The sequence below is a fragment of the Paenibacillus xylaniclasticus genome, from assembly GCF_004001065.1.
GTDB lineage: Bacteria > Bacillota > Bacilli > Paenibacillales > Paenibacillaceae > Paenibacillus_T > Paenibacillus_T xylaniclasticus.
This window is the reverse complement of the sequence record NZ_BIML01000004.1, coordinates 346,028-403,698: the sequence shown is the minus strand read 5'-3', so window position 1 is coordinate 403,698 and position 57,671 is coordinate 346,028. Positions and strand designations below refer to the sequence as shown.

At 49.7% G+C, this 57,671-nt stretch carries 44 protein-coding genes, 1 riboswitch and 1 other annotated feature (2 of these 46 running past the window's edge); of the genes, 5 read left to right on the top strand and 39 right to left on the bottom strand.

The genetic code is table 11. The features are described 5' to 3' along the window. A protein-coding gene (locus PXY01_RS07270; RefSeq protein ID WP_127568757.1) for an IMP dehydrogenase crosses the window boundary here: on the bottom strand, positions 1 to 616 show its beginning. Its footprint begins 884 nt before the window's first position; only the first 616 of its 1,500 coding nucleotides appear in the window; the start codon lies at positions 614 to 616; the stop codon falls past the left edge of the window. A 129-nt stretch (positions 617 to 745) separates the two neighbouring features. Continuing rightward, the gene (locus PXY01_RS07265; RefSeq protein WP_127568755.1) at positions 746 to 1,330 is read right to left on the bottom strand and encodes an SLOG family protein; all 585 of its coding nucleotides are present in this window, start codon (positions 1,328 to 1,330) and stop codon (positions 746 to 748) included. A 243-nt stretch (positions 1,331 to 1,573) separates the two neighbouring features. Here PXY01_RS07265 and trhO point away from each other — a divergent pair, with 243 nt between their 5' ends. Then, on the top strand, positions 1,574 to 2,470 hold the full coding sequence (gene trhO, locus PXY01_RS07260; RefSeq protein ID WP_127568753.1) for an oxygen-dependent tRNA uridine(34) hydroxylase TrhO: 897 nt from the start codon (positions 1,574 to 1,576) through the stop codon (positions 2,468 to 2,470). A gap of 69 nt (positions 2,471 to 2,539) precedes the next feature. Here the strand turns inward: trhO and PXY01_RS22295 are convergent, their stop codons facing one another. From PXY01_RS22295 to PXY01_RS07205, 13 genes are all read right to left on the bottom strand, one after another. Beyond that, on the bottom strand, positions 2,540 to 2,686 hold the full coding sequence (locus tag PXY01_RS22295) for a hypothetical protein (protein ID WP_164744325.1): 147 nt from the start codon (positions 2,684 to 2,686) through the stop codon (positions 2,540 to 2,542). A gap of 80 nt (positions 2,687 to 2,766) precedes the next feature. Next, entirely contained in the window at positions 2,767 to 3,996 is a 1,230-nt protein-coding gene (gene niaP / locus PXY01_RS07255) for an MFS transporter (protein ID WP_127568751.1), read from the bottom strand. 57 nt (positions 3,997 to 4,053) lie between these two features. Continuing rightward, entirely contained in the window at positions 4,054 to 4,662 is a 609-nt protein-coding gene (locus PXY01_RS07250; protein ID WP_127568749.1) for a beta-class carbonic anhydrase, read from the bottom strand. Positions 4,663 to 4,761: 99 nt separating this feature from the next. After that, a riboswitch (cyclic di-AMP (ydaO/yuaA leader) is annotated at positions 4,762 to 4,907 on the bottom strand. A gap of 19 nt (positions 4,908 to 4,926) precedes the next feature. Further along, positions 4,927 to 5,505 carry a hypothetical protein gene (locus PXY01_RS07245; protein WP_127568747.1) on the bottom strand — a complete coding sequence of 193 codons (579 nt, stop codon included), beginning with the start codon at positions 5,503 to 5,505 and terminating at the stop codon, positions 4,927 to 4,929. Positions 5,506 to 5,606: 101 nt separating this feature from the next. After that, positions 5,607 to 6,797 carry an aminotransferase class I/II-fold pyridoxal phosphate-dependent enzyme gene (locus PXY01_RS07240; protein WP_127568745.1) on the bottom strand — a complete coding sequence of 397 codons (1,191 nt, stop codon included), beginning with the start codon at positions 6,795 to 6,797 and terminating at the stop codon, positions 5,607 to 5,609. Between the two features lie 47 nt (positions 6,798 to 6,844). Next, positions 6,845 to 7,087: a binding site (T-box leader), on the bottom strand. A 262-nt stretch (positions 7,088 to 7,349) separates the two neighbouring features. After that, on the bottom strand, positions 7,350 to 7,499 hold the full coding sequence (locus tag PXY01_RS22290) for a hypothetical protein (RefSeq protein WP_164744324.1): 150 nt from the start codon (positions 7,497 to 7,499) through the stop codon (positions 7,350 to 7,352). 149 nt (positions 7,500 to 7,648) lie between these two features. Continuing rightward, on the bottom strand, positions 7,649 to 9,379 hold the full coding sequence (locus PXY01_RS07235; RefSeq protein WP_127568743.1) for a stalk domain-containing protein: 1,731 nt from the start codon (positions 9,377 to 9,379) through the stop codon (positions 7,649 to 7,651). 80 nt (positions 9,380 to 9,459) lie between these two features. Next, positions 9,460 to 10,650 (bottom strand): cation:proton antiporter, encoded by a 1,191-nt coding sequence (locus PXY01_RS07230; protein WP_127568741.1) that lies wholly within the window; start codon positions 10,648 to 10,650, stop codon positions 9,460 to 9,462. A 493-nt stretch (positions 10,651 to 11,143) separates the two neighbouring features. Further along, positions 11,144 to 12,859, bottom strand: coding sequence for an Ig-like domain-containing protein (locus tag PXY01_RS07225; RefSeq protein ID WP_127568739.1), 1,716 nt, complete (start codon positions 12,857 to 12,859; stop codon positions 11,144 to 11,146). Continuing rightward, positions 12,820 to 15,027: an MACPF domain-containing protein gene (locus PXY01_RS07220; RefSeq protein ID WP_127568737.1), complete on the bottom strand. Its 2,208-nt coding sequence runs from the start codon at positions 15,025 to 15,027 to the stop codon at positions 12,820 to 12,822. Before PXY01_RS07220 ends, PXY01_RS07225 begins: the two co-directional genes overlap by 40 nt. 95 nt (positions 15,028 to 15,122) lie before the next feature. Continuing rightward, on the bottom strand, positions 15,123 to 20,093 hold the full coding sequence (locus tag PXY01_RS07215; RefSeq protein WP_127568735.1) for a hypothetical protein: 4,971 nt from the start codon (positions 20,091 to 20,093) through the stop codon (positions 15,123 to 15,125). A gap of 485 nt (positions 20,094 to 20,578) precedes the next feature. Beyond that, entirely contained in the window at positions 20,579 to 20,884 is a 306-nt protein-coding gene (locus PXY01_RS07210) for a DUF6509 family protein (RefSeq protein WP_127568853.1), read from the bottom strand. Further along, complete coding sequence (locus PXY01_RS07205; protein ID WP_127568733.1) at positions 20,884 to 22,824, bottom strand: ATP-dependent DNA helicase; 1,941 nt, start codon at positions 22,822 to 22,824, stop codon at positions 20,884 to 20,886. Before PXY01_RS07205 ends, PXY01_RS07210 begins: the two co-directional genes overlap by 1 nt. 230 nt (positions 22,825 to 23,054) lie before the next feature. Between PXY01_RS07205 and PXY01_RS07200 the strand changes: the two genes are divergently transcribed. From PXY01_RS07200 to PXY01_RS07190, 3 genes are all read left to right on the top strand, one after another. Then, on the top strand, positions 23,055 to 23,954 hold the full coding sequence (locus PXY01_RS07200; protein WP_127568731.1) for a decaprenyl-phosphate phosphoribosyltransferase: 900 nt from the start codon (positions 23,055 to 23,057) through the stop codon (positions 23,952 to 23,954). Positions 23,955 to 24,173: 219 nt separating this feature from the next. Continuing rightward, positions 24,174 to 24,389, top strand: a complete 216-nt coding sequence (locus PXY01_RS07195) for a hypothetical protein (RefSeq protein WP_246027823.1) — start codon at positions 24,174 to 24,176, stop codon at positions 24,387 to 24,389. A gap of 133 nt (positions 24,390 to 24,522) precedes the next feature. Next, positions 24,523 to 25,809, top strand: a complete 1,287-nt coding sequence (locus PXY01_RS07190; protein WP_127568729.1) for a DUF6080 domain-containing protein — start codon at positions 24,523 to 24,525, stop codon at positions 25,807 to 25,809. Positions 25,810 to 25,862: 53 nt separating this feature from the next. Here the strand turns inward: PXY01_RS07190 and PXY01_RS07185 are convergent, their stop codons facing one another. The 24 genes from PXY01_RS07185 to PXY01_RS07070 form a co-directional block, all read right to left on the bottom strand. Then, a complete protein-coding gene (locus tag PXY01_RS07185; RefSeq protein ID WP_127568727.1) occupies positions 25,863 to 26,342 on the bottom strand; it encodes a LysM peptidoglycan-binding domain-containing protein in 480 nt (159 codons plus the stop codon). Positions 26,343 to 26,407: 65 nt separating this feature from the next. Beyond that, a complete protein-coding gene (locus tag PXY01_RS07180) occupies positions 26,408 to 26,956 on the bottom strand; it encodes a GNAT family N-acetyltransferase (RefSeq protein ID WP_127568725.1) in 549 nt (182 codons plus the stop codon). A gap of 28 nt (positions 26,957 to 26,984) precedes the next feature. Then, a complete protein-coding gene (cysK, locus tag PXY01_RS07175) occupies positions 26,985 to 27,929 on the bottom strand; it encodes a cysteine synthase A (protein ID WP_127568723.1) in 945 nt (314 codons plus the stop codon). A 31-nt stretch (positions 27,930 to 27,960) separates the two neighbouring features. After that, the gene (locus PXY01_RS07170; protein WP_127568721.1) at positions 27,961 to 29,772 is read right to left on the bottom strand and encodes an ABC transporter ATP-binding protein; all 1,812 of its coding nucleotides are present in this window, start codon (positions 29,770 to 29,772) and stop codon (positions 27,961 to 27,963) included. After that, positions 29,747 to 31,510, bottom strand: a complete 1,764-nt coding sequence (locus tag PXY01_RS07165) for an ABC transporter ATP-binding protein (protein ID WP_127568719.1) — start codon at positions 31,508 to 31,510, stop codon at positions 29,747 to 29,749. Before PXY01_RS07165 ends, PXY01_RS07170 begins: the two co-directional genes overlap by 26 nt. A 220-nt stretch (positions 31,511 to 31,730) precedes the next feature. Further along, positions 31,731 to 32,702, bottom strand: coding sequence for an aldo/keto reductase family protein (locus PXY01_RS07160; protein ID WP_127568717.1), 972 nt, complete (start codon positions 32,700 to 32,702; stop codon positions 31,731 to 31,733). A gap of 32 nt (positions 32,703 to 32,734) precedes the next feature. Beyond that, positions 32,735 to 34,108 (bottom strand): LLM class flavin-dependent oxidoreductase, encoded by a 1,374-nt coding sequence (locus tag PXY01_RS07155; RefSeq protein ID WP_127568715.1) that lies wholly within the window; start codon positions 34,106 to 34,108, stop codon positions 32,735 to 32,737. A 36-nt stretch (positions 34,109 to 34,144) separates the two neighbouring features. Then, positions 34,145 to 34,897 carry an oxygen-insensitive NADPH nitroreductase gene (gene nfsA / locus PXY01_RS07150; protein ID WP_127568713.1) on the bottom strand — a complete coding sequence of 251 codons (753 nt, stop codon included), beginning with the start codon at positions 34,895 to 34,897 and terminating at the stop codon, positions 34,145 to 34,147. A 213-nt stretch (positions 34,898 to 35,110) separates the two neighbouring features. Then, on the bottom strand, positions 35,111 to 36,493 hold the full coding sequence (locus PXY01_RS07145; protein WP_127568711.1) for an ABC transporter substrate-binding protein: 1,383 nt from the start codon (positions 36,491 to 36,493) through the stop codon (positions 35,111 to 35,113). Between the two features lie 35 nt (positions 36,494 to 36,528). Continuing rightward, on the bottom strand, positions 36,529 to 37,851 hold the full coding sequence (locus PXY01_RS07140; protein ID WP_127568709.1) for an LLM class flavin-dependent oxidoreductase: 1,323 nt from the start codon (positions 37,849 to 37,851) through the stop codon (positions 36,529 to 36,531). 24 nt (positions 37,852 to 37,875) lie between these two features. Beyond that, the gene (locus tag PXY01_RS07135; protein WP_164744323.1) at positions 37,876 to 39,264 is read right to left on the bottom strand and encodes an ABC transporter substrate-binding protein; all 1,389 of its coding nucleotides are present in this window, start codon (positions 39,262 to 39,264) and stop codon (positions 37,876 to 37,878) included. Between the two features lie 28 nt (positions 39,265 to 39,292). Beyond that, complete coding sequence (locus PXY01_RS07130) at positions 39,293 to 40,609, bottom strand: LLM class flavin-dependent oxidoreductase (RefSeq protein ID WP_127568705.1); 1,317 nt, start codon at positions 40,607 to 40,609, stop codon at positions 39,293 to 39,295. Positions 40,610 to 40,789: 180 nt separating this feature from the next. Then, complete coding sequence (locus tag PXY01_RS07125; protein ID WP_127568703.1) at positions 40,790 to 41,764, bottom strand: carbohydrate ABC transporter permease; 975 nt, start codon at positions 41,762 to 41,764, stop codon at positions 40,790 to 40,792. Between the two features lie 21 nt (positions 41,765 to 41,785). After that, positions 41,786 to 42,640 carry a carbohydrate ABC transporter permease gene (locus PXY01_RS07120; protein WP_127568701.1) on the bottom strand — a complete coding sequence of 285 codons (855 nt, stop codon included), beginning with the start codon at positions 42,638 to 42,640 and terminating at the stop codon, positions 41,786 to 41,788. Next, the gene (locus PXY01_RS07115; protein WP_127568699.1) at positions 42,637 to 44,910 is read right to left on the bottom strand and encodes a DUF5696 domain-containing protein; all 2,274 of its coding nucleotides are present in this window, start codon (positions 44,908 to 44,910) and stop codon (positions 42,637 to 42,639) included. The genes PXY01_RS07120 and PXY01_RS07115 overlap by 4 nt, the downstream gene beginning before the upstream one ends. Next, positions 44,907 to 47,057 carry a YIP1 family protein gene (locus PXY01_RS07110; protein WP_246027822.1) on the bottom strand — a complete coding sequence of 717 codons (2,151 nt, stop codon included), beginning with the start codon at positions 47,055 to 47,057 and terminating at the stop codon, positions 44,907 to 44,909. The genes PXY01_RS07115 and PXY01_RS07110 overlap by 4 nt, the downstream gene beginning before the upstream one ends. A 22-nt stretch (positions 47,058 to 47,079) precedes the next feature. Further along, entirely contained in the window at positions 47,080 to 47,883 is an 804-nt protein-coding gene (locus PXY01_RS07105; RefSeq protein WP_127568697.1) for a carbohydrate ABC transporter permease, read from the bottom strand. A gap of 48 nt (positions 47,884 to 47,931) precedes the next feature. Beyond that, positions 47,932 to 48,828, bottom strand: a complete 897-nt coding sequence (locus tag PXY01_RS07100; protein WP_127568695.1) for a carbohydrate ABC transporter permease — start codon at positions 48,826 to 48,828, stop codon at positions 47,932 to 47,934. Continuing rightward, positions 48,818 to 51,790: an extracellular solute-binding protein gene (locus PXY01_RS07095; protein ID WP_127568693.1), complete on the bottom strand. Its 2,973-nt coding sequence runs from the start codon at positions 51,788 to 51,790 to the stop codon at positions 48,818 to 48,820. Before PXY01_RS07095 ends, PXY01_RS07100 begins: the two co-directional genes overlap by 11 nt. A gap of 35 nt (positions 51,791 to 51,825) precedes the next feature. Beyond that, positions 51,826 to 52,935: an ABC transporter ATP-binding protein gene (locus PXY01_RS07090; RefSeq protein ID WP_127568691.1), complete on the bottom strand. Its 1,110-nt coding sequence runs from the start codon at positions 52,933 to 52,935 to the stop codon at positions 51,826 to 51,828. Positions 52,936 to 53,025: 90 nt separating this feature from the next. After that, a complete protein-coding gene (locus PXY01_RS07085) occupies positions 53,026 to 53,991 on the bottom strand; it encodes an aldo/keto reductase (protein WP_127568689.1) in 966 nt (321 codons plus the stop codon). Positions 53,992 to 54,219: 228 nt separating this feature from the next. Further along, positions 54,220 to 55,155, bottom strand: coding sequence for a DUF3895 domain-containing protein (locus tag PXY01_RS07080; RefSeq protein ID WP_127568687.1), 936 nt, complete (start codon positions 55,153 to 55,155; stop codon positions 54,220 to 54,222). A 128-nt stretch (positions 55,156 to 55,283) separates the two neighbouring features. Next, the gene (locus PXY01_RS07075) at positions 55,284 to 56,762 is read right to left on the bottom strand and encodes a DHA2 family efflux MFS transporter permease subunit (RefSeq protein ID WP_127568685.1); all 1,479 of its coding nucleotides are present in this window, start codon (positions 56,760 to 56,762) and stop codon (positions 55,284 to 55,286) included. Continuing rightward, a complete protein-coding gene (locus PXY01_RS07070; protein WP_127568683.1) occupies positions 56,755 to 57,207 on the bottom strand; it encodes a MarR family winged helix-turn-helix transcriptional regulator in 453 nt (150 codons plus the stop codon). Before PXY01_RS07070 ends, PXY01_RS07075 begins: the two co-directional genes overlap by 8 nt. A 163-nt stretch (positions 57,208 to 57,370) precedes the next feature. Here PXY01_RS07070 and PXY01_RS07065 point away from each other — a divergent pair, with 163 nt between their 5' ends. Continuing rightward, a protein-coding gene (locus tag PXY01_RS07065; RefSeq protein ID WP_246027821.1) for a voltage-gated chloride channel family protein crosses the window boundary here: on the top strand, positions 57,371 to 57,671 show its 5' end (the start). 989 nt of this gene lie beyond the right edge of the window; the window shows 301 of its 1,290 coding nt (coding positions 1-301); it begins with the start codon at positions 57,371 to 57,373; its stop codon lies beyond the right edge, outside the window.

Below are 57,671 nucleotides of genomic sequence, written 5' to 3'. Positions count from 1 at the left end.
GATGCTGCTTCTCATCAACGATTGGCAGACAATTCAGCTTGTTGTCCCAGATTAGATTGTTCGCTTCCGGCAAAGTGATGCCCGCTTGTCCATAAATCAGCTGCGAGAATGGCGTCATAAACTCGCGGATCGGCTTATCGAGCGAATCACGGCTGAGGCGGTAATCTCGACTCGTAACGATGCCGAGCAGCTTGCCGCTCGATGTGCCGTCTTCCGTAATCGCGACGGTCGAGTGTCCATTCTCCTCCCTCAAGCGAAGTACATCGCGCAGCGTCTGCTCCGGCTTCAAATTCGATCGACTGACAACGAAGCCTGCTTTGTATTCCTTAACCTTGCGTACCATCGCCGCTTGCTCCTCAATCGTTTGGGAGCCAAAAATAAAAGAAATACCGCCGCATCGAGCCAGTGCCGTCGCCATGTTATGGTCAGAGACAGACTGCATGACTGCAGATGAGAACGGTATATTAAGCGTAATATCCGGCTGCTCGCCTTTCTTATACTTTGTAATTGGGGTCTTTAAAGATACGTTACCCGGGGTACATTCCTTTGTCGTCAGGTTCGGAATTAGAAGAAATTCGCTGAACGTACGAGACGGTTCTAGATAATAGTGTGCCAATGTTCTCCACTCCTCTTCGAATAATATTTGCTTGGAATCTCGAATAATAATTTCAAATAAGATAACAGATTGTCCATTCACCTGTCAATTTGAAATTACGGCGGCGACAACTTTAGTACAGCCGCATCGTTATCCGTCTAACGAATGTTCCACGTAATGCTCATCATAGTCTCTCAACTCTTCGTCTGCGATCGCCTGGACATCTTCCGCAGTTAATGTCATGAATAGGTAACCGTCCTCCTCATGCCGTCTAAGCGCCCGTTCCTTCATAAACTTCGGGCTGGCTTCGCCTGCATCCTCATCATAGAATAGCAGAATGCCATCGGTCCGGCGCAGCAGCAGCTCGTCCCTTGCCGTTAACTGCCATACGCCCTGATAGGGCTGCTTGCTAACGATGCCATAATAATCGATTTGGGCCACAATACTGCGATAATAGTTTTGTTTCTCTTCCTTCCATTTCTCTTCCGGGTTCATATAAGCCGTTATGATCGATAGCTTTAACTGAGGATAGTGCTGTTTCAGCTCGATGACAGCCTCGCATGCCCATAGGTCAACTCCGTATTGGCCAGGTGTTACGATCCACTCTAATCCTTCTTCAAGTAACGGAATAAGTCTCGAAGCGATCGCCTTTCGGATATACGGGATTCCTTTATGCTTCTGATCGTATATGCCGAGCTCATGAGCCCGGTAGCCGGTTACAAGTAAGCTTTTCATTCGATACTCCTTGCCTTCCATACTCGTCCTTTATCTTCTGTAGTATGAGCGACCATACGAAGATTAGCAATGCTTACAGTGTATATATGTCGTTGGCGCTAACTGCTGTCATATGATTCATATTGACTTTGCGGATGCAATCTTCTATGATTGACTATCAGATTTAATAACGTTGAATTATTGCGGTAGAGGGATAAGCAGGCTCTCTACCGCTTCCATATAGGTAGAAAGGAACGATAGATCATGACAAGCCGACTTCCCTTTCAAGTTCTTCTCTATTATAAATTTGTGCCTATTCCCGATCCGGAGCAATTTACGGCGGAGCATCTCACATTTTGCAAAGAGCTTGGACTTAAAGGCCGCATTCTGATTGCATCCGAAGGCATTAACGGCACGGTATCCGGTACGATCGAGCAGACCGAGGCTTATATGCGTCATATGCACTCGAACCCTCTGTTCGCCGATATGGTGTTCAAGATCGATGAGGCAGAAGACCATACATTCCGCAAAATGTTCGTTCGTCACAAGAAGGAGCTCGTCACCCTTCGTTATGAGAAGGAGCTCGACCCGAACAAGGTAAGCGGCAAACGTCTATCTCCGGTCGAATTCCACGAAATGCTGCAGCGTGACGATGTCATTATTCTCGACGGACGCAGCGACTATGAGTTCGACCTGGGACATTTCCGCGGCGCGATTCGTCCAAACCTCGCTACATTCAAGGAATTTCCGGAATGGATTCGCAACAATATGAACGAAGAATACCGCGACCGGCCGATTCTGACCTATTGTACAGGCGGCATCCGTTGTGAGAAGCTGACGGGCGTGCTCATTAACGAAGGATTTCCGAACGTCTACCAGCTCGATGGAGGTATCGTGACGTACGGCAAAGATCCTGTCGTGAAAGGCCATCTGTGGGACGGCAAATGCTACGTATTCGATGAACGGATCTCCGTGCCGATCAATCGGACAGACGAGCAGGTCGTTGTCGGCAAATGCTACCATTGCGGCGGCCCGGCAGAAACGTACATTAACTGCGCCGATGACACGTGTCATCGCCAGCATCTCGTATGCGAAGCGTGCGACGATATTCATCACGGTTACTGCTCGGCCGAATGTGAAGAGCATATAACGGCTGGTTAAACGATTAAAGGACATGCAGGCTTCAATGAAGCCTACATGTCCTTTTTGACAACCAATTCATATAAGCAGTCAGCCCGTAGAAGGCTTGTTCGGTAACTGCCCCTTCTGATTCCGATGAACTTCTGTCGTCGCGGCCAAATTATCTTCAGCCTGCTGACTGCTGACCTGTAATGCGTGCTGCTTGCCTTCCAGCGTACGGTTTTTGCTGCGGCCCATCGCCACACCTCCCGATCGTTTAGTTCAAATAAGTGAAAGTCCGGCGATTATATCGTGCCCGCTGACGCCTCATTTTATCGCTAATCGAGCTCAAGCCCTTTCGTTTCTTTGCCGAGCATCAGCACTGCCGCAGCGCCGACTAGTATCGTGATGAAGAAAATCGCAAAAATCGCACTTATAGCCGTATTATTCGCCACGAGCCAGCCAGCCAGGTATGGACCGATAATGCCGCCAACACGACCGAACGAGGCTGCCATGCCCACGCCCGTTGAACGGATCGCCGTTGGATACAGCTCCGGCGTGTACGCATACATCGCCCCCCACGCACCGAGATTAAAGAACGATAATCCGATCCCAGAGCCGATTAGCATAGCTGTCGTTTCAGCGCTGCCGAACAGAATCGCACATACGGCCGTGAGCAGCAAATAGAGGATCAGCACGAACTTCCGACCTGCTCGCTCGATCAGATAGGCAGCCGTGAAGTAACCAGGCAGTTGGGCTATCGTCATAATGAGAACATACTGGAAGCTTTTTACCAGATCAAAGCCTTTGAGCACCATCACCGTCGGGAGCCACAAAAACATGCCGTAATAGGACAGCACAACCGTAAACCATAGCACCCACAGCATCAATGTCGATCTTCGGTGCTCTGCTTGCCAGATCGAGAGAAGCCGCTTGCCGTACGACATCGCGACGTCACGCTTCTCCGTGAACCGCTTCGGATCACGAATCGCCCTGCGAAGATATATGGCATACACCGCTGGAATGATGCCGATCGCGAAGCCGATTCGCCAGCCATATTCAGGTATGACGAAATATGCGATAATCGCCGATACGATCCACCCGCCTGCCCAGAAGCTTTCAAGCAGCACAACGGCGCGGCCTCGGTCAGCAGGCGCGACCGACTCGGATACGAGCGTCGAAGCAACGGGCAGCTCGCCGCCGAGTCCGAAGCCAGCTAAGAAGCGCAGCGCGAGCAGAACGACGAAGCTGCCCGCAAGGGCGGACAATCCGGTTGCGAACGAGAAAATAAGGAGCGTCCACAGCAGAATAGCCCGCCGTCCGTAACGATCCGCCAGTACACCAGCAGCGGCGGCGCCGGCTGCCATGCCGATGGAATTCGTCGCCGTCAACAATCCGATCTGCTGCGCACTGAGCTCCCACTCGACTTTAAGTGCCGCAACGATGAACGACAGCATGCCGACATCCATCGCATCGAACAGCCAGCTGATGCCGGCGCTTAACAATAATTTACGTTGTGTGCCGTCCCGGAACGAGCCGGAACTCTTCAAGAGTGAAAGGTTGTTCATACGGGATAGTTTCCCCATTTCCCGCTGAACCATGAATCAATTCGTCAAATCCAATCGTTAATCGTATGGAACAACAGGAAGCCTTCTTACCTGTTCCTGCTTAAGATCGCGGGCCTTATACCCGTCATGAATTAGCTCCAGCTGACCCGTCGTCGGATCCATGATCAACCCATGTACAGGAATATACGCCGGTACAAGCGGATGCTTACGAATCATGTTGACGCTGTGCATTACGCCTTCCTCCGCTGACTCGAAGCCTTTGAGAAAACGGTTCATCTTAATCCCAGAATTTTCAAGCGTCATAAGTACCTCTTCCGAAATTCCGTTCTCGAGAAACTTCTTAATCATCGCATCCGCATCCAAGTTCGTCATGCCGCAGCCGTGATGACCGATAACCAGCACCTCTTGCACATCCATATCATGAATAGCGATCAGCAAGCTTCTCATGGCGCTGCCGAAAGGCTGTGTCAGCACCGCGCCTGCATTTTTAATAATTTTCGCATCCCCGTTTCGAAGATTGAGCGCCTTAGGCAGCAGCTCGACGAGCCGCGTATCCATACAGGTCAGAATGGCAAGCTTCTTATCGGGATATTTATCGGTTACGTAAGATTGATACTTCTTGTTTCGCACGAACTGCTCATTGAAGGCTAACATTTCGCTAATCATTCGGCTTCACTCTCCCTTAGTTGATGAATCGGAGGGGTCCGAAAGAACGCAAAAAAGACCCTATAAGCATAGGGTCTTAGGATGCTAAATCGTTACAATGCAAGACCCATCCATCGCTGACGAGGTTAGCTGACGGGCTCGGGTAAGATGGTCCCCTACACAGACAAGATGTCCGTCGATTCGCCCCAAAATGACTGGTTCCCCCGCTTATCAGCATGCGGCCGACAATTAAGCGTAATAACATTGTACGTTACAACCATTCCATTAGTCAAAATATTGTATTCTTCTTCGGACTTGAGGTGCTTTTCGACCTCCGCTGTCATACACATCCCAACGATGTGCGAAGGCAGCGAGCCTCGGGTGAAGTTCCCTAGCAGACGGTTCAGAGGCTAGCAACAGCCGAATACGGATAATCCAGGATTCGAATGAGTCGAAGCTTGCGATCAGATTCGCCATGCTCGGTGTTAAGTAAAGAAACAACGGTGAGCCATACGTTTCGATAAGATGGCGGAATGCACTGTCGATCGGCGTATATTTTTTTCGTTTCCCTTCAAGTCCATCGATTCGAATATTCGTGCGCACCTGTGAACGGCGCCAGTCATGCAGCTTATCCATTCTTTTATAGTAGGGACTAATCGGCTGCTTCATCATCCGTTTCGCAGTTGCCTCATGAAGCGGGTACAGCACCAATGTACGGAACGATAGGTTTGCTGCCGCCTCAGCGGCTATTTCAAGCTCCGCATCACTCGTCTCTTCGAACCAATCATAATAGACGAGCGTTCCATTGCGCGGCTCTGCAGCCGGCTCGTACCCGAACGGAACACGATCCTGCTTCCGATTCAACGCGATTCCTCCTGTCGTCACCTGCCATACTGCCGTACTAATCAGCGTGACCATAGAATGTTTCGCTTATTGTCACACCGAACGTCCAGCATCATACAGCTTTACAGTGTATGCACAAAACGTTCGATTCGTATGAGAGCTTCCTCAATCTGCTCGACGGAGGTTGCATAAGAGCAGCGAATATATCCTTCACCGCCACGACCGAACACACTCCCAGGCACAGTAACGACTTTACCTTCTTTGAGCAGCCGCTCTGCGAATTGCTCCGATGTTAGTCCGGTATGCTTAATAGAAGGAAACGCATAGAACGAGCCGTAAGGCACATGGCACGGCAGTCCGATGCGCCGGAACCCTTCTACGATAAGTCTACGCCGCATATCGTAGCTGTCGATCATCGCTCGCATGTCCTTCATCCCGATGCGCAGCGATTCTAACGCCGCAATCTGACCAAGTATCGGTGCACACATAATCGTGTACTGATGGATTTTGTACATCGCCTCAATTACTGGCTTCGGTCCGCAAGCATAGCCGACGCGCCACCCAGTCATTGCGAACGCCTTGGAGAAGCCGTTCACGAGCAGCGTACGCTCCTTCATGCCTGGAAGCGAGGCGAAGCTGACATGCTTGCTGTCATATGTAAGCTCTGCATAAATTTCATCCGAAATGACGACAAGATTATGCTCTTCCACTATTCGTGCAATCGGTAGCCAATCCTCATACGTCATCGTCGCTCCCGTAGGATTGTTCGGATACGATACGATCAACACCTTCGATCGGGGCGTAATAGCACGCTGCAGCGCTTCGGCCGTCAGCTTGAACCCGTTGCTTGCTTCAGTCTCTACTTCAATCGGCTTGCCATAACCAATTGCTGCAATGGGCGAATATGATATATAGCAAGGGACAGGAACTAGAATCTCATCTTCTGCCGTAATAAGCGCTCGCAGCGCCAAATCAATTGCCTCGCTGCTGCCGACCGTAACAAGCACTTCGTCATCCGGATCATAGCCCACCCCCCAGCTTTGCTGGACGTAATCCGCGATTGCTTGGCGCAGCTCCGGCATACCAGCATTCGAGGTATAAGACGTACGTCCTTCTTCTAGCGCAGCAATAGCAGCGTCGCGCACTGGCTTAGGCGTAACGAAATCCGGCTCCCCAATGCCGAGTGAAATCATATCCGACTGACCGGCAGCTAGTTCAAAAAATTTGCGAATGCCCGATGGCTTCATATCCCGTACAAGCGGCGCCAGCAGCTCCTCTATAGAATTGGACTTCGTAACTGTTGAACTGATCATGATCCTTTCCCCCTTCGACATTAGAAAAAAATAAAGACTCGTCCCATAGAAGGGACGAGTCTACACCCGTGTTACCACCCTAGTTCCGCTGTCTTCGAGGGCAGCGGCACTCTGTTCACGTATCTATCAATACGCGTTCCTTATAACGCTGGAATAGCGGCAAGGCCTACTCGAATTCAGCCCGCTTCTCAGAGATGGCTTTCGGCTATCATCTGAACGTCGGTTTTCAGCTGCCCCGACTCTCTGATGGATCAGACGGATAACGTACTCTTTCTCGTCATAGAATTTAAAGCTCCGATATAAATGATACTCGTTATTATACACACCAAGCTTCAAATTGCAAATTAAATTTTTTAAACTTTTGCATCATCGGATTTGTTCGGACTCCCCCCGCTATATCCATATAGCTTATTAACAGCTCGACCAATCCACTGTTGTCTGTCTCCAAAAAGTTAACGCCGCCGCTAGATTCAGCAACGAATCAAAGCGGAATAAGGACCACGCCATTCTCTAATAACATAGGCGCTGGCACACCTTTATTAAGGTCATTAATCAATGCTTTCCTGAGCCTACCGCCAACACAATACTTCTTTGCTCATCCGTACCTGTAACTTGCCTGCTGCGTTTATTCCAGCTCGTCTTCCAGCCCATTCGCGTCGAATACGGGACGAAATGAGACATAAACGATGCCATCGCAACCAACGGGCTTTGGTGCTCCTTCAAAATCTTAACGATGTCCGTCCGATTATTAATCCCATTAATCTTCTACTGCTGATCAGTGCACTCGCCCCAGGCCATGTTGTTAACATCGTTAAATAGATGTTTGTCTTAGTAAGCAGGCATTAGTCCTGCTATTTCGTACTGATTTCTACGGTGCGGCTGCTCGCATTCCAGACTGCTTTAATGCCTAGCAGATCAGCAAAATCTTTCACTGGCACGTACAGGCTGCCGTTCAGTATAACAGGAGGGTATGACAGCTCTAGTTGTCCTTCTTCTACCAATGCGTATGTCTTACCTTCGGCAATCGTAAATTTTCGTTCCTTATACGTCACGGTTGCCTGTTTCGACTCCTTGTCATATACAATCGTCGCACCTACTGCCTCTGTCAACGATCGGAAAGGTACAAACATACGATTGGCGCTAGACATCATACTAGGCTCGAAAGCTCGCTCCACACCATCAATCGTTAGCTTCGCCTGTGCCTTCGTGAATGAATTCGCAACAGAGGCTTCATTGCTAATCGGCTTACTCAGTTCAGTTGGCAGGGAGAAGCCGTACAGCTTTCCTTCCGCCTGAACGAGCAGCATGCTGCCTGCCGTCTGGAACGGACCATAATTACGTGCCCCGATCTCGTAACGGAATAACGCTTTACCGTTTGTTACATTCAGCGCATATATCGTCCCATCCGTTTGACCCACATACATGCCGGAATCGATAATATCGAGTCTGCTAATTGGATTGTTAACACCTTCGTAGTTTACCTGCTTCGTATCGAAAATTTTACGTGCATGAAGACCTAATTTGTCCGAATCCGCAAAGAAAAGCTTTCCGTCATATGGACCGGCCAGCCAACTGCCGTTGTCCGACAGCAGCGCCGGCTTCGCAATCGCAGGATCAGCATTTAAACTGTAACGGTACACACCGATTCCATTCAATCCGATGTACAAATTATCTCCGTCAATGGCAATCTTATCGAACAACACGGATGAAGTGTGATTGCTCTGCAGAGCAGGATACGACAAGGTTCGAACAATTTCACCTGTTGCCTGGGAGGCGACATCGATTTTGACCGAGCTTCCTCCGTCGGGATCCGGCCATTGATCCTGAAAATAAAGCTCGCCGCCTTGAGCATCCAGCAACTCCGAGTGACTGCCCTGAAGACGCCATTTTTGTTTACCCGTCGAAGGGTCGATGGCGTATGTTGTGCCTACCATAATCGCTCCGGATTCAACAGAGTAGAACAGCAGCGCGTCTCCGATCCGTTCCGGTGCACTCGGCAATTCCAACTCGTCATTACGCCAATTAATCTTTCCGTCAGTAAGACGAATCGAAACCATTGTCCCAGTACTAACAGCGTATAAAGCATTATCTTGTGTCGACAGCGAAATATCGCTAATCGTTTTCGATTTCTTTCCTGCCGCATCGGTTAATTGGTAGAATAGCTCTCCTTTTCCGGACTTCAATTGAACCCGATAGATTGCCCCTCCTTCGTCATAAACATAAGTATAATTTCCGGAGGATAAAATCGTATTCGGCTGCAACTTCTTGCCATACGTCCAAAGTGTTTTGCCGGAGACTGCATTTCTTGCATGCAACACGCCTTGCTTAACATAAAGTATCGTGCTACCCGCAGCTGTAACGTCCGGATAATCATATACATCCGCATTCGGCTGTCCGATATCCGCTGTCCATATCGGCTTGGCGATCGGAACCTTGTTCCATGTACTAAAGTCCGTCCAGCTTGAATAACTTGCGTTCGACCCTGACTTGCCCTCAGCAGCCGCTAATGGTGCCGCCATCAAGGCGGCTGCAAGTCCTGCACTCATAAGGACGAGCGTCGTTCGACGCCACTTTCTATTCATCCGCAATTCCTCTTTTCGTCTAGTTTAGTTGTCTCGCTTACATGTACCTAATTGGACGATTGAAATGGAAAAAGGTTGCTTTAATTCTGACGCTTTCCGACCATTTCCTTCATCCGATCGTTCGATTCATCTAACCCCCTTCTTGGAAATAGTGCTTTTAGAAGTGGAGGCGTGACAAGTGTCGTTACGATGACCAGCAAGACAACCGATGTAAAATATTGCGTCTTAAGCAGCTGAGATTCTAAGCCAGAAGCCGCGATAATGAGTGCGACTTCACCGCGGGATACCATACCGGCGCCTATTGCAGCAGCGGATCTTGTACCGAATCCAGTCATTCGAGCGCCTAGCGCACCCCCCAGAAGCTTCGTAGCTATGGCAATAATGGTAAGCAGAAGCAGAAAACCAAGCTCTCCGCCTATACCATCAAACTGAATGCTTAACCCAATACTAACGAAAAAAACCGGCACGAACAGCGTATAGGCAATCGGCTCCACCTTTCGTTCCACCTCATGCTTATAGCTCGTCTGGGAAATGGCAATCCCCGCAGCGAAGGCACCGATAATACCTGCTACCCCCATTTTCTCGGCAAAATAAACATAGAAGCATAATAGAATTAGTGCAGTGCTCATGACAGGCTCTGTTACACGAATAGTAGACAGTTTCTTCATGATGAATGGGACGACAACAACGCTAACTACGAGAATTGCAACAAAAAACAGTGCTTTCTTGGCGAAGATGATACCGAGCGCGCTCCCCTCTGACGTTCCGAGCATACTCATCATCACAGCAAGCATCAGGACGACAATAACATCATCGACGACAGCCGCGCCAAGAATCGTCGACCCTTCCCTCGTATCAAGCGCATCCATCTCCTTCAACGTTTGTACAGAGATGCTAACCGATGTTGCACAAAGTAACAGTCCGATGAACAGTGATTGCGAGTGGGACAGTCCTAATGCCAGTGAAGCACTGTAACCACCAATGAAGGGAAGGATGATACCGCCAATAGCAACGGCGCAAGAGGCTTTCCAGTTGCGCTTCAGCTGATCCAAATCAGTCTCTAAACCCGCAATAAACATAAGAAGCAGCACACCTAGCTCCGCGAAATTGTCAATAAACGAGCTTGGAAGAATCCAATTGAGCACTGCCGGACCAATTATAATGCCCGCAATCAGCTTCCCAAGCACAGAAGGCTGGCCCAGTCTAACGGACAAGTCGCCAGCCAGCTTCGTAGCAGCAATGATGATCGCTAATGAAAAAATAAATTCCATTTCCATTCCCCCATTCCCGTAGTAGAACGCCATGAATTTGTGTTGTTAAAGCTCACCTGGGGCTTGACTCTGGCTGTTACGACACATTTATATGCCGTTAGAGTCCGCCCAAGGGCCTCGCTCTGGCTCTTACGACACATTTATGTGCCGTTAAAGCCCGCCTAGGGGCTTCACTCTGGCTCTAACGACACGTTTATGTGCCGTTAGAGACCGCCCAGGGGCTTCACTCTGGCTCTAACAACACATTTATGTGTCGTTAGAGACCGCCCAGGGGCTTCACTCTGGCTGTTACGACACATTTATGTGTCGTTAGAGTCCCATGGCGAGCCCCGAAAACAACACAAAAAGAGCCTGTAAGATACAGGCTCTCCCGATAAAGACAGAGGAGTCCCGTAAATGACAGGCTCCTCCGCTTCTACCGTATGAACTTTTGCTAAATCTAATTATACCTGAATTGGATAGTTAACCGCAATCATTATTCACGTTTGCAGCATTATACAGCGGTTAATTGGAACACCGCTTGCTGCGCTCCTCCAGCGACGGATGCTGTTACATTGAATGTTCCCGTTGCGTAATATGCCCATGCCCCGCTGCTCGACATTGCATTCAAGACAGCGATGCCTTGCGCATCTGACAGGACGGTAACCGGCGAGGCGCCGCTAGGATGGAGCTGTACTGCCATGCTTGACGGATGATTACCGGGCGAGAAATTAACAAGCGCATTCGGTATCGGAACGCCGTGCGCATCGACGACCTGTACTTTCAGCGGTGCGAACTTCGCTACGCCGGAAGGAATTCCTCGCTCAGGCGAACGGCCCACCGTCTGCTTGTTGCCTTCAACAATGTTGACTTTCGCACCAGGCAATATCGGTGGCGCTTTCTGGGGATCGACGGTCAAATGAAATACTGCGGAAGCACCGTCTCCTGTACTGGCCGTTACTGTGAGCACCCCATCGTTGTAATAGGCGACCACGCTGTTTCCTCCCATTTGATTCAATACAGCCGTACCAGTATTATCGGTGACAGCAACCGCATCACTCGCTCCGATTGGCTGCAATTGTACAGCCATCGTCGGACTACCTACACCAACAAATCGAACAGGTATCCCGGCAAGCGGCGAACCGAATGCATCCGTTACAGTGACGGCAAGCGGAGCAAACCTCGCTGTGCCGCCCGGGATATCGAGCCCTTGCCGAGTGACATGCTGCTGATCGCCACTCTTGATCGTAACATGTGGGGCAAGTAGAAAGCGTCCCAGAATAACACGATCATATGGTGTATAGTTGGCTCCCAATTGAATGAGACCGGAAGCCGGAAAAATTAAATTCTCGGCTGTAAACAAATTAACAAGCGATATATCGGCGCCGCCCAGCTCATCCGATATCCGCTTATCGAGCATAATGCTCAAATCCGATCCGTCCGGCACCGGCTCATTCACTTGAATCGTCAAATTATCGCGAAGCGGTCCTGTCGTCGCAATGAACAGCTGTAGCAAACGTCTTCCGCTGTTCGTCGCAAGACTTGCAATCCGGAACGAACGCGGCGTCAAATCCGGCAGCTGGTTCACGACCGACGAACTGATGCCTTGTATCATATAACGGACTTTATTTGTCGCAAAATACAGCCTCAGCTGCACTTGCAGCGTATCGGCATGATCCATGTCGGCAAACAGCGGCGATTCGAAGCTGCCTGCCGGAAAATCAAGCACCGATGCATAAGCTGCCGACGTACCGATTACGCTTCCTTCAACAACTGACAGCGGCACGATCGCCGAGAATGATGTATTACTATTTTCGACCGTATGCCACTTCAAGGCTGGGGAAGCAAAGTCTGCGTCGCGAGAAGGGTCAAAGCTGGCGTCCACTGAAGTGCTTGCCGTATGGACAAGACCGCTCGCCTTGAAATCGATTCGCATCAGCTGTTTTGCATTCGGAACGATAGATAACTGCGGACTACTCAGCACAATCTCGACACGGGTATAACAAGCGAGTATTCCATCTGACGAAGGATCAGGGAAAGTCTCGCAATATCGAAGCTGCAGCTCCTTCCAAGGTCCAGAAGGCAGCTTCCGGTATACCATGCCGAATATTTCGTTGACGGCGGACTCGGTCATATTGAAGACGATATCCCAGCCGTTCAGCACGCTTCCCTGCTGACGCATCTGCTCGATCAGATTGTCGACCGTTGCAGCCGATGCCACATTAGCCATGGCCTCTGTTCCCCCTTTGTTCTTTCAGTCAAGATGGTATCAATCATTCGATTAATGAAATTCAGATAACCATTCAATCTTCCATGCGGAAAATTGGACGACGATCCGGACGCAAGGATTGCCGATACTTCCTCCGCTATCCATTCCATCGTTTCATTTACAAAACGGCGGGGAGCAGGCTCCGTATCCCAATCCGTACCCGTAGCTGCTGATTCATTAAGCTCCAGCTCCTTCAGCTCATCGTACAATTTCAAGAGCTGACCCCCATAAACAGCCTGTTGTTCAGCCGTATCGTATGCACCTTCCTTAACCCGACAACGAAGCTCATTCCACTGTGTACGCAAGCTCATCACTCGGATTACACCGTCTTCAGACAACCGGCTTACGGCCTCTGGTACTTTGTTCTGCTCCGTAAGGCTAAGCTCGATATGCTGCATCAATAAAGCTGCCGTCTCCCTTAATCGAACAATTTGGGGAATAGTCACCTCCTCTGGAAGCAGATGCTCAATCCAACGGGCATAAGCAACCACCTCACGCCAAGCGGAAGCTGACGGTATTAGCATCGCGTCCGCCAGCGACAACCGAAGCTCAGGGAGAAGAGCTTCCCAGTCCGGCGACTCCCCCTCAAGCAGTTGCTGATCAAGCGCTACTCGGGATCGGCCTATATGTGAATCATGCTCTCCTTCAGTGAAGCAGAAGCCGTCTGACACCGCATATCGCTCTGTACCGGACTCGTTCATAAGGATGAAGGCACCGGTCATTGTCTCACAACGTATCTTTGTTCGTTTCATAGCTTCATCCGGCACTTGAACGACTGCCATCCGTTGGCTGTCCGAGTCACCCCTTATACAACGGCTGATCAGCATGACATCGTTGTACGGAAGACGAATTTCTCGAATGCCTTCCTCACTGCCTCGAACATCCAAAAGACGGCTGACCCTCATGAATGAGCGATCCACGGGTTTCTCAGCATTAGCCTCTTCGAGTTTTAATTGATCGCGATATTCGGAAGTGTAACGCGCCCGCCCTATTACTGCTGCTTGCTCGGAAGCAGGTAACCCGCCCACCGGCTCGAAGCACTGATCTATTGCAGCGATACCGTCAAGCTTAAGTCTGATGGCATGAGAATATCGGTACACCAAAGCTCCCTTCAATACCCGCTGCCAATTGAACGCCCGGAATAGCTCAATAAACCGGTTGATCGGCGTCAGCTCAATTCCGATCGGTACTGATTGAGAGAGAGGCTCCAGCCACGAAGAAGGGAGCCTGTCTGCATCCATATAGGCGGTGAACAAGCTGTCCCTGGCTGCATGGATGCGATCGATCCATCTCCCTTCCTGAATCGATGATTCGAGCTGCGCATCACCGCTAAAGCTTACGATAGGACCGCTTGCTAAGACGAATTCTGGACGTGTGTAATAGCTGTAGCTTAAGCTGATCGGTTCGTTAAGAACTCCATTCTCACAATCCTTCTCATAAGCATTACGGACGATTCGATAGTGATCCTCCTCGTAAGCAAACACTTGGAACAACACATCTCCCCATGTCACGGCAGAGACGAAATGGGTACCGAATCGGTAAAAGAAATCGAGGTACTCTTCGGCTTGCTTCGCAGTAATCCGGGCATCATGACGTTCTCCGTCCTGAAGCCGTTCGCCTGGCCGGAGCCGAATCGTCGCTTTTCTTCCTTCCTCCGTCAAATGCAGCGCTTTATCGAATGTAACCTCGCCACTAGGGCGAATGACCGCATGTGAGGCACGTCCGTCGATACGGCGAAGCTTAACCAGCATATAACGGCGTCCTTCTCTTAGCTCAACACCCAGATACCTTCCAAGCTGGTTCAAGACATCTTCGCGGTCCGCGTGTCCAAGAATGAGCGGCCCAGACGGCATCTCAAAGCAATTTTCTTCGCCTTTAAATGGGTGTACGGTATACTCGAACAAGTTGCTCAAGAGACTCTCTTCATTGTCGTGCAGCGTAATTTCAGGAGATCCGAAAGTTGACCGAGCTTCAGCCGCGTTCGAATACTCGATCGGGAATGTCGTGAGCGGTTCCACAGGAGGCGAATAATATGGCGTGCTTGCCGGTTCCGAGCGGTCCCATAACGGCTTGAATCCATAAAGCAGATTGACCGCAGCCCCAATCCGGACTCCTTCCAATTGTGTCAAACGGCTTCCCCCTTCTCTTTCGTTTATAGAGTCGAAGACCGAATAAGCGAATAAGAGTGCCCGCACGTAGCGGACACTCTCCCCCTCATACCTGATTACTGCTCGTCATCCGTAAATTGCTTGAAATGTCCGAGAATGACGAGATCGCCAGGTACATATGCGCTGTCCATTTCGATGAAATTTTCAGCAGGGAACAGCAAATTTTCCAATGCGAAGATCGATACAGCCTGGAACTTGATGCCGGCCATCTGATTTTTGATCGCACCTGGAATATCTTTGCGCATACCGTCCTTCACGCGAATCTGCAGCGTATTGTCGTTACATTCGCACGGACCTGTCGGCTTGAGAGACGAGTTGTCGATGTCGACGCTAGGCGGCTCAGAATCGATCTGGATCGTCTGCAGCTTGCCGCTGCCCCCTACCTTGATTGGGTAATAACCCGTCATCGTGAAAGTGACGTTCACGCTGTGATCGTTCCATGAGCCCCAATAACCGCCGTATTGGGTATAGTGATAGTTACGATGCTGGAAGTCGATTTTCAGTTGTTTGCTATAGTTAAGAGAAATGCCGTTCATTTTGTTCGGACTGAACGTCAAGCCTGTTATGTCCCAATTGATGTTGTTGTTTGAAGGGTTCATCCGATAGGATTTGGAATCGTCGCCGAAATCGACCGTGCCGACGACCGTACCGCCGGTTGCGGTCGCGCTCCATGCTTTGAAATCCTGCTTCGGATCCACTGCTGCGACGGTTATGTTCGTTGATCCCTTATTGAAGCTTTGAACAAATATATCACGGAACATAATTCTCGTATTAACCATGAGCGAGCAATCATACGCTTCCGGAATCGGCTCGTTCACGTTAATGGTTAGATTATCCTGCTGCGTACCGTTCGTCGTAATAAATACTTGCAGTACATTGCGCTTCGAGTTCGTCGTCAGAACGTTAAGCTTGAAGCTAGTCGGTGTTAGCGACGGAAGTGTCGTAATATTATTCAAGTCGAGCGTATTGATCTGGTACAAAATCTCCGTCGTCTGGAAGTAGTTCGACAGCTGCTGATTCAGCATCGCGTTGTTCGTATTAACCTTCAGCTGCTGAGCGGTAAAGCTGCCTTTGCGGAAATCAAGCACGATAGTATAAGTCTTATCGTTATTTTTGGAGCTTTGTACGAGACCGCTGACGAAAGAAAGCGCTACGGACCCTTGAATATACGGCTTGTTCGACACATCAATTGGCTGCTGCGATTTCCAATGAATTTCTGGGTCATCCAAATTGCAGTCCTTCACAGGGTCGAAGCTTTCGTCAACAACCTTGGAGCCCGACTGAGTATAACCGGACAGCACGTTCTGGAACACCGTCACGTAATCATGGTTATTCGTCTCGAATTGCAGCAGCGGCGTATCGAGCGTGACGCTCACCTTCGTATAGGCTGCGATCCAGCCGTCGTCAACCGGATTCGGAAACTTCTGACAGAAGCCTACTACGATCGGCGGCATACCTTCCGTACCGTGTTTGGCATCATACTGCGCTTTTAAGAATTTGTTAACCGGCTCCTCTCGAAGATTGAAGACGACGTCCCATCCTTTGAGAACCGCTTGGTTCTGATACATGTTATCGAGCAAATTCTCAAGCGTAGCACCACCGCCTGAGCCCGGAGCATCGGCAAGCAGCATCGGCTTCTTCTGATCCGTTAACAAAGCGGTAATATGGAAAGTCAGCGTGATATCAACCGTTGGTCCATCGAAGCAAAGACCCGCATTCGTCGGTGAATCCGGAAGGCTGATATTCCAGGTCGAGAACGGGGTGACATGTGTAATGCCCCGGTCGAACGCGCCCGTCTGATCGCCGAACAGTGCCTTGCCGTCTCTAATCCTGTAATCATAAGGTCCCATATAGCGGCGGACCGTCTGGAATGAGATCATTCGTCCGTGCTGGTCCCGATCCTCGAACGGATCGCCTTGGTAGTCGAGCTCGATCAAATATTCGCCCGTATCTGAGCTCGCGATCCCTTCAATATTCGCGACAACCTTATCGATACGAACCATTGAATATTTACGGAACTCCGATGCACTAGGCTGGATGATGAAAGAATAAATGCTTCCATTCGTGAGCAAGCTGACCGGTACGCTTTTGATCCGGTATACGATAGGCTCGCTAACCGGTTTCGGCGTCGGATTCAGCAAATTCAGTGCATTAATAATATTTTGCTGCTGAGCTGCCATGACTTGCTTCACACTTGCCAGATCGAAGCGCGAAATATTGGCAGGCTCGCCGAGATATTCATACTGTACGGCGGCATCCTGCATGATGAGCGTCCGGGCAAGCATCGCCATGACTTGCTTCATCTGGAACTGTACCTGTCCGGTTAAGCCGACCAGATCGATTGAGCTAATCTCAGGCGTCTGAATGTCGTTCAGATGCAGCGAGCGCGAGATCTCACTCAGCCGGTCCGCCTGCTTCTGGTTCATGACCTGCAGCCGTTGATTGTAGAAAATATCGGTATTGAGCTGATTCACCTTGCTACTCGCATCCAGCCATGCTTGACCGCGCAGTACCAGAATTTTGAATGCAGCAACGAGGTCTGCCTTCGCCTTCTGCGGCCCCGGATCTGACGGCACAGTAGCTAAGGATGCTTCGAAATTGATGCTGAGCTCCTGCCATTCGCGCGATGAAGGCATTTGAAGCTCACTGCCTAGCATCGACAGTGCATTCGATACGCCTTTGAATAGATAAATGTTCTTCTCGATATCCTGCTCCAGCTTCATGAGCGCATTAATGACGTTCAGCACTTTCTGTATTTTCTGCGCCGTTTCCCCGAGCTTCAGAACTTCTTTGATTTCACTGGCTGGAATCATGAATGACGTACCTAGCTTGAACAGATCGGTAGCAATATCGACACAAAATTTAATGACCTGCTCAACTTCCCAGGCAACCATCGCTTTCTTGAAGTCCGAGACTTTATCCTTCACCACATCTTGTTGTTCCGCCAGCAGATTGCCCAGCTTCTTCAGATCGGTAATGCCCTTATCCAGCTCTTTCTTCTTCTGTTCAATCACAAGCTGATACTGATTAGCCATATCAGACTGATAACGTGCGACGCTACCGACATAGTCAGTCAAGACACTGCCTGTTTTCTTCAAATTTTCATTCAATTGCTGCGCCGTCTTAATCGTCAAATCGGCCTGCTTCTGGAACATAAGCTTGATCTGATAATCTCGTTGAGTGTCCGACAGCTCGTTCGCTACGTCTATCATGCTGCGAACGTAATTTTGATACGATTCGTATGTCAAATATGGAACCGTTACGCTTGGTCCATCCAGCTGAGTCGACACCTTGCCCAGATACGAAGCTTGCGTGCGCAGGGCGATCAGCTCGACATTGTCGGTCTCAACCGAAATCAAGCTCTCCAGCCAGGTCAAGTAAGAGCGGGTAAACTGCCGCAGCGACTGTGCGTTCGCGCCGCGTCCATACAGATGGGACTCCGCGGCAACGAGCGAGAAGTGGATATTCGCGGACGCTTCTGCCAAAATATCATCAGCCGGAGGCTTCCGGTAATCGGCTGCGATTTTCACAGCAAGCCTGCCGCTATCCAAGCCCGTTTCATCATCGGCGAACGCCAGGCCATCAAGGACAGCTGCTCGACCGCTGCCATCTGCCGCTTCAAAGGTTAAGGCGCCCGTCATATTGCCAATGACAAATTGCAGCGAAGTGAACGCTTTCGGCGTCAGCCGCAAAATTGGCGCAGGCGTCAAGGATGACGTATCCACCGCGTAGCTAATAATTCTCACTTGTTGGCCCGGAATCGACACCGGATTCGTGCCCGCTCTTCCGATGTTCAGCAATTGGCTGAACAACCGGAACGATTCAACCGCTTCCGTATTGACTAGATTCACTTGGCTTAGGTCGACATAATCTTGATACAGATCAATTGTTGGCGTTGCGATCACAGACAGCCAATCGCCGGACGCATCCGGGAACAGGCTGCCCTTAGGCGTCGTTTCAGAAGGGAACGACAGTTGTACAGTAGATCCGTATTTGTGCTGGAGGGCGCCGCTTGTTATCCGATCCCAGAATGCTGCCCAGTCTGTTACTGTCGCTAGCGACGCAAGCGGAAGCAGTGAAATGCTGGTCACGGTCTGCTTTTTGAACGGCTTTAGGAAGCCTACGCCGTTCTTCGCATAATCGTAGGCCATGAATATACTGCTGCCAGCGTTATGCTTCTCATCGTTCCACGCTCCACTCTTTATCGATGCTGCAAGCGCCGCATCCTGACTGAAGCTTACAATAGAACCATATTGAGCGATGAAGCCATACTTTTGACCCGAAACTTCGTTCACAGGCGTCGTATAGTATTGATAATTCAGAGCATTCAAGTCGGTAACCTCGCCATTGCTGTCCGCATCCTGCTTGAATGCAGCTTGCAGCTGTCCGAATTCGGCCTTATCCAGCGCGAATACTTGAAAGATGACATCGCCAATCGATACGGACGATACGAAGTGAGTTCCGTAATCATAACCGAAAGCAAGTGTTGATTGCGCTTGCTCCAGCGTGAAGACAGGGAGCGTCGACAGCTTCTCCGCTTCTTGTCCATAGGCAGCCTTTGCTTCCGGCGTCCAATAGTCGTCACGGTGAACGGCGCCGAAATTCGTAGTAAACTCGTGATCGACTTGACCGTCATGACGTTCGATCCGCACAAGCATGTACGATTGACCTTTGGTTAGATCGAGACCAACATATGCGCCAACTTGCTTCAGGATCGAGGCTTCATCCTTCTCTCCAAGCACAAGCGATCCAGAGGGGACTTTGAACGAAGCATCATCGCTCCGGTAAGGCAGCACTTGATAGTCATATAATTTACTAATTAGGCTGGCGTTGTCCTCGTGTAAGCTTATGATCGGATATCCCCATGTCCCGGTATTATCCGGCAATGGAACATCAACTGTCTGTAACGCTTGCTTCTGCGAAGCATAATAAGGCCTTGCGTGCTCGTCATTCCTGTCCCAAATCGCTGCGAAGCCGCTAATCAGGTTAGCCGTTTCGCCGAGACGAATTGCTGCTTGAATCGTCATTCACCTTCTCCTCTCGTCATTACGAATCATTAGCTGCCGCACGAATACAGCATGAATTAGAACGATACGTGTGCTATCGTTCTCGTGCGTGCTTCGTTCTTCATTTTCAATCTCGTTAGGAACGGTCTTGCTGTAAGTGGATCTTGCAGAAGTGACTTTTACTGATGTCGAATACGGGGGTATTATGCCGAAACTATGGGAGAGAAGATAGAATGACTGTCTACCTATTTCGACCGGTCATATCGCCCTTTATAGGGTCGTATTGCCGCTCTTGTAACAGCCTATTCATAGGAATATCATATCATGCATTTAGTAAATTTTCTATAATAAACATTTTATGGATTGTTTTTTTCGACAAAATTCGTCTTTTATGAGGGGGGTTACTTTGAGTTCGGTAGGAAGGGAGAAAATACGTCAGACGAAGCGATATAAGAAAGCCGCCACGAGCAGCGGCTCTCCACAACTAGCTTAATGAAAAGACCATTCTAATTTTCGTTCGCAGCTCCCGCCTCCAGCTGCTCGAGGCAAAACTGTGCGAAGCCGGCAAGCTCTTCATCCTCAAGGTCAATCTCCAAATAGCGGTCGGTCGAACGCTCGCGAAGCTCATATTTTACAATACGAGAGCTGCTCTCCTCGACTCCGAAGATGACACGAGCATACACGCCGCTCTCGCAGTAAAGCTCATCATCTTCCGGCACGTCGAGATCGAGAATGAACTCATATCGTTGACCTGGAATAATGCCGAACGGATCTTTAATTTGTTCGATGCTGTATTCGGTAATCGTTAACATCATGTGGTCACCCTTTCTACGGTTGAAGGCAGGAAACGCATAATTTGCTCAGCGACCTCCTGTCGGTTCAGCTGCTGGCCATATATCGTCACGATGCCTCGGTCTTCGCGCGTCCGAATTAACCGACCGATCCCTTGCCTCATTCGCAGAAGCATATGGGGCATCTCAACGTCTCGGAACGGATCAACTGCATCCTTCCGCTTTGCGTCGAAGACAGGATCACGCGGCGGGAACGGCAGCGACCAGACGAGGACATGCGACAATGACGGTCCCGGAATGTCAAGTCCTTCCCATAGCGTCACTGCGCACAGCACGCTGCTCTCATCGTTCTGGAACTGCGAGATCAAATAGCTGATCTCTGCTGATCCTTCATAAAGGAACCGGAACTGTCCCGATGAAGGAAGCCGCTCCGCTTCGCTGCGGAACTGATTCAGCTGCTCAAACGAAGGGAACAAAATAAGGGAACCGCCCTCAGACAGCGCCAATCGCTGCAGCACATGCACCGTTTTATCTAGAGCTGTGACCGGTTCCGAATATAAGACAGCTTGCATTTGCGCCTCATAATCGTATGGCGATGCCACGCTAAACGACAAGTATTCACGAATGCCAAGGCTGCGTGCGATGTAGTCGAACGAACCGTCGACCGACAACGTCGCTGATGAGAACACAACTGGCATTTGTCGTCCGAACACTTTATCGGCCAAAATTTCTTTCACCTTCCGCGGCATGATGACAAGCGTTACACCGCCATCCGGATCTTCCGTTACCCACGAGATGAGCAGCTCCGGCTGCTTGAACAGTGACAAAGCGAGCTGAATTGTCTCCAGATGCTCCTCAACGATCTTTAATTGATAGTCGTCAATTGTATGCAAGCCGCTTTCGAAGACGAGCTCCTCCTCGATGACCGACAACAGCCCGCTGAACCGGTTGATTTCTCGCTGAAGCTTGTCGCTTAATACGATTTCCTTGCGGCTCGAATCTGGCACATGTACACTGCTATGGTGCAGCAGCTCGAACAGCGACTCACTCGCATGTATGGCATCCTCTATAGCATAAGCAAGAGATTCCCTAATTTCGCCATCTAGCAGCCGCGTTATAATGCTTTCGAACAGTGAATGCTTCAGCTTGTACGTGAGCGCATTCTGCGCTGCGGTCTCAAGCAGATGCCCCTCGTCAAATACGACGGAGCTGTGCTCAGGCAGCAACGGCAGCTGACCTTCCCGCTTCCTCGCGTCATACGTCCATACGTGCTCCATATAGAAATCATGCGAACATATAATTATATCCGCCGCCTTGCGATAATGCTCTCGCGACAGCGTCTGCCCGCACCGATGGCGCTGGCTGCACACGAGACAGTCCTGGAATACATCCCAGCCGATGAGCTTCCATTGCTCGTCCGACAGGTCCGGATACTCTTTACGGTTGCCGTACGGATAGAACGACTGCATCGTATCCGGACGATGAACGAAGGACGGCAGTCCATTATAGATCGTGTCGTACAATTCAGCGTCGTCACCATTTGCTCTCATTTCATCGAGCTTATTTAAGCAAATATATTGATCTGGTGACTTGCCGAGCCGTGCATCGATCGTCAACTCCAAATGCCTAGCTAGCTTGGCGATATCCCCTTCCGGTTTCACCAGCTGCTCAATCAACGACTCGTCAGCGCATGCTATGACAGCAGGCTTGCGAGTATAGCGTGCATAGCAAATGGCGTACAATAAATAGACAAGTGTCTTGCCTGTACCAACTCCAGCTTCGGCGAATATCGTCTTCTTCTCGGAATATGCTCGCTCCAGTTGAAACGCCATATAAATTTGTTCGTCACGCACCTCGAAACCCGCTTCGGGCAGAAGCTCATAAAATACGTCAGCGATCCAATCGCTTGCCTGCTGTATGAACGGGCTTCCGGGGTCGAATTGAAACGGATAAGTAGCCAATCGATTTAAGCCTCCACCTTGTCAGTTCATTCTATCGTCCTATTATACCTCACCTTGAACACGACTTACATCCAGAAGATGTAGAAAATATAATCCTAAAGTAATATGGGTCTTATTAACTATTTTAATGATATGAAGAAACTAATACTTGCTCTTCTATTCCTACTCATGCACAATATTATAAACTTTAGATTAAGGTGGTAATAATTATTCATGCATCAAATTCTAATATGAATTCGGCGCAGGGCGCTTATTCATCTGATATTTCTGTCATGCGGCTGTTATGGTCTCAGCTGCGTCCACACCAATGGACCAAAAACCTACTAATCTTCGCGGCGCTGCTGTTCACTTTCGAGCAAATAAACGTCCATAACGTATTGATTACGATTGCCGGGTATATATTGTACTGCCTCGTTTCGAGCTGTGTATACATCCTGAACGATTTCATAGATCGAGAGACGGACCGCAATCATCCAATCAAACGTTATCGTCCGATGGCATCCGGCAAACTGAATCCAGGACTAGCACTTACATTTGGCGTCTTGCTGCTTATTGGCTCCTTAGTTACAGCGGCTGCTATGCGTCCATTATTTGGGCTCCTGCTGTTTTTTTATTTTCTAATGAACCTCTTCTACTCGCTATGGCTGAAACATATTGTCATCATCGACATTATGATTATTGCGGCGGGCTTTGTACTGCGTGCAATCGGCGGCGCCATCATGATTGAGGTTTCCTTCACGCCATGGTTCCTGCTGTGCACACTGCTGTTGTCATTGTTCCTAGCAATAGGTAAGCGTCGCCACGAGCTGCTGCTGCTTGAGCAAGATAAAGACACGCACCGCGAAGTGCTAAAGCATTATTCACTCGCTCTGCTCGATCAGATGAACGGAATCGTGACAACCGCTACGATTATGTCGTATTCCTTGTTCACCTTCACATCTGGCCGCACAATACATCTGATGTGGACGATTCCTTTCGTCATTTTCGGCATTTTCCGTTATTTATATTTGATTCATATTGAGAAAAAAGGCGGTGCTCCAGATCGTGTGCTGTTCGAGGACAAACCGATTTTGTTCACCGTCCTTCTATACGGTGCCAGTGTCGTAACTATTGTGTCTGTGTTCGAATAATCATTCGTGCACCCGTTACGTCAACGTTATTTTAAAGAAGGGTTATGCCTATATGAAATATTTTGCCAAGCTGCCTGACGTCGATGCTGTAATCGGAACAAACCTGCGTCGATCGAAAAACCGATATTCAAGCACAATAGAAAGGAATGATTAACAAAGGTGAGGAGAAAGCGAGGCGTCTAGCGCAATATTTGGACAAGCATGGTGGATTAACGATCGATGCAGACCATTCGTGCGTCTACTCGGATTCATTATCCGATTGGCCTTGGCTCAGCTGAAAGCTCGCTTCTGAAACTAATCTCCGCAAGCCGCATACTTATGCGGGCGTTGCTCAGTCTAGCATGCTATGCTGCTGGTGCAATATTAAACATTTACCTGCTGAGACTTCTTCCTTATACATTGGTTGTACCGGCTAACGCACTAACCTTCGTATAGACCATGTTTATGGCTAAATGGGTTTTCGGCGAGCAGATTCGAGCGCTGCGCTGAGCCGATATTGCACTTATAATAAGCGGGATTGTTCTTCTCACTACGAACTAATGTTCAAATCATATGGAGGGCTATACATATGTCTTTCTATCGTTATGTCTTTCAATCGTCGAGGGATAACGCCGCTGCCTTGGGCATATGGCTCTTCCTTGCATTCATATACATGGTACTGAATGTTCCGTTCATCGAATACATGAATGCGAACGAGGCGGTGCTTCAGAGGCATACCCCATTTTATCATGTCCCGTTCACGCTCAATCTGTTTAATTTTGATCCGAGTATGTATTACGGCTATTCTAACGTTACGGTTATCCATCCGCTATTGAGCCTGCTAAGCGGCTTGATCACCTCAATCGCTTCACATGCTGGCAGCAATACATTCTACTTAGCCTTACAGAGCATCATGAACTCGGCAAGCGCTGTCATCGTTTTCTATTATTTGCGCAGAAGCGGCAATAGTGTCTACATCCCCGTCCTATGGGCCTTATGGTTCGGTGTCAGCTCCTACAGTCTGTTCACTGCTATGATTCCAGACTCATATGCATACGCTCAATTCGTCATCCTACTGTCGCTTCTATATTTGCAATACTGCAGGGCCCAAGAGCGTTCAGGCATCATCTGGAATGCGTGTTTCGCCGTCGCGAGCTTCGGCATTACTGCAACGAATGTACTCCCATTCATCGGAGCTTACGTCATCCAAACGTTTCGCAAACCAATTGCGGATTGGCTGAAGAGAACGCTTCTAACAGGAAGCACGGCACTTATTCTCCTAATTCTATTAACACTTATCCAAGGCTGGTCGAATAACGGAACAAGCTGGCTGTCGAACTGGAATAACAGTCTGCACAATGGCGGATACAGCTATACCGCTCCGTTCTCGTTCAGCGCACATTGGAAAATTGTCTATTCGATGCTGATCAATCCTGTTCTCACCCCTGTCACATCATTTATTGATCCGGATATTGCTGCGTTCGCTTCAGATCTGAATGCGCCGCATCCATGGTACGTCTCAGCCATCGGCTTCAGTCTGATCGGGCTCGCCGTTCTCGGTTTATTGAAGCTGTGGAGAAGTCGGGAAGTGTGGATGCTTGCTCTCTATATCGGATTAGCGATTTATCTGCATATTATTATGGGCTTTGGTCTTGCAGCGTTCCAATATGACATGTATCTGTACGCTGGACACTTCCTATTCGCGTTCTTCCTGCTCGGAGGTCGATTCGTAATCGAGCTTCGCAGCGGCAAGCTTAAGAACGGCTTAGTCATCATCTTGTTCGTATTCACAATCGCTACTTTGTTTCATAACAATATTCAACATTATCATGTGCTGGATCTCATAAAACAATCTTATTCTTCGCTAGCGGCCTGAAAAATTAGAGAGCACTGACAAGCATCTGCTTCGCCAGTGCTCTTTATTTTAGATCAATACGAATAAGGCGGCCTTTGCTGCTGCATCATTTGCGGAATTTGTGGCGCTTGCTGCCATTGGCCCGGTTGGACGACGCTGGGCTGAACTGCGCTTGGCTGACCTTGCTGCGCATCGCGCTCCAGATAGGTTTTGTGACAGTACATATGTGAGATTCGCGGAATGACAACCGTCTCACCTTGCCTCAGACTTTCCGGGCTCGTCAAGTGCGGGTTCGCTTCCTCCAGAATAGGATAAGGAATGTTATACGAATGAGCGACTTGCGCAAGCGTCTCACCTTGCCCCGCTTGGTGCTGAGCAAATACGCCCGTGTTACGATCCTCACCTAATTCTTCGCCTTCACGAAAGAACGGAAAAAAGAACGGCGAGAAGAAAAAGAACGGAAACAAAGCACGGCGCGGATAAAAAGGATGCGGAAACGGACGAAACGGCGGGCGGCCGAACCCTCCTCCAAACGGTGCAAAACCACGATTCATTTACTTTAACCTCCCGGGTCTTAGTTATACGTCTATACAGTATGACGGTGACACGGAAATTGCGCCTAGTCCGCTTTAATAAATTTCTCGTACCGACTATAACCGCCGCTTGCGCCGACATACTTATACCCGCATTCTTGATAGAACCGATTGAGCACTGCGTTAGACTCTATGCAGTCGAGCCTTATCCGGTCACAGCCCTCAAACTGAATCCCTGTATGAGCCCATTGCAGCATGTGACGCCCTAACTGCCTGCCGGCATACATACGGTTAACAGCAAGACGATGTAGATATACAGCACCTTCATGACCTTCCGCATCCCACAGCCGAATGTCCCATTCGCTCGGATGGCGCAGTATGGTTACGGTCCCAGCTAGCGTATCGCGTTCTCTGAACAAATAGACATCCCCGTTCTTAATCGACTGCGCCGTATTATGCTGATCTTCGCCGCTGAGCAGCGCGCCCCACTGCGCTGAGCCTTTGCTGCTAAGCCATTCAGCCGTTTGCACGAGCAGCGTCATGACGGCTGCAGTATCGCTCTCCTCCGCCTGCGAAACAAAGATGTCCCCCTTTATAATATACTTTTTAAAATTCGCCAAAAATCTAACCGTCATCGATACTCCTCCGTATTACATCCTTTAACTATAAGGCTTGATCCTGCTGATAGAGCACCGTCGACAAATACCGCTCACCGTTACTCGGAATGACAGCAACGATTCGCTTACCTGGGCCGAGCTTATCACCAAGCTGAAGCGCCGCATATACAGCTGCACCCGAGGATATGCCTCCCAGTATCCCTTCCTCTCTCGCTAAGCGGCGTGCGAACTCAAATGCAGAATCGTTATTGACAGGAATAATCTCGTCATAAATGTCCGTATTGAGAATCGAAGGCACGAAGCCAGCGCCAATGCCTTGAATTTTGTGCGGTCCGGCCGTTCCTCCTGACAGTACAGGCGATGCAGCCGGTTCCACTGCTGCAATATGAATGTTCGGATAATGCTGTCGCAATACCTCGCCTGCCCCGGTAATCGTCCCTCCTGTGCCGACACCGGCAACGAACCCGTCAAGCGTTCCGCCGATCGATTCGATGGCACGGACGATTTCCGGACCGGTCGTCTCCCGATGGATTTTTACATTAGCTGGATTATCGAACTGGGCCGCCGGAAAATATTCCGGATGCTGCTCAGCAAGCTGCTGGGCCACGCGAATCGCGCCCTTCATTCCTTCCAGTCCAGGCGTCAGGACAAGCTCCGCTCCATAAGCGCGAAGCAGGTTGCGCCGTTCCAGGCTCATCGTCTCCGGCATGACGAGAATTGCTTTATAGCCTCTTGCCGCCGCAACAAGCGCAATGCCGATGCCCGTATTTCCGCTGGTTGCCTCAATAATCGTATCGCCCTTTTTTAGTTTTCCGGATCGTTCAGCCTCCTCGATGATGCTGATTGCAATCCGATCCTTCACGCTGCTGCCAGGATTGAAATATTCAAGCTTCAAGTAAATGTCAGCGCTCGTATTCGGTACGATATTGTTCAGCTTCACAAGCGGCGTTCGTCCAATTAATTCTGTAATGTTATGAACGACCAAGCTCAAGTCTCCATTCCTCCTTCACCTTCGCTCTGTATTATCTTGAATTCTCATACAACTGACGATATTGTCCGCCCAAGTTAACGAGCTGCTCGTGCGTGCCTTGCTCCACGATTTCTCCACGGCTCATAACAAGAATTCTATCTGCCTGCTGAATAGTAGACAGACGGTGTGCAATAACGATCGTCGTCCGATCACGCGACACCGCATGAAGGGCTTGCTGAATGAGCTGTTCCGTCTGTGAGTCCAAGTTCGCGCTCGCCTCGTCCAGAATAAGCACTTTCGGCTTGAATACGAGTATTCTCGCGAATGAGATTAGCTGACGCTCTCCAGACGATAGCCCGCTCCCCCGCTCCGACAGCCTCGTATCGTAACGATCCGGTAGCCGCTCAATAATAGCGCTTGCGCCTACGAACTCGCATGCAGCTACAACATCCTCTCGGCTGATTGATTCATCGAACAGACGGATGTTGTCGATAATGGTCCCGGAATACAGATATGGATCCTGCTGAACTAATCCGACAATTCGGTGAAGCGAAGCTTGGGGAATATGACGGATGTCGCAGCCGTCAATTCGAATGGCCCCTTCTTGTACGTCATAAAATCTGCACAGCAGACTGACCAAGGAGCTTTTGCCCGCTCCCGTCGTTCCGACAACGCCGATCATTTCGCCGGGGGTAATTGTTAACTGTAAATTCCTTATGATGGGTACGCCTGGCTCATAGCCGAACGAGATATGATCGAATTCGATTTGGCCGCGAACGTTGTCCTCATTCCAATTCGGGTTTATTAGAATCGGATCCTTAACATCCGGTTCGCTGTCAAATACGGTCCAAATTCGAGAAACAGCAACCGTGGCGGACTGCAACGTATTCCACTGCTGGGTAATCGTATTAATCGGTTGAAAAAACTGACGGATATAAGTGATAAAAGCGTACAACACTCCGAATGCAAGATGCTCGCCCAATACAGCACTGCCTCCTACCCAAGTCACAAATGCAATTGACAGGTTGCTGAGCACATCAAATGTCCTGCCGAACAAAATATTCGTTCGAATCTCGCGAACATTCGCTTGGAAATACAAACCGTTACGTTCGTTGAACTGCTTCTCTTGCTCGCGCTGCTGATGGAACGCCTGCACAAGATTCATTCCCGACAAATTTTCCGCTACGAAAGCAACCATTCGCGACAGCCTCGTTCTCGCTATCTGGTAGGTGGAGCGCATGAACGATCGAAACCCGATGGCAATAAGCGAAATAATCGGCAGCAGCACTAAGCAATATAGAGCCAACCTTGCATTAAGATGAAACATCATCGCGATAATCAGCATAAGCGTCAATCCATCCCGGAACATACTGAGCAGCACCTGGTTAAAAAATTGGTTCAGCGCCTCCGTATCACTTGATATATGCGTAATGAGGCTGCCGCTCGACATCCGGTGGAAATATCGCATCGACTGCTTAAGAATATGACTGAACAGCTGCTTGCGAATTAAGCCGACGATGTTTTGACCGATACGCTGAAGCAAATTGTTCTGCAAATACGTAAAGAGAAAGCTTGATGCCGACAAAGTAAAATACGCAGCACAAATCACCAGAAGCCCTTTATAATCGTTATGACCGGCAAGCAAATTGTCGTCGATCGCGATTTTCATCAAATAAGGCTGTAGCAAATCGGATAGAATGGCGATAATCGTGAACAGAAACACGAGGCCAAACGATACAAGATGTGGTCTAACATAACGCGACAAGGCACGAAATGCAGATACATACTGTGGCTTCTGCTCCGGCAGGTTCGGATCGGACTTCTGGTCCAGCTGCCAATTATGAATAGCCTGTGCCGGTCGCATGCTGTTGTCCCTCCTCTTGGATCGCATGAAGCTCTGCATAAAGTCCAGGCTCCCGCAGCAGCTGCTCATGAGTACCACGCTGCACGACTGCTCCTTCGTCAACGACGAGAATAATGTCGGCATGCTTAATCGCGCTAATCCGGTGCGCAATAATAATTGTCGTCTTGCCTGCTCTTTCCTTCCGAATCGTGCTAATAATTTCTTTCTCCGTTACGGTATCGACCGCACTGACACTGTCATCAAGAATTAATAGAGGGGCATTCTTAATGAGTCCCCTCGCCAAGCTGGTGCGCTGGCGTTGCCCACCGGACAGCGTCATACCGCGTTCGCCAAGGCGTGTATCGAATCGGCTCGGCAGATTGACGATATTGTCATAGATTCGTGCTTGTTTCGCTGCCGTCTTCACCGCACACAGCTTGGCTTCACGGTTATGGAACGCGATATTCTCACGAATCGTCGTACTGAATAAGAAGCCGTCTTGCGGCACGTATGCAATTTGATTGCGCAAGCTTTCAAGCGTCATCTCACGAATATCTGTGCTGCCGAACAGAATTGTCCCAGGAGGTGGATCATACATCCGTAACAGAAGCTTCATTAGCGTCGTCTTACCGCTTCCAGTACGTCCAATTATGCCCAATGTCGCCCCCGGCTTGAGTGTAAGCTGAATGTTGTGCAGAGCAGGACGGGAGGACGGCTGGTACGCGAACGTTAGATTACGGATGCGGAGCACAGCGGCCGAAAGATTAACGTCTCGCGCGGATGCCGACTCGACAATCTCTGATTGCTCGGACAGCAGTCTATTTAATCTCTCCAGCGATGCTCTCGACCGTTGAATCGAATTAATAACGTTGCCGATTTGCTGAAGCGGATTCATCAACATCCGAACATACAGTGTCAAAGCGACGAAATGACCTAGCGTAATTCGGCCGTGGATCGCTAAATAACCTCCGAATGCAAGCGCGGTAATTAATGCAATCGTCCCCAGATACGGAACGAGTGCCTGAAATAACGAGGATACTCGAACGAGCAGCCGCTGATTGCGGCATATTTCGTCGACCGATGCATTAAAGCGACGTTCCATTACGTCTTCTACTGCGAATTTTTTCGTTACTCGAACGCCGCCGAACTGCTCTTCTGCCAGCTCCGTCATTCTCCCTAACGATTCTTGCACGGCTAACGACCGCTCGCGGATAAGCGGACCAAGATATATGACAATAAATGGGATTAGCAGCAGCGGAAACACTGAGGCCGCAATCAAAAAAAACGGGATGCCGCTTGATATCATTATCGCAGCAGCAGCAGCTAGCAGCATCGTTGCGTTCGCGGTCGCATTGAAGCCCATCGAGATCGATTCCCGGACCGCCGTTACGTCGTTCATGAAGTAACTGAGCAGCCTGCCAACTCCATTGTTAGAATAGAAACGTTCGCTCATTAAAGTAAAATGGTGAAACAACTTTCCCCGCACGTGAAATTCGAACTTGCGGCCGACATACATAACTAAATACATTGCACAGCCGTTGAATAGGACATGTCCTATACCGATTGCAAGCAGCAGCAGACTGAAGGATACGACTTTGTCATGCGTAAGGACGCCAGCGGCAAGCTGATCGGTGAACCGTCCGAGCACCTTCGGGAAATTAACATTTATCCAATTCGATACGAAATGAAGGGTGAGAGAAGCTGAATATACTGGCCAGGTCGTCATGAAGAAGCTTTTAATCAATTTCGTTGATTTCAATAAGACAATCACTTCCCGCTGTATGAGTAGGCTAATTAGCGTAGAGCTAGTCTGCAATTGATTGACTCTGTATACATGCAGCAATTTAGTTCGGATCTGACGATCATAAACGAATTAGCGGTCGAAAAGCCTGCATCATATGCAGTCTGTCTCACTCAACCATTCGGCAGGCAAGACCATTACTGCACACAATGCAGGCATAAGCACGAAATCTACTCGATTAGAACGAGCCGCGCACCGTTACCGGTTCATTATTGATGACCCTCGAAATGCGGTTTAACACTTCCTCATTAAGGACGACGCCGGAAGCCTTCACATTCTCTTCTACCTGCTCAGGGCGGCTCGCACCGATTAGGGCGCTTGCAACATTCGGCTGGCGGAGAATCCAAGCAAGCGATAGCTGGCTGACCGTTATGCCTTGTTCGCGGGCGATATCTTGGAGCTCTGCAACTTTTGCCAACCTATCCTCCGTCAGCTTGTTTTTGAAATTGTCATGCTTCACAGCACGGGAATCAGCCGGAATGGATCCCGCGGAATATTTGCCCGTCAGAATGCCTTGTGCCAGCGGCGAGAATACCACTTGGCCGAACCCTTTCTTCTCGCCGAGCGGTATAATTTCTTTCTCAATATAACGCTCGAACAAGTTGTAAATCGGCTGATTGACAACGATTTTGTCGAGCAAATATTTGTCCGCAATCGCGAACGCTTCCGTAATTTGCGCCGCCGTCCATTCGCTCACGCCGATATAAAGCACTTTACCCTGGCGCACCAGATCGTCGAACGCACGGAGCGTTTCTTCAAGCGGTGTGCTTGCATCGAACCGGTGACTATATAAAATATCGACATAATCGTGTCCGAGACGCTTCAGGCTTGCATTGGCAGACTCGATGACATGCTTGCGCGATAAGCCGCGGTCGTTCGGACCGTCTCCGATCTTGCCGTACACCTTGGTCGCCAGCACGTAGGACGAACGCTCGTAATCGCGAAGCGTTTCCCCGACGACACGCTCCGCTTCGCCTTTTGCATAGACATTAGCCGTATCAAAAAAGTTGATGCCAAGCTCATACGCTTTGCGAATCGACCGCACCGCGTTCTCCCGTTCAACATAACCTCCGTAAGTCAGCCAGCTGCCAAGACTAATTTCACTTACCTTCAACCCGCTTGCACCTAATTGGCGATATTGTACAGACATTTTAAATTCCTCCTAATCATAGATTCGTTTGTTTAAACCCAGTCGCTATGAGCCAGCGCCTTCTGTCCTTCTCTCGATGCGAGCCATCTCGCTCGGTTACGATTAACTGGACGTTCCAAGCCAAGGTTCTCTCGCAGCGTCTTGCCTTCGTACTCTGTTCGGAACAAGCCGCGGTTTTGCAGCTCCGGCACGACTTTGTCGACGAACGTTTCCAAACCTTTGTAATAAACGTGAGGCAGAATATTAAAGCCGTCAGCGCCGTTCTCCAGCAGCCATCGTTCAATGAAATCAGCCGTTTGCATAACCGAGCCAGTGAACGATACATGTCCGTGTGCAGCCGCGCTTCGGGCGATAAACTGACGAAGCGTCATTTTATCCCGAGCAGCTGCGTCAACGACGACCTCTTGACGGCTCGTAATGCCAGTAGTAATCGAGCCATACGGTTTCGCCTTGTCGACCGGCACCAGATCATCGAGCGAATATTCGGTTAGATCAACCGTGAAATAGTTAGAAAGTCGGCGAAGTGCCTGCTTCGGATTCAGAAGACTGTTGAATTCTTCCTCGATATCCCGAGCTTCCTTCTCCGTGTCGGCGACGATTGGGCATAGACCCGGCATAATCAGCAGATGTTCCGGTCTGCGTCCGTACTTCGCCAAGCGGGATTTAACGTCGCGATAGAAATTTTGTGCAGCGCCAAGCGTCTGTTGTGCAGTGAAGATGACCTCGGCTGTCTTCGCTGCGAGCTCCTTCCCGCCTTCCGACGAGCCGGCTTGCACAAGTACTGGATAACCTTGCGGCGGTCTTGGAATGTTCAAAGGCCCTTTAACGTTGTAATACTTGCCTTTGAAATGTATCTCATGCACCTTCCTACGGTCGAGCGCTACATCGTTCACTCTGTCGTATACGAGCGCATCCTCTTCCCAGCTGTCCCACAGCTGCTTCGTCACCTCGACGAATTCATCCCCAATCTCATACCGCGTCGACACATCGGGATGCTCAGGCCTTGACAAATTGTCGGCATCCTCTTGGGAATGGCCGGTAACAATATTCCATGCCGCTCTCCCTTTGCTAATATGATCCAGTGAGGCGAACTTTCTCGCAACGTGATACGGATCGTTATAGGTTGTACTGACCGTTGCGATGAAGCCAATATGCTTCGTTAAAGCAGCGATCGCCGACAGTAGCGTGAACGGCTCCAGCCTGCGGCCGAAGCCCGAATAGTTGTCCGCCATGAACAAGGAGTCGAACAGCCCACGCTCTGCAATTCTCGCAATGCCGACGTAATAGTCGAGCTCCAGATCGGCCTTCGGATTCGAATCCGGGTGCTTCCAAGCGGCCGAATGATGTCCGGATCCTCTCATAAACACGTTGAAATGTGCCTGCTTGCGTTGATTCCATCCACTCATATGCTGCGCACCTCTTCTCTAGTCATCCCTAAAGCTCTAGCTCAGGTCGAAGCCGCGATCCTGCAGAAAGTTTCGCATATGTCCGCGAAGGCGTCCGCCATCAAAGCGGCGAACCATTTCTCTCGACCATTTCGTCTCTACCTCTCCGCCTTTGCCGCCTCCGCGGCGCGTCGCATAGTACGTGCGAGTCGTCTCGTCATATTCCTCTATCGCACCGACAACTCGATCATGATGATATGTCTCCTCATGCAGAAAAGCGCGAAGCGGAAGTCGAGGCCGAATATCCGGCTCTTGATCGGGCACGCCAACACATAGTCCGAATACGGGATACACCAGCGGCGGAAGCTCCAGCAGCTCGCTGACCGCCTGCGGATTGTTCCGAATGCCGCCGATATAGACGGTGCCGTATCCGAGCGATTCCGCAGCGATGACAGCATTCTGTGCAGCCAATGTCGCATCGATCGTCGCCAGCAGAAACAGCTCTGTATTCTGCTGCAGTTCCGTTTCTTCATGCAGCTGAATCGCAGCGCGAATCTTGTTCAAATCGGCAAGCCAGACGAAGAACAACGGACTTTCTTCAATATGCTTCTGATTGCCGGCCAGCCCTGCCAGCACTCGCCTGCGCTTCGCATCTCGTACAGCAACGACGCTATAAGCTTGAATGTTCGATGATGTTGGCGCAGCCTGGGCGGCTAACGCAATTGCCTGCAAATGTTCATCCGATACCACATCGTCCTTGTACTTGCGTATCGACCGATGTGCTCTCAGCAAGCGAATCGTGTCGTTCATCTCTTCCTTCTTCCTCCTGTCAAAGCCGGCAGTCCGCATCCAATAAAAAACCGGAGACACAATTAGCGGTGTCTCCGGTGGTCCGGCAGGCTATTATTCTTATAATTCCTATCAATTTAGTTTAATTATAACAAGCTAAATTTACCATTATCCATCACTACTGTCAATATGAATAATCATTCAGTAATCATTATATCCAGCCTAGACTACTGCTTATTGTTCGCCAATTGTCGCCCGCAGCGATTCAACATCCTTATTAATGGCTTCGGTCGCTTTGCGGATCGCTGAATTGACATCTAATCCGTTAACAGCCATATCTGCTGCCGCCTCGGTCAGACGAGCGGAAATCTCTGTCTCATAGGGGTGGAAATAATGCTCCTGAAGCGGCTCGCCGACAAATACGTTTTGAACGGTTTTGCCTTGCAGCACCGGAATCTCCAGCCCGTACTCCTTCACCAGTTCTGGGTTTATAATAGCAGGTACCCGGCCATTACGTGAAAGAATGCGCTGACCTTCGTCGGATAAAATCTCGGCAATGACCTGGAACGCTTCTTCCTTATGTTGGCTCTGAGTATTGATTGATAACGAATGGATTTGCGCTTCCCTCGTCTTGCCCAATTGATCCTCAAAGTTCGGTGCTGGCGCAATGTCCCAATTAAACTCAATGCCTTGCTGGCGCAGCTCCTCAAGCGGGCCAACCATATTAGCCAGCCACGTAACGCGCATAGCAACGGTCTGCTCCTTCATAAACTGATCACGTCCATACTCCCACACACCATCTCGCGAAACGTAACCCGGTATTTCGAAAATTTGCTTATTCAATTCGAAAATGCGATGCCATTCCGGCGTATCGATCGCCGCATTACCCGTTTCACGATCCAAGTATGGCAGTCCCAGCCCCTTGGCCAAGCCTGTTAAGTTATCGACCGACAAGCCGACGTAATGGACACCGTTCTCGGTCCGCGTCAGCTTCTTCGCGGTTTCAAGCACCTGATCCCAGGTTAGCTGCTCACTGGTCGGATATTCGACGCCGAATTTATCGAATATATCTTTGTTATAATAGAGTACGTGCTGGTTCGAATTGAACGGGATTGCGAATATCTCCCCGTTGTCCCCAAGCTCCTCAATATAATTCCACAGAATCGGTTTGATGCGGCTCGTATCGAATTGATACTGATCAATTAAGCCGCGCAAATCTTCATAAACGCCTGTACGCTTTATTCTTTGGTGAGTCGTGGAAGTTGAATATATAATGTCAGGTGTATGCGTCGTCAACACTTCTTCTGGAGTCGTTGTCGCTGCTGGCGTAATCCGCTCGATCGTCACCTTTGGATATTTGGCATGAATCGGATCGGCAATCAACGTTTTGAATTCTGTATCCGGCAATGTTCCGCTCGTGCTGTAGAACGTCAGTGTCAAGGGCTTGCTGCCCAGCTTGTGCTCATCAGCAGTGGATGAATTCTTTATATTAGTGCCTGTATTCGTGTTTTCCGTATGGTCTGCGTTCGTTGCCTTCTCCCCTCCCCCATTACCGCCGCAAGCGGATAAAATAGACAGCAGTAATAGTGCAGTAATGCTGTTCGCTACTTTCTTCATCTCATGCTCTCTCCCTTAGATGACCATGTTAGAATTTATTGATAAGCTTTCGCCCAGCGGCGGGCGTTCTCCGGGCGCTTCAAGCCAAGCCTATCGCGCAACGTTGTGCCCTCATAGGCGGTACGGAACAGTCCGCGGTTTTGCAGTTCCGGGATCACTTTATCCACGAAAATTTCAAGTCCGCTCGGATACACTTGAGGCATCACGTTAAAGCCATCTGCCGCTCCATTAACAAACCATTCCTCAATTTTATCCGCCAGTTGGATCGGCGTTCCCGTGAACGTGAAGTGTCCGCGCGCTCCGCCGAGACGTCCAATGAGCTGCCGCAGTGAAAGCTGCTCGTCACGGATCAAGTCGAGAATAAGCTGATGACGGCTTTTGTTGCCGTTCACCTCATCGGTCGTTCGCAGCCCTTCAATGGTCAGCGGCTCGTCAATTGAACGAGCAGACAGATCGACGCCGAGACGCTCTGACAAATTGCGGACCGCAATGTCCTTATCGATAAACTCGAACAGCTGGTTCTCAATTTCATGCGCTTCGGATTCCGTCTCTGCGAGAATCGGACTGATTCCTGGCAATATATGAAGCTCATCATTCGTGCGGCCGTACTTCGCAAGACGTGATTTAACGTCATGATAGAACAGCTGAGCGCTTTCGATGCTCTGATGGGCGGTGAAAATTACTTCTGCGACCTTCGCCGCAAATTCTTTTCCGCTTTCAGATGAGCCCGCTTGAACAAGCACCGGATAGCCCTGCGGCGGCCGGGCGATATTAAGCGGGCCTTGCACCTTGTAATACTTGCCTACGTAATTAATCGTATGAATTTTGCTTTGATCGTACAGTCTGCCTGACACCTTGTCGTTCAGCACCGCATCGTCCTCCCAGCTGTCCCACAGCTGCTTGACGACCTCGACAAATTCATTAGCGTCTTCATACCGCTCCGCATGCGCAGGATGCTCCTCCAGTCCGAAGTTATGTGCAGCTGAGCCAGCGCCTGTCACGATGTTCCAGCCAGCGCGTCCTTTGCTGATATGGTCGAGTGAGGCGAACTTGCGTGCGACATGGAACGGCTCGTTATAGGTCGTTCCGACTGTGGCGATCAAGCCAATATGCTTCGTCCGGCTCGCGAGCGCTGCAAGTTCTGTGAATGGCTCAAGCTTGTTCGATCGACCGACATATCCATCCGCAAGAAATACCGAATCCAGCAGTCCGCGCTCGGCCGTTTGCACGATGCTAAGTATATGTTCAAAATCAAGATTTTTGTCCGGTCTCGCTTCAGGCAATCGCCAGGACGCCTCATGATGGCCCGTACCGAATAGAAAAGCATTCAAATGCAGCTGACGTTTCGATTTACTCATCGTCATTCCTCCTCTTTCTGACTATTACTGGCCTATCGTCGTTTTTAATGTTTCGACATCTTTATTGATCGCTTCCGTCGCTTGACGTATAGCCGAGTTCACATCAAGGCCGTGAATGGCCATTCCTTCTGCCGCTTCTGTTAATCGAATCGAAATCTCAGCCTCGTACGGATGTTGATAGTGCTCCTGAATTGGTGTGCCCACGAAGACGTTTTGCACTGTTTTGCCCTGCAGAACCGGAATATCCGCGCCATACTCCTTCTCAAGCTCAGGATTAATGATCGCCGGCACACGGCCATTTCTCGCAATCGTTCGCTGCCCTTCATCTGACAAAAGATACTCCAGCACCTGGAAAGCTTCATCCTTATGCTTGCTTTGGCTATTAATCGATACGGAATGGATTTGCGCTTCTCTCGTCGTACCAAGCTGATCTTCGAAATTCGGTACTGGCGCTATATCCCAGTTGAACTCAACCCCTTGCTGGCGCAGCTCCTCCAGCGGACCGACCATGTTCGCCAGCCAAGCAGCACGCATCGCAATGTTCTGATCCTTCATAAAATGATCTCGAGTCCAATTCCATGTGCCGTCCGGAGCAACATAACCCGGAATTTCGTAGATTTGCTTCAGCAGTTCGAATACTCGGAGCCATTCCGGCGTATCGAGCGCTGCCTGCCCCGTTTCACGATCTACATAAGGCAGCCCGAGCGACTTACCAAGCCCTTGCAGGTTGTCCACTACAAGACCAACATAGTTGACGCCGTTCTCCGTACGTGTCAGCTGCTTACCCAACTCAACCGCTTCCTCCCATGTCATTTGCTTCTCAGTCGGATAAGGAACGCCGAACTTGTCAAAGATGTCTTTGTTATAGTACAAAATGTGCTGATTGACGTTGAACGGCAGCGCGTAAATCTGATCGCCTCGGCCTTTGGTTGCGTCTTTGATATAGTTGTAAGCAATAGGCTTAAGGCGGCTTTCATCGAAATTGAACTTTTTAATAAGTCCTCGTAAATCCTCGAACGCTCCCGTACGAATGAGCCGCTGTGATACACTCGTGAACAATATGTCCGGCGTTTGCGTCGACAGTACTTCTTCCGGTGTCGTAGTCGCGGCCGGTGATATTCTCTCGATTGTAACGTTCGGATATTTCTGATGAATCGGATCGGCAATCATCGTCTTGAATTCAACATCTGTAAACGTTGGTCCACTCGAATAGAACGTAAGCGTAAGCTTCTCATCGCCCAGCCGCTTAATATTTCCACTCGGCTCTTCCTTCGCGCTTGCTTCCACTATCTGCCCGGATCCGGCTTGATCCGTGCCCTGTTCCTTCTCGATCTCGCTGCCGCTTCCGCCCCCGCAAGCCGTTAATAGGGCTGCGGTCACGAACAGCATATTAATGGTTCTATTTGGTCTCATCTTCATAACGGCCTCCTAACCTTGCCTGTCATTGTCGCTGCAAACGCCGGACATTCGCCGGCCGCTTCAACCCTAGGCTATCGCGCAGTGTAGTGCCCTCGTATTCCGTTCGGAACAAGCCGCGGTTTTGCAGCTCCGGAATAACCTTGTCGATGAACACCTCAAGCCCTGTCGGAACGAGCTGAGGCAGTACGTTGAACCCGTCAGCCGCATCGTTACGGATCCATTTCTCAATAAAATCAGCCGTTTGCAGTACCGAACCGCTGAACGTAATATGCCCGTGTCCGCCGTTACTGCGGTACAATAATTGACGAATGGTAAACCCTTCACGTCTTGCCGGATCAAGCACCGCGTCCTGACGACTGCGAATGCCGTTAAATTGCTCGGGCGGCTTCGCTTTATCGAGCGGTACCGGATCGTCCAAATCGTATTCCGTCAGATCGACCGTAAATCGTTCGGACAAGCTCTGCAGCGCCCGCTTCGTATCGACGTATGAATGAAGCTCTGCCTCGATATCCTTCGCCTCCGCTTCCGTGTCCGCGACGATAGGAGCAAATCCCGGCATGATGACAAGCTCGTCCACGGTCCGTCCATATTTCGCTAGTCTTGATTTCACATCAGCATAGAATTCACGTCCTGCTTCGAATGTCTGCTGCGCGGTGAAGATCACTTCCGCAGTCTTCGCGGCAAGCTCCTTACCACGCTCGGAAGAACCGGCCTGCACGAGCACTGGATAACCTTGCGGTGGACGAGGAATATTTAGCGGCCCTTTCACCGAGTACGTGCGGCCCTTGAAATGAATCTCATGCACCTTGTTGGAATCAATCAAACGCCCATTCGCTTTATCGTAGATAAGCGCATCGTCCTCCCAGCTGTCCCATAGCTGCTTCACCACTTCGACGAATTCTTCGCCCGTATCGTACCGCTCGGAATGCTCAGGATGCTCATCCCGACCGAAATTGTGCGCCGCCGAGCCTGCACCGGTTACGATATTCCAGCCAGCACGTCCGCCGCTAATATGATCGAGCGATGCGAACTGGCGAGCGACGTGGAACGGCTCGTTATAGACAGTACCGACCGTTGCAATCAGTCCAATATGCTTCGTAACGGAAGCGAGCGCCGAAAGCAGCGTGAAGGGTTCGAGCTTGCTGCCCGCTCCGGCATAGCCATCGGCAAGAAATATCGAATCGAGCTTCCCCCGCTCCGCGAGCTGCGCCAGCTGTGCCAAGTAATCAATATCCAGCTCAAGTTCTGGCTTGGAGTCAACGTGACGCCATGCCCCGGCATGATGGCCTGTCGCTCTCAGAAACACGTTCAAGTGAGCTTTCCGTTTGTTCTCGCTCATTCAAATACACCTCAATCTCAATCATATTTAATCCTAAACGCAAATAACCGAAAGCTGCTTGATGAAGCAACCTCCGGTTATCCGGTCGATTTAAGCACTATAACCGTTAAATCTTATAAGCTTAATCAGGATTAATGCTTTAAAATTTAACATTATTGTTTTTATTTGTCAAATCATTTTTTATTCAACCAATCCAGAGCGCTCTACCCCTTCAATGAACCAGCGCTGCATAACGAGATATACGACCAATAGCGGCATAATAATTAAAAAGGACGCCGACATCTTTATCGATTCAGCATATACCGTAATTTCACCGGCTCCAGCCGCTTGCGCCATCTCTCCGGCCATTCGAGCCAATGTGATGGACAACGGTACATTTTCTGCGGTAAACATGAAGAGTGACGGGAAATAGAAATCGTTCCAGTTCCAGACGAACGCGAACAACAGCACAACGACAGTCGCCGAACGGGATATCGGAAACATGACACGGAAAAACATTTTGAACGGTCCAGCCCCGTCGATGCGCGCCGCTTCGTCCAACTCCTTCGGTAATGTGGAATAGAAGGAACGGTAAATGATGACGAACATTGCTCCTTTGAGCCCATGACCGAATAAAGCAGGAACGACCATTGGCAAGAATGTGTTCATCCAGCCGAACTGTTTAAACAGCATAATCGTCGGCAGAATCGTCACTTGCGGCGGCATAATAAATGTGAACAGAAGCAGCGTTCCACACAGCTTCTTCAACGGGAAGTCTAGTCTTGCGAACGCATACCCAGCAATAGCGCATGAGAACACCTGCAGTACCGATACAGAAGTGGCAAGCGAGACGCTGATGAAGAAGCTCTTACCGTAATGCAGCATCTGGCTCGCTTCCTGCAGATGCCCGGTATAAATCGAACGCGGTACCCAAATAACCGACGGATCAAGAATATTTTTCGCATCCTTCACCATCGTTGTAACCATATACAGAATCGGCTTCAAATAGATGAAGGCCACATTAATGAGAATGGAATAAACAACCAATTTAAATAATAAGCCCTTGTCGATCTCCGTGCCGAGCACCCGGTAGCGCAGTATCTCCAGGCGGCTGCGCAGCTTCGCACTAAGCTGCCAACCGATAGATAAACCAGGACGTTCTCTCTCGATCTTCACTTCGTCCCCCCCTAATCGACATCATCTGCCAGACAGCGCTTTATCCACTCTTCTATAGAGCAGGAGCGTGAGCATGACGAATATCAAAATAATCGAAAAATAAATCCATGCCAGTGCACTTGAGCTGCCATAGTTCGTCGTATTCACCTTGCTAATGATCGGATTGGACGGGAACGTGAACAGATCTACAACGGTGTACATCAAATTCAGAAAGATGTAAGGAACTAGACCGGGCAGCGTAATCGTCCAGAACGTATTCCAAGGGTTAGAGCCGTCGATGCGGGACGCTTCATACACCGATGCCGGAAGCGTCTGTCTGCCGGCAAGGAATATTAAAATTTGAACGCCAGAGTACCACAACACAAGCACGAATGAGCTTAAGACATTCTCAATCGGCGAAGCCCATGCAGCCGGCATATACTCCCGGAGATAATAATCAATACGAAGCTCTTGCATCATGCTGAGCGAGCCTTCGCCTTGTGTGATAAATTCTTGCACGATCTGTCCGGAAGAGAATATAACGGGCAAGAAGAAAATGACCCGAAACAGCGTACGACCTCGAAACTTTAAGTTCAACAGTATAGCGACGAACAAGGAGAAAACGAGGATGATTGGAATCATCATGAGCGATTGCTTCAGGAATGGGATTAACTCCTCATACAATAGGCTGCCATTGGCGACGAGAATTTCCCGGTAATGTTTAAAGCCGATGTACGCATACTGCGTTCGATTCACCTCAATTTTGACCTGGTGAAAGCTCATAAAGAGGGAATAGCCAAGCGGAAATGCGACGAACGTCACAAAGCCGAAAACCCATGGCGCGATGAACAGTGAGCCCTCCAGCTTACGCAGCGTGCTTGCCTCTAGTCTCCTCATCTCGTCTCCCCTCCCTGCTTCACCGCATACCCATGCGCTGGAACGACCAGATTGCCTGTATCATACGGTTCGTCATTATAGTTGACCAGTACGCTATAGCCCCCGTCATATACCGTTTCGTTCACACCCGGAGCGATAAAACGATGCTGTGTAATAACGCAGTCCTTCACCTGCGCAAGCACGGCATTCACTTGCTTGTACTCATCCGAAATGCGGCTGATCCAATTCGTATAATCCAGGCTGTAATACCATAATGAGTATGATCGGCGCATATCGTCCGAATTGTCGCCGCTGACGATGTAAGCAGGTGAAGCACCGTACTCGATGCTGCGTAAAAATTGGCTTTGCCATTCATCCCGAATATTCGACCATTCCAGCGTATACGTACGCAGCCCATGCAGTACGATGGCTGCGAACGGAATCGGCTCCGTAACGAATACGTCATACGAATAATCGCTTGCAAGCTGATGGACGTGATCAACGGTATCTAAAGCGTAGAAATTAACATTACCTGTTGACACGGAGCCTAACGTCTTCCTCGTCTGCTCCAGAATGTTTCGCTGAATAGAGACCGTATCGCTTCGGCTGTCCTTGTACCGGCTGTTGAAATCGGTATTTAACTGCTCACCGATGCCATTCTCGAAATAGATGCCGTCCGCTCCCAGCTTCTTGTAGCGGTTCAGATCGGAGCGAACGACTTTCTCATAAAAGCCCGGACTGACATAATAGGCCTCTTCCTGCTCGTTCTTCGGCTCCTTCTGCTCCTTCAGCACTGTACCGGCCATATTGCGTAGCCCATCCCTTCTCCACCAAAACCTATCTTCTCCATTATTATTAAGCGTATAATTAGCCGTCAGGTAGACAGGAATATTAAGCGAATGCGCATAATCGATGAACTTCTTCATGCCGTTGTTTCCGCCAATTCTCTTATCGACCGGAAAATAGCCGCCCTGCGAGCTGTAACCGTCCTTCTGCCAGCCTGCATAATGAACCTGAATGTTATGAATGCCCAGATCATATACACTTTTAAGCAGCGCGGCTGCCTCGTCGGTCGTCGTCGCCTTCAAGTAGGAATCGGTAAACAGCCCTTTCTCGATGTCGGCTCCGACGATGTCCAAATAGAGAGGAATGTCATCCTTGGTGGACGGGATCGGCTTCACCCCCTGTTCACTCATCAAGTAGTTACGGTACACAGCCGCCATCCCTGAGTAATCGCTCGCAGCTCCTGTGAGCGGATAATATCTGGTTGCCCTGCCCTCGGATACGAACCGTTCGCTGCTATACATATAGAACCCTTCACCTGTGCTCCTGCTGACCGATTGATAAAACTTTTTCCTATACTGCCACTCCGTCGTCACCCAATTCGATCGGCCGACAGCACCGCCTGGTGCAGCGTAGATGTTCGCGTAAGCTTCACCTTCCGTAATAATCGACAAGAACGACTGATCACCCGACTTCATGCCATATACGGGCATCGTAATGCGCTGTCTGTCGGTCTCCTCGTTATAGAACGACAGATCTTGCCCGTACACACTCTCGTCATACGTTAGCTGAGGCATGATCCGCTTTTCGTTGAACCGGATCAAGGAGCCCGTACCGTCCGGAAGCATAATGTAGCCGTCTTGCCCGACAGAAGGCTCAGCGCCGAACAGCGGGTACAGCTTCACATTCAACAGGCTCAGTTCACCTTCCATTATTCCAGCGTCAATGACTCTCGTCTCGACGTAATCCGAATGAAGTGTTACTTCGACCGGAATTTTCATTTGCGCCTTCGGAAAAGCGAACGTAACGTTGAAGCCGTCTTCCTTCATCTGAAACTGCTCCAAATAACCGCCGGTATCAATAAGTCCGGCCGTGAATGAGGATGACTTATAATTTCTTGCATTCACATACTCAATTAGAATGGGCGACAGAAGATGATTTTTCCATGTACCGGTTGCTGTCTCCTTCGGCCATTGGTGCGGATTCGGGTACGATCGCCAAATGCTGCCCGTCGCTTTGTCCACCAATTGAAAATGGGAAGTAGAGCGGTCAACTAGCAGCTTAAGCTTGTCGTTCTCCGCAGCCGTATGGAAGCTGGTCTCCTGTGGAATAACAGCTTGATACAGCTGCCCCTTCGCATCAAATTGGATGGATGTCGACGTGGTGTCCGTCTCCTTGTCTCTCCAAGGATTCCATATTTGCAGCGAGAGCCAGCCGATCAAGAGCAGCAGCAAGGCCGTCGTCGCTGTCTTCGCTATCGTTGCAACCGGAAGCTTGCGGCTCTTCATCGGATGATCACCTCTTGATAAATCGATTTAATAAAATTAACAAGCTCATAGCTTAAACTGATAAACAAGAAGATAAGAATAACAATAATAAGAAGCGTAAAAATCGACACAACAATAACGAACAGCGATTCAATAAACGTATAATTATGAATTCCTTGTACCATCCACACAATCAGTAACACAACCCAGATGATCATGACCAACCGGAAAAATTGATAGATCGCTGACTCATCCAGCGTCAATGCATTAGACAGATAGGTTACAGGTATCCCAATAAGAATAATCGGAAATAATGCATAGCTGCTTCCATAAAATACGTCGCGGAATCGACCTTCCCCACGAAGCAGAGAGCTCACCAAGTAGTTCGAAATGACCCAGCCTAGCCACAAGCCGTAAAACTGCACCATCTTAGGCAGCAGGTCAACGCCGTCATGGATTTCCGGTTGAAAGATGAAGCTTGTACCTGCCTGCATATAACCGTACGCCGCCCCTGCTGCGATAAGTAATATTAAGGTGCCGAGCAAACCTGCTTTGCTCTCATATCGGATACTATAAAAGCCATCTATCGGGCTGCGAATAATAGTGAACGTATGGCCCAGCTGCCTCACTAGCGTAAGATCCACTCTTGTCCAGCTTATACGGCCAGATGCCGGCAGCAGCTTCCCAGACCATCTACCCCAGGCAAGAAACAGGACCGCTGCAATGAGGGCCGCATTCATCACAAGACCGAAGTTGTTCTGGAACCAAATAAGCCGGTTCTGCCAGAACGAATCGGAGTAGCCGTTAACAACGCCGGCTTGGTCATACAGCTGCGCCGCAAGCTTGAAGTCCTGCCGCTTATAGGCCGCCTTCGCCAGCCCGATCAGTGCCGGTGTATACTGGGTATTAAGCCGGTGAACCTCTTGCCAGATCGGTTCGCTTTCCTCATATTTCCCCTCCTGTGTGAGAGCGTTCGCTTCGTGTACAAGAGCGCCAAATTCCGATAATCGAAGCACTTGAATGAGGTTGTTCGTGTTATCAAGCACATACAAATTTCCTTTGGAGTCGTTAGCGATGGCTGTCGGCGTCTTAACGACGCCGATCTTAGAAGTCGCCGGAACGACATCCCCACCCCAGAAAAACAGCAAATTGCCGTTCTGGTCGTATTGACTAATGATATTCCACACCGAATCGACGACCGTCATGTTACCCGATTGATCGACAGTAATGTCGCTCAGCTGCGGATTCATATCCGTCTGACGATGATGCAGCACTTCACCATAGGTTCTCACGGGCATGACCGAGGCGTAGTCACCTTTGCCGCGCAGCTGGTCCAGTCCCGCGATATTCAGCTTCTTAATTTGATCACTTGCCACTTCCTTAGTTACCGTATAGATGAAGCCTTCGTGGTCAATCGCCGTATTTGCAATCGCCCCGGGCAGCTTTTTCAGCTCGCGTTGGTACATTTCCCTCGTATACACGAAACGCTTAAACGCGTCGAACATTGAGAACGATACTTTATTCGGACCAAAGAAAGAAACGAATTCCCCTTCTGGATCGAGCTCCAGCAATCCCTGGTACGCACCTAACGATGCAATGTACAGAAAGCCGCGCTTGTCGACGACCATGTTGACAGGATCGTATTTGAACGATGCCGGAATATATTCTGTATCCGGACGGCCGAATTGCTTCAGCAGCTTGCCTCGAGCATCCAGCCGTACGACTCTGTTATTACCGGTATCCGCGATATAAATATCGCCGTTCGTATGGACGAATACGCCGCTCGGCTTTTTGAGCGGACTCTCCTCAACCTTAATCTGGCGGACATATTCCCCATTACTGTCCAGCTCTACAATCCGATTATTGCCTGTATCGGCGATATACAGATGATCGTTGCGATCGATGAATAAATCCTTCGGTTGATTGAGCTGCAGCGTTGCGGCGCCGTTCTCCTCTGTCTTTGCCTGATCCGGAATAGCCGCATTATAGCCAATTATGCCAGCCGGAATATAGGCTGCCTGCGTATGGATAAGCTGGCCGAAGCCATCCTTATAATACGTTTCATAAGGCAGCTGCGATGCCGCTGCCTGAGGAAGCGGAAGCACGGCGGAAATTGCAGCTGCAATGGAAAGTCCGATCGAGAACATCCGCAGCGTCCTGCTTTTCAAGCGACCTCCCTCCTTATTAAAGTTATTTAATGCCGGAATGAGCCATCGTCGAGATAACCTTACTTTGCAGAATGACGAAGAAAATTAAGTTCGGCACGAGCAGAATAAGTGCAGCTACTGCAGCCGCCCCTTGTCTAGCAACGTTGTTTGCCAGATTGCTCGTTAAGGTCGTGAGGAAGAACGGGAACGTCTTCATCTCGTCGTCCTGCATGAACAAAGCAGAAGTGTCGATATTACCCCATGCATTCTGGAACGCGAGAATAGCCACAGTAGCAATGGCCGGCATACTCATTGGAATTACAATACGAACAAGAACGATCACTTCGTTCGCTCCATCGATCCGAGAGGCCTCCAAGAGCGAATCCGGGATTTGATCTATGAACTGCTTTAGCAGGAAGACGCCGACCGGCAGCGCGAGCGCCGGAAGCAAATGCCCCCAATACGTATTTAGAATGCCTAGACTACTGACGACCAAATAACGCGGAATTTGGATGACCTCCGGAGTAAACATAAGCATAAGAATAATGGAAGAAAACAGAAATTTTTTGCCTGGAAAATCATGCTTCGAGAGCGGGTATGCACACAGCACACTAACGATTGTCACGCCGACGACGCTAAGCATCGCAACGAAGACGCTGTTGAACAAATAGCGCGAGATCGGTACGATTGAATTCGACGTGACGAGCATCAGCTCCACCACGTTTTGCAAGCTCGGTTCGCGGACGAAGAACGTCGGCGGATACACGAACAGCTCGTGATACGGCTTGAACGCATTATTAAAAATATAAATAATCGGCAGTATCATCAGCACTGAGATGGTAAGCATGAACGTATTGAAGCAGATTCTAGCCGCAAGTCCAGACGTTCTCAGAAGCTACTCCTCCTTCGAGCCGAACAAACTCCAGCTAAGCTTGTTCGCAAAATACATAAATATTAGAAGGAAGACGGAAATCGTTGCGGCATACCCCATCTCGAACCGAATGAAGCCATAGTCGTTAATATGGTTCACAATCAGATGGCCCGCATATTGCGGCGTCGGGTTCTGTCCCGACAGCTCAACCCCAATTGCCCCCGTCTTGAACGTCGTTACAATCGCCATAACGGCGCCGAACAGCATTTGCGGCTTCAGCGACGGGATCGTAATGTACCACAGCTCCTGCAGATGGTTACGAATGCCGTCAATTCTTCCCGCTTCATACAAGGTTTTATCTACATTTAATATACCGGCCAGCATGGCGAGGAACCCGACCCCCATGCTCGACCAGAGCGTAACAACGATCATTGAATTCATGAGCAGCTCCGGCTTCGTCACCCACAGCTTCGGTACGTCGATGAAGCCGCTCTTGAGCAAGAAGCTGTTTAAGTAACCGATCCGATCCCCTGATAATAACGGCAGCCAAATGATCGTCATCGCGGTACCGATCGTCAGCGAAGGGGTATACATCGCCAGCGCCACCCATTTGCGATAGCTGCCCCTCAGCCGAGAAATGAGCCAAGCGAGAAGAAATGCCGCAGCATATCCCCCGGGACCGACGATGATGGCGAATTTGAACGTATTCGGCAGAGCGTATTTTAAAAACAGCATGTCCTGCGAGATCAAATATTGAAAATTGCTCCAGCCAATAAACTTGGGCTTCTCAATCCCATTATAATAAGTAAAGCTTAAGCAAATCGCAGCGACGATCGGAATAACGATAAACAGCATGAAACAGATCAAGAATGGCGCGATAAACAGATACGTAATACGGCATGACCATATTTTACTTATCATTCCGGCCGCCTCCCTCCCAAGGTTGATCAACGATCGGAATGTCGAGCGGCTTGATCGAATGGCCGTTCTTGTCTGCGAAGCCAAACTCCTGCTGCTTGCGGAGCAGCTCGCGTTCGATATCGCGCACCGCTTCCTCCAGCGAAGACATGTAGTTAGCAGTCTGAACGACTGAACGCTGCCACGCATTGTTCAATTCACGCTCCAAGAAATAGCCTCCAGGTACGTTCGGTATATCTTTATACCATTTCCACTGCTCGAGAATGATAGCGGCATCCTCTCTTTTCCATGGCAGGTTGTTGAACGCTTCTATATTGGAGGTATTCCAGCGGAACGCAACTCCGTTCATCGCTTCTAAATCCGAGCCGTATTGGGTCTGCACATCGGTAGAGAGCCACCACTGTAGAAACTTCCACGCTTCCTCTTGCTTCTCAGACTTTTGAAAAATAACGCCCGTTCGCTGTCCTCCACCTGCCCAACGGACGATCGTGCCGTCCTGCTGCTTTACGCCTGGCAGCAATGCAATCCCCCATCGACCGTTAAGCTCCGGCGCCGCCGCTGACAGCTGGACGTACATGTTGTAGTCCGATATACCAATTGGCATCGAGCCGTCGCGGAAGTGCTGGTAAAAGCTCGGCACCTCCCGCTCAAGCGCGTACGTATTGAACAGATTCGTCCATTGCTTGAACGATTGATATGCTTCCGGCGTATCGAGCCCGGTCTTAAGGCCGCCCGGCTCATAAAATTCGACGCCGTGTTGGTAGAAGTACGTCGCATATTCCTTCGGATTCACATAGAAATTCATATCATTCTGCTGCAGCGTCGGCAGCATCTCATAGACATCGTCCCACGTTTCGGGAACGTTCAGTTTCAATCTGTGCAGCAAATCCTTCCGGTAATAAAGCACTTGGAACGACTGCGTCTCCGGCACACCATAATAACCGCCATTGTAATAGAGCGGCAGCCATGAGCCTGGGCTGTAGCTCGAATACAGCTTATCGAACCCGTCCTGCTTGGACAGATCGACCAGCGTCCCGCGAATCGCATAATCGACCGGCAAATCCTGCGTCAGCCCGAGCGCAACATCCGGCTGTACACCTGCAGCGTTCGACATGAGCAGCAGCTCGGGATTCGGAAGTAAATTAACCTTCACTTCAATCCCTGTCTCCGGCGTGAACGATTCGTCAGCGAGCTGCTGTAGCTGATCCACATAGTCTCGGCCGCGCTGTACCCAGATGTTCAGCTTCCGCTTATCCATCTCTTTCAAGCTGTCTCTCGTATCGAAGGAGTAGCCGAAGTTTTGAACGGTCCCCCACATACGGTCGAATACATCTGCCACCATGCTCGGAAAAGACGTCTTCTCCGGGACGATGAACAGCTCATCCAACTGCAGCGCTTGCTTCGATAACGAATCCATAAACGTCGCCAGCTTTTCTCGCATCGAGGAAATTTGATCGATATTGTACGGAATTTCTTCCGGTTTGCGAAGCAGTGATCTCAAGTCCTTCGCGGATGAATGCAGCCCTTGGCTAATCGAATCCTTCTTCCCGTTCGTCTGTTCTGCGCGGACCGCTAGCTGTTCCATCGCTTCAGCGGCGACAGATATTTTATCCGTCATACCCGGAAAGTCCTGATCCATATTCCAGGTACGATTACGGTCTAATGTCCGTTTACTGTTCGCTTTATTGCCCGTTACCATGCGAAGATCCCAGTCAATGGCATCCAGATGCGCCAGCAGCTTCTCGATATCGACGATAATCGGTTTGACCGGCGACTGCGTCACCGCTAGCGACAGCGTATGCTCTCCCTTCTCCAGCTTCACAAGATATGGCGTTCCTGATCGATCCTTCAGCTCAATACCCTGCCATGATGCCGAATACGGAAAACCATAAGCTTGGAACGGCTCGAACGGAACTTGTCCGTCAATTTTGATCGTACGAAAAGATGTTTTCTGTGCAATCGTATTTTGCAGAGCTCGAAATGCCAGCTTATACAAGCCTGTTTCCGGCACCTCGAACGTCCATGTAATTTCTTGGTTTTGCTCCAGCCAGCGCTGGCCGCCAACCGTGTTATAAATGATACGCCCCGTATAACGCGGCACTGTGCGATCATCTTTGTCCGAGAATAGCTTAATTGCCGTATCGTTCTTCCACGTAAACTGCTCGGCTTCGATCGTAATCGGATCGCCTTCAATCGCAGGTACAGCTTCATATTGCTCTCGCACTTCCTCATAGGAAGGAATTTGCTGAGGTGTCTGCAAAATCAGACTGTCGATCGCAACCGGGTCATAGCCAATGAGCCGAATCGTATGTTTACCCGGCGTCAAATGCCATTGCAGCGGATGGTCGTAAGCGCCGCCCGAATCGATTAACGGCTTCTTGCTCCAAGTGGACACATCGACTGATCGCGGACGAATTTGGTCACCGTCGGAATTGGTCACGATCGGACGAACATCCTTCCACGTCCGGTACAGCGACGCTGTCGATGCTTCACGGAACGGACGCTCCCCATCGATCAGCACGTCCCATTGCACCGGCCGCTTGCTCCCCGTTTCTTTGATCGGATTATAGAACACCTGTATTTCGTACAAGGCGTCTTCTGATACTTCAAACTCGTACTCGACCCAGCCTACATCCTTCGTCTGCCACAGCAGAACGTTGTCCTTTCCTTCATAGCTGCCTTCTTGAATCTCTTCAGAATTTGAGACCTGAGCAGGCGACGCTCCACGTACCTTAATCGTCGAATGCGCTGCCGGAATTGCTTGCTCCTTCCAGTCAGCGAGCACAGCTCCGTAATAGCGATCTACCTCAAAAGCAAGCCCATCGTCCAGCTTCTTGAACAACTGTCCGTCTACGGAAGGCAACGAGCTTGCTTCCAATGTAGAATGATTCCCGCAGGACGACAGCAGCGCGACAGCGGCAGCTCCTAACATGACCCATGCCACTTGCAGCTTTCTGTTCTTCATCTAACAAAATCACCTCCCTTGCTGCGCGCAACCGGTCATTCCGCCAAACGGTTGCCTGTTTCCTTGTGAAAAAAGTGGGCTTTCGACAAGTCCAGCTCCACCTTAAGCTTCTCGTCTTCCTTGAATATATTTTCTGGCTCTACTCGAACGACTAACGGCTTCTCTTGCCCAATGTCTAAATATAGAAACCGATCGGCTCCCATAAGCTCGTTATCTTTATAAATACCAGTAATAACAGTCTCCGAATATAATCCTTCGAGCTTGATGTGCTCCGGTCTAATCCCAAGTATGACGGACCTATTTACTTGGTTATTTCGCCGTAACACAGCCTCTGTTGTCTCATGGATCTTAAGCTGTAGACGATTCGTTCTAAACTCAAGATGACCGAGCGCATTCTCTTCGATCTTGCCCTCGATCAAATTAATTTGTGGAGAGCCGATAAATCCTGCAACGAACAGATTAGCCGGCTTCGAATACACGACCTCCGGCATATCGCACTGCTGAATGACGCCGCCTTTCATTACGACGATCCGATCTGCCATCGTCATTGCCTCTACCTGATCGTGCGTTACGAAGATGAACGTCGTACCAAGCCGTTTATGCAGCTTCGTAATTTCCATCCGCATCGTCGAACGAAGCTTGGCGTCGAGGTTTGACAACGGCTCGTCCATTAGGAACAGCTTCGGATTACGTACAATTGCCCTACCAAGAGCAACGCGTTGGCGCTGCCCGCCGGACAAATCCTTCGGCTTCCGATGAAGATACTGCTCAATCTCAAGAATTCGGCTCGCTTGCTTCACGGCCAGATCAATCTCATGCTTCGGCAGCTTACGCATTCGAAGCCCGAAGGCGATGTTCTCATAGACGGACAGGTTCGGGTAGAGCGCATAATTTTGGAATACCATTGAGATATCCCGATCTTTCGGCGGCAGCTTGTTCACCAGCTGTTCGCCTATATAGATTTCACCCTCCGTAATATCCTCCAGTCCCGCAATCATTCGAAGCGTCGTTGATTTACCACAGCCGGAAGGACCGACGAAGACGATAAATTCTTTATCCATAATTTCAAGATCGAAATCCTGCACAACTGCTTGCTTTTCTTTGCCATATCGTTTATATAGATGTTTAATGCTGACGCTTGCCATATGTGCACCCTCCGATTGATGTAATAAAAAAAGAAGATATCAATAGGGTTATCTACGATATCTTCCTTGGCAGGGTAGAGATCTACACTCTTATAATCGTACTTTATCGCTCACTCGCACTCGCTCTGTTGCTTCATCTGCTTGCTTCAGAGCTTCTTCACTTAGACGTACGTTCCATGCTTTGGCCGCCTCCGTAATATGCTCAAGCTTCGAAGCGCCTAGAATAGCCGACGTAATGCCCGGCCGGCTTAATACCCAAGATAGAGCATATTGCGCAGAGGTCAGTCCTTGCTGATCGGCAAGCGGCTTAATCGCCTCTGCGACTGCGATCGCATTCTTCTTCAACAGCTGCTCCAGACGAGGCTCACCTTTAGCCAGCCTTGAGCCTGCTGGAGGCGCTTCGCCCTCTTTATATTTACCGGATAGTACGCCCCGGCCCAGCGGACTGTAGACGATTACGCCAACTTGCTCCGATTGAGCGAACGGAATAATTTCACTCTCAATCTCTCTTGAAATTAGGCTGTATTCCGGCTGCAAGCTCTCGAAGCGTTCCAGGCCGCGCTGGGCGCTGATGCCGTGAGCTTTGGCCAGCTGCCACGCAGCGAAATTGGACGCACCGATATAGCGAACCTTCCCTTGGCGAACGAGGTCGTCGAGCGCACGCAGCGTTTCCTCCAGCGGCGTATTCGGATCGAAACGGTGCACTTGATACAAATCAATATAGTCAGTCTTTAGTCGGCGCAGGCTATCCTCAACCGCCCGGAATATATGGTAGCGGCTTTGTCCACCGTCATTCGGTCCCTCGCCGACCTTGCCATGTACCTTAGTCGCCAATACTATGTTATGCCGACGGGATTTCAACAGGTTACCCAATATATCTTCCGAAGCGCCTTCACCATATACATTCGCGGTATCAACCAGATTAATTCCATAATCAAGCGCCGCATCAAGAATGAGCGATGAGGCTTGTTCGTCTATCCAACGGCCGAATGCCATCGTTCCGAGGCTTACAGCCGACACCTTTAAGCCTGTACGGCCAAATTTCCGATATTCCATAAATAGGCTCCCTTCTTATTCATACCTATACAAAAATAACCGGAGACATTGGCTGCATCACTGCAGCCCGCCTCCGGTTATCCGGTCGATTAGGTACGATACAATTATTATTCCGACAATGTCGATAGGCTATTACGATATTAGCACGGTGCTAACCGACCGTCAATATAAATTTGGAATTATTTTGATTCTATTATTCCGGTTGAAGATAAGAAAAAAAGCTCCCTTTTACGCTTGAATCCTTCCATAATTTCTGTCTTCTGATGACATACTTAGCAGCTTATAGCCATTAAGCGATTCGATAAATAAGCAAACGCCCATGTAGAGCTTCGGCTTGCCAGTCAGAAAACGGCGACTGCTAGCGCCATGCTCCTCGATTAACAGCTCACATATCACTCTCGCACTTTGAATGCCGCTTTGCAAATACGCTTTTACTTTGCTGTGATACTTATAGTCAAGCTCAAAAGATGACGGCTCCTCACCTGCTGGCTCCTCCACGATATGCTGCTGCCAATCGAACAGATCGAACGTCTCTTCCGCTGTGTCCAACATCATGACAGGCTTCCGCTCATGTACCGCTGATTGTCTATAGTTACGGCTAGCTGCAGTTGCAGCAGCATGCATTTGGCGAAGACGGCTAATCTGCTTGTCCAGCAGAGGCAGCTCAAGCTCCAGATGCTTCCTTATATCGTCCGGAAGCGGATCAAGCTGCAGCAGCTCTGGATCGATGGACCAGCCGCTGCTTATCTTCACGAGCAGCTCATCCAGCTCGTAGTCGACGGCATCAAAGCCCTTCTTAATCGCTGCAACGGCTGCAGCATCGATGGACAGATGCTCCTTGAGATGCTCAATGCCGAAATGCTTACGATGACCCGTCACTTTATGCTCCACCTGATGCTGATATCGTAACGGCCGACCGCATTCACAGCGCAGCTCCGGCGTCACCTTGCCAGCGTCGATGTAGCCGGTATAGATCCAGTCGTCGAGCAGCTGCTCGACCTGCGCTACGTCTGTATGGTCAGGAATATAATGCCCTTTCTGTCTTGCCATTGCATTCGCGAATGCGGTTCGTCTTCCTCGCACAAGCACATCGGTCAAATAATGCCGCTGAATATCGTTCAGCCGACTCATTAGCGTATCCCGCACTTCCACATCCAGAATCATACAGATTCCTCCCCGAAAGCCAATACATACATGATACGATTATAGCACGCATAATTGGGCTAACATGAAAAAAGCTGTCTTCCAGGTCAAATATATTGACTTGAGAGACAGCTTTTTGCGATCATTTATTAGCTTTTGGCTGGCTGAACTTGCGGAGCTGGCTCCTCATGAGGCTTCACCTTGCGAATGAAGAATGCAAGCACGAGCGCAGCAACGGTCATCCAGGTTGCAACGATGAATGATTGGTTAATGCCATAAATTGTTGCTTCTTGTATAACACCTGCCATCGCCGCCTGATCCTCCGGATTAATACCTTGCGTTGCGATAAGATGCTTCGTCTCGTCAGCCGCTTTGTTCGTCATTACGGTGACAAGGAAGGCTGTACCGAGAGCACCTGCCACGTTACGAAGCGTCTGCGACATCGCCGAGCCGTGAGCGTTCAGCGAACGAGGCAACTGGTTCATGCCGGCCGTCTGAATTGGCATCATAAGCATCGACATCCCGAACATACGAATCGAATACATAACCATCATGAACGTATAGGTCGTTTCGCTCGTCAAAGTAGTAAACTCATATGTCGTATATACGGTTATGAGAAGACCGATAACGGACAGCCAACGTGCGCCGATTTTATCGAAAATCATCCCGGTAATTGGCGACATAATGCCCATTAGTATTGCACCAGGGAGCAGCAGTAGACCGGATTCAACCGGCGTAAAGCCGCGAATATTTTGTAGATAGATTGGAAGCAAAATCATGCCCGAGAACATCGCCATCGTCACGATAACGTTGATAACAGTCGTCAGCGAGTACATATCGTACCTGAAAACACGCATTTCGAGAATCGGCTTGTCTACAACAAGCTCGCGCCATACGAACAAAATGAGCGCTATCGCGCCTATAATTAAGCTTGTATACACTCGCGGATTGTCCCAGCCGTCTGTACCTGCATCACTGAAGCCGTACAGCAAGCCGCCAAAACCGAGCGTAGACAAAACAACGGCCAAATAATCCAAGCTCGGCTTCGAATTGCGCGTAACGTTCTTCATCGCGTATGCGCCATAAATCAAGCTGAACAGCGCAAGCGGCAGCAAAATGTAGAACAGAACACGCCACGAGTGATGCTCGACGATCCAGCCGGACAAGGTCGGGCCGACGGCCGGAGCAAAAATCATCGCCAGCCCCATCATACCCATTGCTTTACCGCGTTCTTCTACGGGGAAAATCGTTAGGAATACGATGGACATTAGCGGCATTAGAATACCTGCTCCGGCCGCTTGAACAATACGTCCAGCCAACAGCAGCTCAAAGCCGTGGGCGACCGCGTCCATAAACGTACCAATCGTAAACAAAGCGACTGCAACAATAAATAATGTTCTAGTCGTAAACCGATCAATCAGATAGGCGCTAATTGGTATCAGTATACCATTCACGAGCATGTAGCCCGTTACCAGCCACTGTACCGTGTTATGGCTAATGTTAAGATCTTTCTCAATCGACGGAAGCGCTACGTTCAACAGCGTCTGTGCCAGTAACGCAACAAACGCTGCAATAATTAACGAGGCAACGATTGGTGCTCGTTTGAGCGGTGCTGCAGCATTACTCATGTTTATATCCCTCTTTTGCTTTCTGTAAGATGTTCACAATGTTGCGATGAATCCGTATCAGCTCCGCATGATCCGATTCCGGCATTTCGAGCAGCGGCTCCGATTGTCGAAGCCTGATCGCATACGCTTTTTCTCTTAGTGCTTCACCTTCCTGCGTCAACATCAGGATGACCGACCTCCGATCGGTGTCCGATCGTTTGCGAGAAACCCATCCGGCCTTGACCATTCGGTCAACTACGCCGCTTGTCGTACTGTTCGTGGTCAAAATAAGCTCCGACAATTCGGACAATCCGATTCTAGGGTTATTATGTAACACTTTCAGCACCATATACTGCACAGCAGTCACACCAAGCTGCTCTAGATTGTGATCGATCTGGCTATAGAAGGCTCTGTTAACTTCGCGCAACGATGCAAACAATTCCGTCAGACGGCTCTGACTGTTCAAGACGCTGCCTCCTCTCCTTTCGTAATTGTGCTAATCGTTACCATACAAATAATTCGCATGCGAAACATTTTACACCCCGTCCTATTCACTCGTCAATCTAAAAAATCATGCTATACTATATAGAAGTTTTTTATTATTGGATTTATAAAGGGGAATTTGCACCTTGAAACAACCAAAACCTTCTTGGATACTGATGGGCAAATGGCTGCTGCTAAGTCTTGCGGTTGGTGCTTGTGCTGGCTCCGCCTCAGCTCTATTCCTGTATGGTTTGTCCACCGTAACGGACGCAAGGATGAACCATACGTGGCTGCTATGGCTGCTTCCCGTCGGCGGTGCACTTATCAGCTGGCTCTATGCTCAATATGGTGGTGAAGCAGCCAAAGGAAACAATCTAATTATCGATCAAGCTTACGGAGGCGGTACACATGTCGTCGTTCCGCTTCGTATGGCCCCGCTCGTCCTAA

Excerpts from the sequence above, each read along its gene's own strand:
- PXY01_RS07265 (WP_127568755.1), bottom strand. The coding sequence starts at position 1,330 with ATGAAAAGCTTACTTGTAACCGGCTACCGGGCTCATGAGCTCGGCATA.
- trhO (WP_127568753.1), top strand. The coding sequence starts at position 1,574 with ATGACAAGCCGACTTCCCTTTCAAGTTCTTCTCTATTATAAATTTGTG.
- PXY01_RS22295 (WP_164744325.1), bottom strand. The coding sequence starts at position 2,686 with ATGGGCCGCAGCAAAAACCGTACGCTGGAAGGCAAGCAGCACGCATTA.
- niaP (WP_127568751.1), bottom strand. The coding sequence starts at position 3,996 with ATGAACAACCTTTCACTCTTGAAGAGTTCCGGCTCGTTCCGGGACGGC.
- PXY01_RS07250 (WP_127568749.1), bottom strand. The coding sequence starts at position 4,662 with ATGATTAGCGAAATGTTAGCCTTCAATGAGCAGTTCGTGCGAAACAAG.
- PXY01_RS07240 (WP_127568745.1), bottom strand. The coding sequence starts at position 6,797 with ATGATCAGTTCAACAGTTACGAAGTCCAATTCTATAGAGGAGCTGCTG.
- PXY01_RS07235 (WP_127568743.1), bottom strand. The coding sequence starts at position 9,379 with ATGAATAGAAAGTGGCGTCGAACGACGCTCGTCCTTATGAGTGCAGGA.
- PXY01_RS07230 (WP_127568741.1), bottom strand. The coding sequence starts at position 10,650 with ATGGAATTTATTTTTTCATTAGCGATCATCATTGCTGCTACGAAGCTG.
- PXY01_RS07225 (WP_127568739.1), bottom strand. The coding sequence starts at position 12,859 with ATGGCTAATGTGGCATCGGCTGCAACGGTCGACAATCTGATCGAGCAG.
- PXY01_RS07215 (WP_127568735.1), bottom strand. The coding sequence starts at position 20,093 with ATGACGATTCAAGCAGCAATTCGTCTCGGCGAAACGGCTAACCTGATT.
- PXY01_RS07210 (WP_127568853.1), bottom strand. The coding sequence starts at position 20,884 with ATGTTAACGATTACCGAATACAGCATCGAACAAATTAAAGATCCGTTC.
- PXY01_RS07200 (WP_127568731.1), top strand. The coding sequence starts at position 23,055 with ATGAATTCGGCGCAGGGCGCTTATTCATCTGATATTTCTGTCATGCGG.
- PXY01_RS07195 (WP_246027823.1), top strand. The coding sequence starts at position 24,174 with ATGCAGACCATTCGTGCGTCTACTCGGATTCATTATCCGATTGGCCTT.
- PXY01_RS07190 (WP_127568729.1), top strand. The coding sequence starts at position 24,523 with ATGTCTTTCTATCGTTATGTCTTTCAATCGTCGAGGGATAACGCCGCT.
- PXY01_RS07185 (WP_127568727.1), bottom strand. The coding sequence starts at position 26,342 with ATGAATCGTGGTTTTGCACCGTTTGGAGGAGGGTTCGGCCGCCCGCCG.
- PXY01_RS07180 (WP_127568725.1), bottom strand. The coding sequence starts at position 26,956 with ATGACGGTTAGATTTTTGGCGAATTTTAAAAAGTATATTATAAAGGGG.
- PXY01_RS07170 (WP_127568721.1), bottom strand. The coding sequence starts at position 29,772 with ATGCGACCGGCACAGGCTATTCATAATTGGCAGCTGGACCAGAAGTCC.
- PXY01_RS07160 (WP_127568717.1), bottom strand. The coding sequence starts at position 32,702 with ATGTCTGTACAATATCGCCAATTAGGTGCAAGCGGGTTGAAGGTAAGT.
- PXY01_RS07155 (WP_127568715.1), bottom strand. The coding sequence starts at position 34,108 with ATGAGTGGATGGAATCAACGCAAGCAGGCACATTTCAACGTGTTTATG.
- nfsA (WP_127568713.1), bottom strand. The coding sequence starts at position 34,897 with ATGAACGACACGATTCGCTTGCTGAGAGCACATCGGTCGATACGCAAG.
- PXY01_RS07145 (WP_127568711.1), bottom strand. The coding sequence starts at position 36,493 with ATGAAGAAAGTAGCGAACAGCATTACTGCACTATTACTGCTGTCTATT.
- PXY01_RS07140 (WP_127568709.1), bottom strand. The coding sequence starts at position 37,851 with ATGAGTAAATCGAAACGTCAGCTGCATTTGAATGCTTTTCTATTCGGT.
- PXY01_RS07135 (WP_164744323.1), bottom strand. The coding sequence starts at position 39,264 with ATGAGACCAAATAGAACCATTAATATGCTGTTCGTGACCGCAGCCCTA.
- PXY01_RS07130 (WP_127568705.1), bottom strand. The coding sequence starts at position 40,609 with ATGAGCGAGAACAAACGGAAAGCTCACTTGAACGTGTTTCTGAGAGCG.
- PXY01_RS07120 (WP_127568701.1), bottom strand. The coding sequence starts at position 42,640 with ATGAGGAGACTAGAGGCAAGCACGCTGCGTAAGCTGGAGGGCTCACTG.
- PXY01_RS07115 (WP_127568699.1), bottom strand. The coding sequence starts at position 44,910 with ATGAAGAGCCGCAAGCTTCCGGTTGCAACGATAGCGAAGACAGCGACG.
- PXY01_RS07105 (WP_127568697.1), bottom strand. The coding sequence starts at position 47,883 with ATGCTTACCATCTCAGTGCTGATGATACTGCCGATTATTTATATTTTT.
- PXY01_RS07100 (WP_127568695.1), bottom strand. The coding sequence starts at position 48,828 with ATGATAAGTAAAATATGGTCATGCCGTATTACGTATCTGTTTATCGCG.
- PXY01_RS07095 (WP_127568693.1), bottom strand. The coding sequence starts at position 51,790 with ATGAAGAACAGAAAGCTGCAAGTGGCATGGGTCATGTTAGGAGCTGCC.
- PXY01_RS07090 (WP_127568691.1), bottom strand. The coding sequence starts at position 52,935 with ATGGCAAGCGTCAGCATTAAACATCTATATAAACGATATGGCAAAGAA.
- PXY01_RS07085 (WP_127568689.1), bottom strand. The coding sequence starts at position 53,991 with ATGGAATATCGGAAATTTGGCCGTACAGGCTTAAAGGTGTCGGCTGTA.
- PXY01_RS07080 (WP_127568687.1), bottom strand. The coding sequence starts at position 55,155 with ATGATTCTGGATGTGGAAGTGCGGGATACGCTAATGAGTCGGCTGAAC.
- PXY01_RS07075 (WP_127568685.1), bottom strand. The coding sequence starts at position 56,762 with ATGAGTAATGCTGCAGCACCGCTCAAACGAGCACCAATCGTTGCCTCG.